Origin of the sequence: Serratia sp. CY44782, from assembly GCF_052168715.1 — a bacterium.
GTDB lineage: Bacteria > Pseudomonadota > Gammaproteobacteria > Enterobacterales > Enterobacteriaceae > Serratia > Serratia nevei.
In genome coordinates this window covers 225,414-283,084 of record NZ_JBJNME010000001.1, presented here as the reverse complement: position 1 = coordinate 283,084, position 57,671 = coordinate 225,414, and the positions used below count along the sequence as shown (strand labels likewise).

General features: G+C 59.2%; 46 protein-coding genes, 3 tRNA genes and 1 other RNA gene (2 of these 50 cut by a window edge). 31 read left to right on the top strand and 19 right to left on the bottom strand.

Translation table 11 applies throughout. The features are described from left to right. On the top strand, window positions 1-972 hold the 3' portion of the coding sequence (locus ACJ8HT_RS01360; protein ID WP_064289798.1) for a NapC/NirT family cytochrome c. 189 nt of this gene lie to the left of the window's left edge; 972 of the gene's 1,161 nt are visible here — the last part of the coding sequence; its start codon lies off the left edge, out of view; it ends in the stop codon at window positions 970-972. Between the two features lie 12 nt (window positions 973-984). After that, entirely contained in the window at window positions 985-3,459 is a 2,475-nt protein-coding gene (torA, locus tag ACJ8HT_RS01355; protein WP_102984359.1) for a trimethylamine-N-oxide reductase TorA, read from the top strand. 1 nt (window position 3,460) lies between these two features. On the opposite strand, the gene ACJ8HT_RS01350 is transcribed toward torA, so the two are convergent. Continuing rightward, a complete protein-coding gene (locus tag ACJ8HT_RS01350; RefSeq protein WP_197652426.1) occupies window positions 3,461-3,676 on the bottom strand; it encodes a hypothetical protein in 216 nt (71 codons plus the stop codon). A 97-nt stretch (window positions 3,677-3,773) separates the two neighbouring features. Between ACJ8HT_RS01350 and ACJ8HT_RS01345 the strand changes: the two genes are divergently transcribed. Next, window positions 3,774-4,949: a sugar efflux transporter gene (locus ACJ8HT_RS01345; protein ID WP_197652425.1), complete on the top strand. Its 1,176-nt coding sequence runs from the start codon at window positions 3,774-3,776 to the stop codon at window positions 4,947-4,949. Here the strand turns inward: ACJ8HT_RS01345 and ACJ8HT_RS01340 are convergent. Then, on the bottom strand, window positions 4,946-5,200 hold the full coding sequence (locus ACJ8HT_RS01340) for a YkgJ family cysteine cluster protein (RefSeq protein ID WP_019453627.1): 255 nt from the start codon (window positions 5,198-5,200) through the stop codon (window positions 4,946-4,948). The two genes, ACJ8HT_RS01345 and ACJ8HT_RS01340, sit on opposite strands and share 4 nt — an antisense overlap. A gap of 264 nt (window positions 5,201-5,464) precedes the next feature. Here ACJ8HT_RS01340 and mtr point away from each other — a divergent pair, with 264 nt between their 5' ends. Beyond that, complete coding sequence (gene mtr / locus ACJ8HT_RS01335; RefSeq protein ID WP_197652424.1) at window positions 5,465-6,709, top strand: tryptophan permease; 1,245 nt, start codon at window positions 5,465-5,467, stop codon at window positions 6,707-6,709. Window positions 6,710-6,835: 126 nt separating this feature from the next. Beyond that, complete coding sequence (gene yeiP / locus ACJ8HT_RS01330) at window positions 6,836-7,408, top strand: elongation factor P-like protein YeiP (protein WP_004935725.1); 573 nt, start codon at window positions 6,836-6,838, stop codon at window positions 7,406-7,408. A 43-nt stretch (window positions 7,409-7,451) separates the two neighbouring features. Here the strand turns inward: yeiP and uxuA are convergent, their stop codons facing one another. Continuing rightward, window positions 7,452-8,642 carry a mannonate dehydratase gene (gene uxuA, locus ACJ8HT_RS01325; RefSeq protein WP_194572938.1) on the bottom strand — a complete coding sequence of 397 codons (1,191 nt, stop codon included), beginning with the start codon at window positions 8,640-8,642 and terminating at the stop codon, window positions 7,452-7,454. A 293-nt stretch (window positions 8,643-8,935) separates the two neighbouring features. Here uxuA and ACJ8HT_RS01320 point away from each other — a divergent pair, with 293 nt between their 5' ends. Continuing rightward, window positions 8,936-10,408: a mannitol dehydrogenase family protein gene (locus tag ACJ8HT_RS01320; RefSeq protein WP_195873538.1), complete on the top strand. Its 1,473-nt coding sequence runs from the start codon at window positions 8,936-8,938 to the stop codon at window positions 10,406-10,408. A 62-nt stretch (window positions 10,409-10,470) separates the two neighbouring features. On the opposite strand, the gene ACJ8HT_RS01315 is transcribed toward ACJ8HT_RS01320, so the two are convergent. Beyond that, on the bottom strand, window positions 10,471-10,779 hold the full coding sequence (locus ACJ8HT_RS01315) for a type 1 fimbrial protein (RefSeq protein WP_033639838.1): 309 nt from the start codon (window positions 10,777-10,779) through the stop codon (window positions 10,471-10,473). A gap of 318 nt (window positions 10,780-11,097) precedes the next feature. On the opposite strand from ACJ8HT_RS01315, the gene ACJ8HT_RS01310 reads away from it, so the two are divergent. The 8 genes from ACJ8HT_RS01310 (at window position 11,098) to yejF (ending at window position 21,477) form a co-directional block, all read left to right on the top strand. Next, on the top strand, window positions 11,098-12,072 hold the full coding sequence (locus tag ACJ8HT_RS01310; protein WP_197652423.1) for a CobW family GTP-binding protein: 975 nt from the start codon (window positions 11,098-11,100) through the stop codon (window positions 12,070-12,072). Window positions 12,073-12,149: 77 nt separating this feature from the next. Further along, window positions 12,150-12,860 (top strand): phosphatase PAP2 family protein, encoded by a 711-nt coding sequence (locus ACJ8HT_RS01305; RefSeq protein ID WP_049199353.1) that lies wholly within the window; start codon window positions 12,150-12,152, stop codon window positions 12,858-12,860. 410 nt (window positions 12,861-13,270) lie between these two features. After that, window positions 13,271-13,846, top strand: a complete 576-nt coding sequence (mepS, locus tag ACJ8HT_RS01300) for a bifunctional murein DD-endopeptidase/murein LD-carboxypeptidase (protein WP_038876300.1) — start codon at window positions 13,271-13,273, stop codon at window positions 13,844-13,846. Window positions 13,847-14,257: 411 nt separating this feature from the next. Further along, a complete protein-coding gene (locus tag ACJ8HT_RS01295) occupies window positions 14,258-15,841 on the top strand; it encodes a cyclic di-GMP phosphodiesterase (protein ID WP_197652422.1) in 1,584 nt (527 codons plus the stop codon). 92 nt (window positions 15,842-15,933) lie between these two features. After that, a complete protein-coding gene (locus ACJ8HT_RS01290; RefSeq protein WP_197652421.1) occupies window positions 15,934-17,742 on the top strand; it encodes an extracellular solute-binding protein in 1,809 nt (602 codons plus the stop codon). Window positions 17,743-17,751: 9 nt separating this feature from the next. Next, window positions 17,752-18,843 carry a microcin C ABC transporter permease YejB gene (locus ACJ8HT_RS01285; RefSeq protein WP_060420179.1) on the top strand — a complete coding sequence of 364 codons (1,092 nt, stop codon included), beginning with the start codon at window positions 17,752-17,754 and terminating at the stop codon, window positions 18,841-18,843. Continuing rightward, a complete protein-coding gene (locus tag ACJ8HT_RS01280; protein WP_060420176.1) occupies window positions 18,840-19,865 on the top strand; it encodes an ABC transporter permease in 1,026 nt (341 codons plus the stop codon). Before ACJ8HT_RS01285 ends, ACJ8HT_RS01280 begins: the two co-directional genes overlap by 4 nt. Before the next feature lies 1 nt (window position 19,866). Then, on the top strand, window positions 19,867-21,477 hold the full coding sequence (yejF, locus tag ACJ8HT_RS01275; RefSeq protein WP_197652420.1) for a microcin C ABC transporter ATP-binding protein YejF: 1,611 nt from the start codon (window positions 19,867-19,869) through the stop codon (window positions 21,475-21,477). Between the two features lie 9 nt (window positions 21,478-21,486). On the opposite strand, the gene ACJ8HT_RS01270 is transcribed toward yejF, so the two are convergent. The 3 genes from ACJ8HT_RS01270 to rsuA form a co-directional block, all read right to left on the bottom strand. Then, the gene (locus ACJ8HT_RS01270; RefSeq protein WP_047730237.1) at window positions 21,487-21,831 is read right to left on the bottom strand and encodes a YejG family protein; all 345 of its coding nucleotides are present in this window, start codon (window positions 21,829-21,831) and stop codon (window positions 21,487-21,489) included. Between the two features lie 594 nt (window positions 21,832-22,425). Continuing rightward, entirely contained in the window at window positions 22,426-23,622 is a 1,197-nt protein-coding gene (locus tag ACJ8HT_RS01265; RefSeq protein WP_047730236.1) for a Bcr/CflA family multidrug efflux MFS transporter, read from the bottom strand. A 40-nt stretch (window positions 23,623-23,662) separates the two neighbouring features. Then, on the bottom strand, window positions 23,663-24,376 hold the full coding sequence (gene rsuA / locus ACJ8HT_RS01260; protein ID WP_060420171.1) for a 16S rRNA pseudouridine(516) synthase RsuA: 714 nt from the start codon (window positions 24,374-24,376) through the stop codon (window positions 23,663-23,665). 318 nt (window positions 24,377-24,694) lie between these two features. On the opposite strand from rsuA, the gene ACJ8HT_RS01255 reads away from it, so the two are divergent. Together ACJ8HT_RS01255 and rplY are read left to right on the top strand one after the other, a co-directional pair. Then, on the top strand, window positions 24,695-26,452 hold the full coding sequence (locus ACJ8HT_RS01255; RefSeq protein WP_197652419.1) for a DEAD/DEAH box helicase: 1,758 nt from the start codon (window positions 24,695-24,697) through the stop codon (window positions 26,450-26,452). A gap of 162 nt (window positions 26,453-26,614) precedes the next feature. Continuing rightward, complete coding sequence (gene rplY / locus ACJ8HT_RS01250; protein WP_019453645.1) at window positions 26,615-26,899, top strand: 50S ribosomal protein L25; 285 nt, start codon at window positions 26,615-26,617, stop codon at window positions 26,897-26,899. 84 nt (window positions 26,900-26,983) lie between these two features. On the opposite strand, the gene yejK is transcribed toward rplY, so the two are convergent. Continuing rightward, window positions 26,984-27,991 carry a nucleoid-associated protein YejK gene (gene yejK, locus ACJ8HT_RS01245; RefSeq protein ID WP_060420164.1) on the bottom strand — a complete coding sequence of 336 codons (1,008 nt, stop codon included), beginning with the start codon at window positions 27,989-27,991 and terminating at the stop codon, window positions 26,984-26,986. A 211-nt stretch (window positions 27,992-28,202) separates the two neighbouring features. Between yejK and ACJ8HT_RS01240 the strand changes: the two genes are divergently transcribed. The 4 genes from ACJ8HT_RS01240 (at window position 28,203) to ACJ8HT_RS01225 (ending at window position 30,540) form a co-directional block, all read left to right on the top strand. Continuing rightward, entirely contained in the window at window positions 28,203-28,430 is a 228-nt protein-coding gene (locus ACJ8HT_RS01240) for a YejL family protein (RefSeq protein ID WP_004935782.1), read from the top strand. A 9-nt stretch (window positions 28,431-28,439) separates the two neighbouring features. Continuing rightward, window positions 28,440-30,221: an LPS biosynthesis-modulating metalloenzyme YejM gene (yejM, locus tag ACJ8HT_RS01235; RefSeq protein ID WP_194572931.1), complete on the top strand. Its 1,782-nt coding sequence runs from the start codon at window positions 28,440-28,442 to the stop codon at window positions 30,219-30,221. A gap of 78 nt (window positions 30,222-30,299) precedes the next feature. Next, a tRNA-Pro gene (locus tag ACJ8HT_RS01230) sits at window positions 30,300-30,376 on the top strand. A gap of 34 nt (window positions 30,377-30,410) precedes the next feature. Beyond that, window positions 30,411-30,540: non-coding RNA, RtT sRNA (locus ACJ8HT_RS01225), on the top strand. 47 nt (window positions 30,541-30,587) lie between these two features. Here the strand turns inward: ACJ8HT_RS01225 and ttrA are convergent. From ttrA to ttrB, 3 genes are read right to left on the bottom strand one after another with little or no spacing between them, the layout of a single operon-like run. Beyond that, a complete protein-coding gene (gene ttrA, locus ACJ8HT_RS01220; RefSeq protein WP_197652418.1) occupies window positions 30,588-33,659 on the bottom strand; it encodes a tetrathionate reductase subunit TtrA in 3,072 nt (1,023 codons plus the stop codon). Then, window positions 33,652-34,677, bottom strand: a complete 1,026-nt coding sequence (ttrC, locus tag ACJ8HT_RS01215; RefSeq protein ID WP_197652417.1) for a tetrathionate reductase subunit TtrC — start codon at window positions 34,675-34,677, stop codon at window positions 33,652-33,654. The genes ttrA and ttrC overlap by 8 nt, the downstream gene beginning before the upstream one ends. Further along, entirely contained in the window at window positions 34,674-35,411 is a 738-nt protein-coding gene (ttrB, locus tag ACJ8HT_RS01210) for a tetrathionate reductase subunit TtrB (protein WP_197652416.1), read from the bottom strand. The genes ttrC and ttrB overlap by 4 nt, the downstream gene beginning before the upstream one ends. Window positions 35,412-35,607: 196 nt before the next feature. Between ttrB and ttrS the strand changes: the two genes are divergently transcribed. The 4 genes from ttrS to ACJ8HT_RS01190 all read left to right on the top strand — a co-directional run bounded on the left by ttrS (window position 35,608) and on the right by ACJ8HT_RS01190 (window position 39,788). Continuing rightward, a complete protein-coding gene (ttrS, locus tag ACJ8HT_RS01205) occupies window positions 35,608-37,359 on the top strand; it encodes a tetrathionate respiration histidine kinase TtrS (protein ID WP_197652682.1) in 1,752 nt (583 codons plus the stop codon). Next, the gene (gene ttrR / locus ACJ8HT_RS01200) at window positions 37,334-37,933 is read left to right on the top strand and encodes a tetrathionate respiration response regulator TtrR (RefSeq protein WP_194572927.1); all 600 of its coding nucleotides are present in this window, start codon (window positions 37,334-37,336) and stop codon (window positions 37,931-37,933) included. The genes ttrS and ttrR overlap by 26 nt, the downstream gene beginning before the upstream one ends. A 91-nt stretch (window positions 37,934-38,024) precedes the next feature. Continuing rightward, window positions 38,025-38,270, top strand: a complete 246-nt coding sequence (locus ACJ8HT_RS01195; RefSeq protein ID WP_038876344.1) for a DinI family protein — start codon at window positions 38,025-38,027, stop codon at window positions 38,268-38,270. 369 nt (window positions 38,271-38,639) lie between these two features. Beyond that, entirely contained in the window at window positions 38,640-39,788 is a 1,149-nt protein-coding gene (locus ACJ8HT_RS01190) for an acyltransferase family protein (protein WP_197652415.1), read from the top strand. A 135-nt stretch (window positions 39,789-39,923) separates the two neighbouring features. Here ACJ8HT_RS01190 and ACJ8HT_RS01185 read toward each other — a convergent pair. From ACJ8HT_RS01185 to ACJ8HT_RS01170, 4 genes are all read right to left on the bottom strand, one after another. Next, window positions 39,924-39,999: transfer RNA gene (locus ACJ8HT_RS01185), tRNA-Thr, on the bottom strand. 6 nt (window positions 40,000-40,005) lie between these two features. Then, window positions 40,006-40,093: transfer RNA gene (locus tag ACJ8HT_RS01180), tRNA-Ser, on the bottom strand. Window positions 40,094-40,250: 157 nt separating this feature from the next. Further along, the gene (gene osmE, locus ACJ8HT_RS01175; protein ID WP_123895499.1) at window positions 40,251-40,580 is read right to left on the bottom strand and encodes an osmotically-inducible lipoprotein OsmE; all 330 of its coding nucleotides are present in this window, start codon (window positions 40,578-40,580) and stop codon (window positions 40,251-40,253) included. Window positions 40,581-40,707: 127 nt separating this feature from the next. Next, entirely contained in the window at window positions 40,708-41,175 is a 468-nt protein-coding gene (locus tag ACJ8HT_RS01170) for a nuclear transport factor 2 family protein (RefSeq protein WP_025303631.1), read from the bottom strand. A gap of 107 nt (window positions 41,176-41,282) precedes the next feature. Here ACJ8HT_RS01170 and ACJ8HT_RS01165 point away from each other — a divergent pair, with 107 nt between their 5' ends. Further along, a complete protein-coding gene (locus tag ACJ8HT_RS01165) occupies window positions 41,283-41,861 on the top strand; it encodes a TetR/AcrR family transcriptional regulator (protein WP_197652681.1) in 579 nt (192 codons plus the stop codon). On the opposite strand, the gene ACJ8HT_RS01160 is transcribed toward ACJ8HT_RS01165, so the two are convergent. Both ACJ8HT_RS01160 and ompC read right to left on the bottom strand, forming a co-directional pair. After that, on the bottom strand, window positions 41,855-42,271 hold the full coding sequence (locus ACJ8HT_RS01160; protein WP_047730203.1) for a VOC family protein: 417 nt from the start codon (window positions 42,269-42,271) through the stop codon (window positions 41,855-41,857). The genes ACJ8HT_RS01165 and ACJ8HT_RS01160 overlap by 7 nt on opposite strands. 150 nt (window positions 42,272-42,421) lie before the next feature. Further along, complete coding sequence (gene ompC, locus ACJ8HT_RS01155; RefSeq protein ID WP_049200197.1) at window positions 42,422-43,552, bottom strand: porin OmpC; 1,131 nt, start codon at window positions 43,550-43,552, stop codon at window positions 42,422-42,424. Between the two features lie 698 nt (window positions 43,553-44,250). Here ompC and ACJ8HT_RS01150 point away from each other — a divergent pair. Genes ACJ8HT_RS01150 through rcsB form a run of 4 tightly spaced genes read left to right on the top strand, consistent with a single transcriptional unit; the run spans window position 44,251 to window position 49,230 of the window. After that, a complete protein-coding gene (locus ACJ8HT_RS01150; RefSeq protein ID WP_376787977.1) occupies window positions 44,251-44,655 on the top strand; it encodes a DUF4186 domain-containing protein in 405 nt (134 codons plus the stop codon). 54 nt (window positions 44,656-44,709) lie between these two features. Then, a complete protein-coding gene (locus ACJ8HT_RS01145) occupies window positions 44,710-45,864 on the top strand; it encodes an MFS transporter (protein WP_197652414.1) in 1,155 nt (384 codons plus the stop codon). A 20-nt stretch (window positions 45,865-45,884) separates the two neighbouring features. Beyond that, window positions 45,885-48,587, top strand: coding sequence for a phosphotransferase RcsD (gene rcsD / locus ACJ8HT_RS01140; RefSeq protein WP_197652413.1), 2,703 nt, complete (start codon window positions 45,885-45,887; stop codon window positions 48,585-48,587). Beyond that, window positions 48,580-49,230, top strand: a complete 651-nt coding sequence (rcsB, locus tag ACJ8HT_RS01135; RefSeq protein ID WP_004935900.1) for a response regulator transcription factor RcsB — start codon at window positions 48,580-48,582, stop codon at window positions 49,228-49,230. Before rcsD ends, rcsB begins: the two co-directional genes overlap by 8 nt. 61 nt (window positions 49,231-49,291) lie before the next feature. Here rcsB and rcsC read toward each other — a convergent pair whose 3' ends face one another. After that, entirely contained in the window at window positions 49,292-52,153 is a 2,862-nt protein-coding gene (gene rcsC / locus ACJ8HT_RS01130; protein ID WP_197652412.1) for a two-component system sensor histidine kinase RcsC, read from the bottom strand. A gap of 167 nt (window positions 52,154-52,320) precedes the next feature. Beyond that, window positions 52,321-54,963: a DNA topoisomerase (ATP-hydrolyzing) subunit A gene (gyrA, locus tag ACJ8HT_RS01125; protein WP_049200192.1), complete on the bottom strand. Its 2,643-nt coding sequence runs from the start codon at window positions 54,961-54,963 to the stop codon at window positions 52,321-52,323. A gap of 212 nt (window positions 54,964-55,175) precedes the next feature. On the opposite strand from gyrA, the gene ubiG reads away from it, so the two are divergent. Beyond that, a complete protein-coding gene (ubiG, locus tag ACJ8HT_RS01120) occupies window positions 55,176-55,901 on the top strand; it encodes a bifunctional 2-polyprenyl-6-hydroxyphenol methylase/3-demethylubiquinol 3-O-methyltransferase UbiG (protein WP_049200204.1) in 726 nt (241 codons plus the stop codon). A 439-nt stretch (window positions 55,902-56,340) separates the two neighbouring features. Beyond that, window positions 56,341-57,671 carry the 5' portion of a class 1a ribonucleoside-diphosphate reductase subunit alpha gene (nrdA, locus tag ACJ8HT_RS01115; RefSeq protein ID WP_194572922.1) on the top strand. The gene runs 958 nt beyond the window's last position, so only the first 1,331 of its 2,289 coding nucleotides appear in the window; its start codon is at window positions 56,341-56,343; its stop codon lies beyond the right edge, outside the window.

Genomic DNA, 57,671 nt, shown 5'->3' with positions numbered 1-57,671 from the left:
GTCCACTTCCAAAACACCAAAGGCATCCGCGCCGAGTGCGCCGACTGCCACGTGCCGCACCAGCCGATCGATTACCTGTGGACCAAAATCCGCGCGGTGAAAGACATTTATGGCGAGATGGTCGGCACCATCGATACGCCGGAAAAATACGAAGCGCACAAGCTGGCGATGGCGCAGTCGGTCTGGAAAACGCTGAAAGAAAACGACTCGGCCACCTGCCGCTCCTGCCACAGCTACGACGCCATGGACATCACCGCCCAGCGCCCTGAGGCGCGCCTGCAGCACCCGGTGGCGATCAAACAGGGCGAGACCTGCATCGACTGCCATAAGGGCGTGGCCCACATCCTGCCGGACATGAGCGGCGAAACCCAGGCCGGCGCCGCCGAGCTGGCAAAGGCCGCGGCGCTGACCGCACCGGACGCCACCACCCTCTACACCATCGCCACCGAACCGTTCTTCCTCAGCGCGGATGACAGCCATAACGCCGGCAACCTGATGCCGTCCACCGAAGTGCAGGTGGTGAAGCAAGAGGGCGACAAGGTGCTGGCCACCGTGAGCGGCTGGCAGCAGGACGGCGTCAGCGAAGTGTTCTACGCCGCGCAGGGCAAACGCATCCTCAGCGTGCTGCTGGGTGAAGACGCGCGCCAACAGCTGAAGACCGCCTCCACCCAGACCGATGCGGAAACCGGCCTGGTCTGGCATCAGGTTTCTCTGCAGGTGTGGCTGCCGCGTAAACAGTTGATCGACGATCAGCAAAAAATCTGGCGCTACGCCGCGGACATGATGTCGGCCAACTGCACCGGTTGCCACGGGCTAACCGCGCTCGATCGCTTCAACGCCAACCAATGGATCGGCGTCATCAAAGGCATGGCGCCGCGCACCTCACTGACGCAGGAACAGCTGCGCGTGCTGACGCAATACGTACAAAAACACGCCAGCGACATGCCACCTGCCGCACCGGCCAAGCTTTAAGGGAGAAGCGCAATGAGCAACCAACAACCGTTAACAATGAGCCGCCGCCGCTTCCTGACCGGGGCCGCCGCGCTGGCCGCCGCCCCGCTGCTGGCAGGCTTATGGCCCAAAGCGGCGCTGGCGCAGGCCATCAGCGAAGCGCTGCCGCAGTTCATCGTCTTGCGTCAGGCGCAAAAAGGCATTCTGACCGGCGCCCACTGGGGCGCATTCGAGGCCATCGTGCAAGACGGCAAGATGGTCGGCGTGCAGCCGGTGCAGGACGATCCGTATCCGAATGAGCTGATCACCATGGCGCCTTATCAGGTGCACGCTGAGAACCGCATCAAATACCCGATGGTGCGTAAAAGCTGGCTGGAGGGCGGCCCCGGCAGCCGCACCGAGCTGCGCGGCCGCGACGAGTGGGTGCGCGTCAGCTGGGACAAAGCGACCGAGCTGGTGTGCAATGAGATCGTTCGCCTGCAAAAAGATCACGGGCCGCAGTCGATCTACGCCGGTTCCTACGGCTGGAAAAGCGTCGGTATGCTGCACAACAGCCGCACGCTGCTGCAGCGCCTGATGAACCTGACCGGCGGTTTCCTCGGCTACGCCGGCGACTACTCCACCGGCGCGGCGCAGGTGATCATGTCGCACGTGGTCGGTTCGATGGAGGTCTACGAACAGCAGACCGCCTGGCCGAACGTGATCGAGAACAGCGAGCTGGTGATCCTGTGGGGCTGCAACCCGATGGTCACGCTGAAAAACAGCTGGAACGTGCCGGATCACGTCGGCCAAACCGGCTTCGAGGCGCTGAAGAAGAAAGGCACCCGGGTGATCAGCATCGATCCGGTGCACAGCGACAGCGCCAAGTTCGTCAATGCGCAGTGGATCGCCCCGCGTCCTTATACCGACGGCGCCATGCTGATCGGCATCGCCCACACGCTGCTGACCGAGAAGCTGCATAACCCGGACTTCCTGAAAACCTACACCGTCGGCTTCGACAAGTTCCAGGCCTACCTGCTGGGCGAGAGCGACGGCGTGGCGAAAACCGCCGAATGGGCGGCCGACATCAGCGGCGTCGATGCCGACACGCTGCGCGGTCTGGCGCGCGAGATGGCGAAGCATCGCACCATGATCATGGGCGGCTGGGGCATTCAGCGCCAGCACCACGGCGAACAGCAGCACTGGCTGCTGGTGACGGTGGCGGCGATGCTCGGCCAGATCGGCCTGCCGGGCGGCGGCTTCGGCTTCAGCTACCACTATTCCTCCGGCGGCAGCCCGACCGCCAAGGGCGGCATCATCGCCGGCATCTCCGCCGGCAACGCGCCGAAGAACTCCCCGGCGCCGATCCCGGTGGCGCGCATCGCCGAATGCCTGAGCAATCCGGGCAAAACCATCGACTTCAACGGTGCCAAGGTCACTTACCCTGAGGTGAAAATGGTGTATGTGGCGGGCGGCAACACCTTCCACCAGCATCAGGACACCAATAACCTGGTCAAAGCCTGGCAGCGGCCGGACACCATCGTGGTCAACGAGCCTTACTGGACCGCCACCGCCAAGCATGCCGACATCGTGCTGCCGGCCACCACCAGCTACGAGCGCAACGATCTGGAAATGGGCGGCGACTATTCGCAGCTCTATGTGTTCCCGATGCATCAATGCGTGCCGCCGCAGCACGAGTCGCGCAGCGACTTCGACATCTTTTCGGCGATGGCGGCCAGGCTGGGCGTGCAGGAGGCCTTTACCGAGGGCAAGGACGAAACCCAGTGGCTGAAAGGCATGTACGACGACATGAAGAACCAGGCGCGCGCGGCCCGGGTAGCGCTGCCGCCGTTCGACATGTTCTGGCAATCCAACAACTACGTGCGCTTCCCGGTGCCGGAGGCCAACAAGCAGTGGGTGCGCTTCGCCGACTATCGCGACAATCCGCTGCTGAACCCGCTGGGCACGCCGTCGGGCAAGATCGAGATCTACTCCGACGCCATCGCCAAAATGCATTACGAGGATTGCCCCGGCATCCCGACCTGGATGCCGCCGCACGAGTGGTATCGCGGGCCGGAAGCGGCCAAATATCCGCTGTCGCTCAATACCGCGCACCCGACCAACCGGCTGCACTCTCAGCTCGACAACACGCCGCTGCGCGAGAAATACGCGGTAGCGGATCGTGAAGCTATCCTGATCCATCCGCAGGACGCGCAGCCGCGCGGCATCAGCGGCGGCGATCTGGTGCGGGCGTTCAACGATCGCGGCCAGATCCTGGTGGGCGCGGTGGTCAGCGAAGACGTGCGACCGGGCGTGGTGCGCATCAGCGAAGGCGCCTGGTTCGATCCGGCCGATCCGGCGCAGCCGGGATCGCTGTGCAAGAACGGCAACGTCAACTGCCTGACCTTCGACATCGGCTCTTCCAGCCTGGCGCAGGGCAACTGCGGGCAGATGGCGCAGCTGCAGATCGAGAAGTATCGGGGGCCGGTATTGAAAAATACCGCGCACGCGGTGCCGCAAGGCGCCTGATTTACCGGCAAGCAAAGGGGCGCAACGCGCCCCTGAGGTTGATGACAAACCTCATGTCATTGCCCGGTTTGCAGAAAGCAGCGGATAACAAACAGGGAAAATCAATAAATTGATTTTCGGCTGATGACCACAAAGGAGGAAAAACCACGTTTTTTCCTCCTTTGTCAACGGTCTGGGGGGCGCAACGCGCCCCTTTTTTCTCGTCGCCGCGCGACATATCCGTTTACCCTTCGCCGCAAGGGAGCGGTTTGCGTTTCATTTCAACGGGCGTATGATGCGCGCGACCTTCCTTTTTCGACGAATTCTCAACCACCATGCCGACTTCATCCGCAGTAACGCGACGCGCGCCCGATCTCACTTCGCTGGCCTTTTTGGCGGTGGCGTTTCTTACCGGCATCGCCGGCGCCCTGCAAACCCCGACGCTGAGTCTGTTTCTGGAAACCGAGGTCAAGGTACGGCCGGCGCTGGTCGGGCTGTTTTTTACCGGCAGCGCGGTGATCGGCATTCTGGTCAGTCAGTTTCTCGCCGGCCGTTCGGATAAACAAGGCGACCGCAAATCGCTGATCTTCCTCTGCTGCATGCTGGGTGCGCTGGGGTTCACGCTGTTCGCCTGGAACCGCGACTATTACCTGCTGCTGATCGTCGGCGTGGTGCTTACCAGCTTCGGCTCCACCGCCAACCCGCAGATGTTTGCGCTGGCGCGTGAGCATGCCGAGCGTACCGGCCGCGAGGCGGTGATGTTCACCTCCATCATGCGCGCCCAGGTCTCCCTGGCCTGGGTCATTGGCCCGCCGATCGCCTTCGCGCTGGCGCTGGGCTTCGGCTTCAAGGCCATGTATCTGGCGGGCGCGGCGGCCTTTGTGCTGTGCGGCCTGCTGGTGTGGAAACGGCTGCCCTCGATGCCGAAAACCGCGGCGACGAACGTGCCCCTGGCCGCACCGCGGCAGCACCGCCGCGATTCGCTGCTGCTGTTCGTCGCCTGCACCCTGATGTGGACCGCCAACAGCATGTACCTGATCAACATGCCGCTGTACGTGGTGCACGAGCTGCGGCTGCCGGAGCGGCTGGCCGGGATACTGATGGGCGCCGCCGCCGGGCTGGAGATCCCGGTCATGCTGCTCGCCGGCCTGGCGGCGAAGCGCTGCGGCAAACGCCGCCTGATGCGCGGGGCGGTGGTCGCCGGCGTGCTGTTCTACTGCGGCCTGCTGTTTATCACCGGCAGCTGGCAGCTCATCGCTCTGCAGCTGCTGAATGCGGCGTTTATCGGCGTGCTGGCGGGGATCGGCATGCTCTATTTTCAGGATTTGATGCCCGGCCAGGCCGGCGCGGCCACCACGCTGTTCACCAACACCACCCGGGTGGGCTGGATCATCGCCGGCTCGATCGCCGGCGCGGTGGCGGAAATCTGGAACTACCATGCGGTGTTTTACGCCGCGCTGGCGATGACGGTGGGGGCCACGCTGTGCCTGTGGCGGTTGAAAGACGCTTAGGGCGCGGTGTCCGCTTCCAGCCTGGCGAGATAAATCAGCGCCTGATCGCGGTGATCGTGGCACATGTCGCGGCTCGGCTGCAGGCTACCGCACACTTTCGGCCGCAGCGGCGAATGAAACAGGCCGCAGCGCAGCTGCTCATCCAGGTGAATGCAGCGGGTATTGGCGGGCTTGCCGTTCGGCATGCCGGGGATCGGGCTGGATATTGACGGCGCGATACAGCAGGCGCCGCAGTCGCTGCGACAGTCCATCAGCGCTACTCCTGGTGGGCTGGGGAAAAGAAGCGCGACAATAGCAGCCGTGCGCGGCGGCCGCCAGCAGAATCCCTGCGCCCCGGCGATCTTTACACTCATCGCCCTGAGCCAGGCGGCGTCATCCTATGGCGAATAAACGCCCAACACACCTTGATTTAAAGACAAAAACGCGCGAAACGTGCAATTACCCCGCTTTACATGCGCCACACACCCATGTACCATTGAGCTAGTACAAAAGAACCTTTTCCATCAGGAGCACGCATGTCTACGGACACCATCCAGAAGCTGGCCCGCCCTTCCGTCCTCGGCGGCGCGATGATCATTGCCGGAACCGCCGTTGGCGCCGGCATGTTTTCCATTCCGATCGTCACTTCCGGTGTCTGGTTCAGCGGCTCCGTCGCGCTGCTGGTGTATACCTGGGCCTGCATGTTGCTTTCCGGCCTGATGATCCTCGAAGCCACGCTGCACTACCCGAGCGGCGCCAGCTTCAACACCATGGTCAAGGATCTGCTGGGTAAAGGCTGGAACGCCGTGAACGGCCTGTCGGTGGCGTTCGTGCTGTATATCCTGACCTACGCCTATATCTCCGCCGGCGGCTCGATTATCGCGCACACGCTGGAGGGCATCGTCGGCGTCGGCCAGACCACCGCCGGCCTGGTGTTCGCGCTGGTCGTGGCGTTTATCGTCTGGCTCTCCACCCGCGCGGTCGATCGCCTGAGCACCATTCTGATCGGCGGTATGGTGATCACCTTCGTGATGTCGGTGGGCGACATGTTCACCCACGTGCAGCCTGCGGTGCTATTCAACACCGGCGATGACCAGGCCAGCTATCTGCCTTACGCTCTGGCGGCACTGCCTTACCTGCTGACCTCGTTCGGTTACCACGGCAACATTCCCGGGCTGGTGAAGTACTACCAAAAGGACAGCAGCTCCGTGGTGCGCAGCCTGGTGTACGGCACCCTGCTGGCATTGGCTATCTACATCCTGTGGCAGTATGTGATTCAGGGCAATATCGCGCGCGACGCCTTCAAGCAGGTGATCGCCGAGGGCGGCAATATCGGCAGCCTGCTCAAGCAAATGGGCAACGTCTCCAGTAGCCAGACCGTCAGCCAACTGCTGAACGCCTTCTCCTATATGGCGCTGGCCAGCTCGTTCCTCGGCGTGTCGCTGGGCCTGTTCGATTACCTGGCGGACTTCTGCAAGTTCAAGGACGACGCCGTCGGACGCAGCAAGACCGCGCTGGTGACCTTTGTGCCGCCGACCCTGGCCGCGCTGCTGTTCCCGAACGGTTTCCTGTACGCCATCGGCTTCGCCGGGCTGGCGGCCACCATTTGGGCAGTGATCGTGCCGGCGCTGATGGCGCGCGCCAGCCGCCGCCGCTATCCGCAGGCGGGATACCGCGCACCGGGCGGCAACGGCGTGATCCTGTTCGTCATCCTGTTCGGGCTGATCAACGCCGCCGCGCATATTCTGTCGCTGTTCGGTCTGCTGCCGGTCTTCCACTAATCCCCGAAGGGAGAGCATCTGCTCTCCCTTTCCCGCACTGTTTTTACGCCGGGCTATTGCCTGAAATCAGCGGCGCGAGTACCTTGTCGCAACTTCTCTAATACTCTTCATTGCGGATGAATTGAAATGGCAAGAGCTAACGAAATTAAGCGCGGCATGGCGATCAGCTACAACGGCAAACTGCTGCTGGTAAAAGATATCGACGTGCAGAGCCCGAGCGCCCGCGGCGCCAGCACCCTGTACAAAATGCGCTTCTCCGACGTGCGCACCGGCCTGAAAGTGGAAGAACGCTTCAAGGGCGACGATATCCTGGACACCATTTCCCTGTCGCGCCGCAAGGTGAACTTCTCCTATATCGACGGCGAAGAATACGTGTTCATGGATGACGAAGACTACACGCCGTACATCTTCAAGAAAGACCAGATCGAAGACGAGCTGCTGTTCATTCCGGAAGGCGGTCTGCCGGGCATGCAGGTGCTGACGCTGGACGGCCAGGTGCTGGCGCTGGAGCTGCCGCAGACCGTGGATATGGAAATCGTCGAGACCGCGCCGGGCATCAAAGGCGCTTCCGCCAGCGCCCGCAACAAACCGGCCACCATGGCGACCGGCCTGGTTATCCACGTGCCGGAATACCTCAGCGCCGGCGACAAGATTCGCATTCATATCGCCGAACGCCGCTACATGAGCCGCGCCGACTAGTCGACGCCAGCGGGGCCGAGTCTCGGCCCCGTTTCCTTTTCCGCTACGGCAATTCCGGGAAAAAGCGCCGCTTGAGCGCCAGCTCGACGCCGCGCAGCTCCGCCAGCCCTTTCAACCGCCCGATGGCCGAATAGCCCGGATTGGTTTTCTTTTTCAAGTCGTCCAGCATCTGATGCCCATGATCGGGGCGCATCGGGATCGGCCGCCGATCGCCTGCCCGCTGCCGACGCAGCTCTTCGGTCAGGATCGCTTCGATCACCGCCACCATGTCCACATCGCCCTGCAGGTGCGCCCCTTCGTGGAAGCTTTTCGGGTTCTCCTCGCGGCAGGTGGCGCGCAGGTGGGTAAAGTGAATACGATCGCCGAAGGTTTCAATCATTCGCACCAGATCGTTATCGGCGCGCACGCCGTATGAACCGGTGCATAAGGTGAAGCCGTTATAAATGCTGTCGACGGTCTGCTTCAGCCACTGCATGTCTTCAATCGTGGAGACGATGCGCGGCAGGCCGAGGATCGGCCGCGGCGGATCGTCGGGGTGCACCGCCAGCCGGATGCCGGCCTCTTCCGCCACCGGCACGATGGCACGCAGAAAGACCGCCATGTTTTCGCGCAGCCGCGCCTTGTCGATGCCGTCGTATTCCGCCAACCGGCGGCGGAACTGATCCAGCGTGTAGCCCTCTTCCGCCCCCGGCAGCCCGGCGATGATGTTGCCGGTCAGCGTGGCTTTCTCCTCCTCGCTCATGGCGGCGAAACGGGCCGCCGCCTGGCTGCGTTCTTGCGGCGTATAGTCCGCCTCGGCGCCGGCGCGCTGCAGGATATGCAGCTCGAACGCGGCGAAGGCTATCTGATCGAAACGCAGCGCTTTGGAACCGTCCGGCAGCGGATAGGCCAGATCGGTGCGCGTCCAGTCGAGGATCGGCATGAAGTTGTAGCAGACGGTGTCGATGTCGCAGGCCGCCAGGTTGCGCAGCGACTGCTGGTAATTGGCGATATACCGCCGCCAGTCGCCGCTGTGGGTTTTGATCTCCTCATGTACCGGCACGCTCTCCACCACCGACCACACCAGCCCCTTTTCCGCCAACAGCGCCTGCCGCGCGCGGATTTCGTCGATCGGCCAGACTTCACCGTTCGCGATATGATGCAGCGCCGTCACCACCCCGGTCGCCCCGGCCTGACGCACATCGTCCAAAGAAACCGGATCGTTCGGGCCATACCAACGCCATGTTTGTTCCATGTTTTGTCCTTATGCCTGTCTCGCACCGCAATGCTGTTATACCAGTTTAATTTAGATGTCAGTTATCTTTAACTTACTCTTTCGCCCTGCGCTGTCAAAACCGAACCCCTCATTGGTTGATCCACTTCACGATTCTGGCTTATTTTGGACTGACCAATTCCTTTAACTGACCGACATCCCTACACTGGTCGCAGTTTTTTATCACCGGTGCCACCCTGCCCGCGCGGCGGAAAACTGGTCTGCTAACTTGAGGCAAGTGGCCCGCCAGCTGTCTTACATGCTTTGGAGATGAGATGAAAACGATCGCCAACACTCCGCTGCCGGGCGCCGTCCGGCAGCCGGACTATGACCGCCGGGCTCTGCGTAGCCGCATCGTGCACCTCGGCTTCGGCGCGTTCCACCGCGCGCATCAGGCGTTGCTGACCGATCGGGTGCTGAACGCCCAAGGCGGCGATTGGGGCATTTGCGAAATCAGTCTTTCCGGCGGCGTGCCGCTGTTTGAGGCGCTGCGGCAACAGGATCATCTGTACAGCGTGCTGGAGAAAGGCGCGGACGGCCATCAGGCCATCGTGGTCGGTGCGGTGCATGAGAGCCTGCATCGCAAGCTGGAAGGCATCACCGCGGTGCTGGAGAAGCTGGCCGAGCCGCAGGTGGCGATCGTTTCGATGACCATCACCGAAAAAGGCTATTGCATCGAGCCCGGCAGCGGGCGGCTGGATAGGCAGCATTCGGGGATCGTCGCCGATCTGGCGTGGCCGCATCAGCCGCAGACCGTGCCGGGCATTTTGGTGGAAGCGCTGCGGCTGCGGCGCGAACGCGGCCTGCCCGCCTTCTCCCTGCTCTCCTGCGACAATATTCCGGAGAACGGCCACGTGCTGCGCCGGGCGGTGCTCGATCTGGCGCAGGCGCGGGATCCGGCGCTCGCCGACTGGATCGCCACCGCCGCCACCTTCCCCTGCACCATGGTGGATCGCATCGTGCCGGCCGCCACGCCGGCCACGCTGGATGAGATCGCCGCCGCGCTGGGCGGCGTGCGCGACGAATGCGCCATCGCCTGCGAGCCCTTCATCCAATGGGTGGTGGAAGACAACTTTACCGCCGGACGCCCGGCGTGGGAGCAGGCCGGCGTCCAACTGGTCAGCGATGTGCTGCCGTTTGAACACATGAAGCTGCGCATGCTGAACGGCAGCCACTCATTCTTGGCTTACCTCGGCTACCTGGGCGGCTACCGTTACATCAACGAGTGCATGGCGGATGAGCACTACCGCCGCGCCGCCCTGCGGTTGATGCTGGACGAACAGGCCCCGACGCTGAGCGTCACCGGCATCAGCCTGCCCGACTACGCCGCACAGCTTATCGCACGCTTCAGCAACCCCGCGCTGCAACACCTCACCTGGCAGATCGCCATGGACGGCTCGCAGAAGCTGCCGCAGCGCCTGCTGGACGCGGTACGCTGGCATTTGCGGCACGGCGGTGACTATAGCGGGCTGGCGCTGGGCGTGGCGGGTTGGATGCGTTACGTCGGCGGCGTCGATGACGCCGGTCAGCCGATCGACATTCGCGATCCGCTGGCAGACGTGTTGCAACAGACGATCGCCGCCACAACGGACGATCGGCGGCGCGTAACGGCGTTGCTGGCGCTGAAATCGGTGTTCGGCGAAACGCTGGCGGCGCATGCGGCGTTTACAGACGCCGTGACGCAAGCCTATTTGTCGCTGCGCGATCGCGGGGCGCGTGAAACGGTGAAGGAGTGGGTGATGCGGTGAGGAGCCTGCTGGGCCGAGAATAACCATGCCGGCGTAACGTTACGCCGGCATGGCGGAACGACTTAACGATAAACGACCGTCATAACAGCGAGTTTCTTCTGTTGGTCTACCCACTTCATTTCGGTTGTGCCTAGATTTAGCGGAAGTTCTTTGCGTGTAGTATCAAAACCTGACAACGCTTGCTGGGCCTGATAACGCTGGCCGTTGCGGTAACATTGCGTATTCGCCTTAGAATCTGCAATATTGACCGTGCAAGGACTTTCAACGATAGAACCGACGAAGCGAATTACCCCGCCGGCCACTCCTGCATGACTCACTGCCGTCCATGAAAACAACATTCCTACGATCAAAAATAACCGAAAGGCATTCATGGCAACCTCATTTTTAGTTAAGCCAATTTAACCATAGAGGATCTTGTTAGGAATAATCGCAAGGAAAGGGACGATATTTGATCGTTAATCGCGTCATTAACAATGTAAAAACAAGCTACTAACAAAAGTTAACCGCATCTAATACAGGGTTTTATCTAAGAATTTTCTTGTCATGAGCCGTGGATTTTACCGGTTGAAAAACGCAGGGTGACGTGCAAAATTTGCGAGATAGAGCACAAATTAAATCGCCGCCGCTTCACCGATAAGGCTGCGTAACTCATTTATTAAGCAGGTTAATTTTTGCACCGGGAATTATTAATGACCAAAACCAATTTGATTACCGGCTTCCTCGGCAGCGGTAAAACCACCACCATCCGCCATTTGCTGACCCATAAGCCCGAACACGAACGCTGGGCGGTATTGGTCAATGAATTCGGCGAGATCGGCATCGACGGCGCGCTGCTGGCGGACACCGGCGCGGTGCTCAAAGAGATCCCCGGCGGCTGCATGTGCTGCGTCAACGGCCTGCCGATGCAGGTGGGCTTGAATATGCTGTTGCAGCAGGCCAAACCGGACCGGCTGCTGATCGAGCCGACCGGGCTCGGGCATCCGAAACAAATCCTGTCGCTGCTGACCCAGGAGAGCTATGCCGGCTGGATCGATCTGCAGGCCACGCTGTGCCTGCTGGATGCCCGTCAGCTCAGCCACCCCCGCTACCGCGACAACGAAAACTTCCGCGATCAGCTGGCCGCGGCCGACGTTATTCTGGCCAGCAAAAGCGATACCTATCAGCCGGAAGACAGGCGGGCGCTGGAAGCCTGGAGGGCGCAAGATCCGCTGCAGCGGCCCTGCTATGCCATCGCGCAAGGCGAAGCGGATACCGCGCTGTTGTCCCTCCCGCGCACGAATCGTACAGAATTACCGGACGCGCAGCATCATCATGGTCAGGCGAAAACGCAGGGGCTGGCGGCGTTGCGGTTGCCGGAGCACGCCCACTGGCGTCGAGCGCTGAACGAGGGGCAAGGCTTCACCAGCTGCGGCTGGATTTTTGACGGCGACACCCAGTTCGACACCGTCAGCTTTATGGAGTGGGTGCGACTGGCCCCGGTCGAACGCGCCAAAGGCGTGGTGCGCATCCCCGAAGGTACGTTGCTGATCAATCGCCAGGGGCAGGATCTCAGCATCGAAACCCGCCCGATCGCGCCGCTCGACAGCCGGATTGAACTGATCCACAGCGAAAATACCGACTGGAACGCCCTGCAATCCGCCTTGTTTAAGATTCGTTTAAGTTAAACCCCGTACCGTTGCCCCCCGGTTGTCGCAGGGCGGCCGGGTTTTGTTTCGTTTTCATTTTTTCAACAGGTTATGTCATGACACGCCGCAATTTACCCTTCATTCTCTTCTTCAACTTACTGGGCGTTGCGCTGTTTCTGTCCTGGTTCCTGCCGGCCAATCACGGCGGCTGGTTTACCCTGGATTCGGCGATTTTCTTCTTCTTTAACCGCCATCTGGCCACCGACCCGGCATTTTTGCACCTGGTCGCCATCACCAACAACCGCGCGTTCGACGTTATCTCGCTGCTCGCCATGGGCTTGCTTTATCTGTACTTCTACCTGAAGCAGGACGCCGCCGGCCGCCGCCGCCTGGTGATCACCGGCGTGGTAATGCTGCTGACCGCCGTGGTGCTGAATCAGCTTGGTCACCTGCTGCCGGTGAAACATCCGAGCCCCACCCTGACCTTCGACAATATCCATCGCGTCAGCGAGCTGACCGGCATCCCGACCAAGGACGCTTCCGGCGACAGCTTCCCCGGCGACCACGGCATGATGCTGATTATTTTTTCCTGCTTTATGCTGCGCTATTTCGGCCGCGGCGCCTTCGCCGTCGCCCTGCTGATTACGTTGGTCTTTTCATTGCCACGCGTGATGATTGGCGCTCACTGGTTTACCGATATCGCCGTCGGCTCACTGTCCGTGGTACTGGTTGGCGCCAGTTGGGTGCTGATGACACCTTGCAGCGATTGGATTGTCGAGCGTTTAAACCGCCTGTTGCCCGGCAAGCACCGCCCCGGCCAACCATAACGTGCGGCTATGACTCATTCCGGGAGGCGCCCGCCTCCCGTGCTCTCCCCCCGCGCAGCGCGCAAAATCTCACCGCCGTCCGTTAACGCTTTTGCAACCTGATTTCACGCCAGATTCATACATCGGACAATTGGCGTTTTTTATATGAAGATTTACATTATGTTACATCACAAATTCATATAAAAAAGACGGGAAAAAGGCTCGCAATCCCCTATTTGTTCCGGTAATCTCAGATGCGTTTGTGCCTGGTTTAAGTCGAATCAGTATGGAATCCGATAAAAATGTGCGTTCTCGCACGTTTTCAACGGTAACTGGTTGTCGATGCAACAGGTGCGGACTAGGCTCGTTCCGTTTGGCATTTTTCAGGTAGCGACTTTCGTCGTTAAGGACTTCAAGGGAAAACAACAACAATGGTCAAATCTCAACCGTTTCTGAGATATTTTTTGCGGGTAGTCCCTGCAATTGCCGCTGCGGTTATGCTGTCAGCGTGCAGCTCGACTCACACTTCGAACTTGAATAACGCACAAACTGAGATGCGTGCAGTTAATGACAAAGACGGTCTTTTACTGCAAGCCTCTCAGGATGAATTCGAAGCGATGGTCCGCAACGTTGACGTCAAGTCAAAGATTATGGATCAGTACGCGGACTGGAAAGGCGTTCGCTACCGCTTAGGCGGTGACACCAAGCGCGGCATCGATTGCTCGGCGTTTGTCCAGCGCACCTTCCGCGAACAGTTCGGTATGGATTTACCGCGTTCTACCTATGAACAGGAAGATCTCGGCAAGAAAATCCAGCGCACCAAGCTGCGCGCCGGCGATTTGGTGCTGTTCCGCGCCGGTTCTACCGGGCGCCATGTCGGCATCTATTTAGGCAACGATCAATTCGTTCACGCTTCTACCAGCAGTGGCGTCATGATTTCCAAGCTGACCGATAACTATTGGGATAAACGTTATCGAGAAGCGCGTCGGGTGCTGACCAGCGGCTGACGGCGTAATGCCCTGAAGATCCTGAAGACCAAACGAGCGATAAGCGCCGCCTACGGGCGGCGTTTTTTTGGCTGTCGAACAGGTATCATCGAAATTGATTCCTGCCTTATCGTCACCTTTCCCCGCTTAACGTCGCCGCACACCATTATTTTGATAAACTGTTGGCTGGAAATCGCGCTGCCGAAGCAAAACTCGCCTATTATCGTCAGATGACGGCAACGGCGCCCCGGCGTTATTTAAAACGTTTCCGCTTAAAATAGGCGCATTATATTTTTATCGGTGACGCCGCGTATTTAAACAGCGCCGCCGGTTGGGTACGGGATAAACAGCAAAAATGAAAAAAAAGCCGTTGGCACAATCCATTAAATGGCTGAGCGACACTCCTAACGCCCTGTTGCAGAGGACTCGATTATGGGCTTGAAAAGAGCTTTCGCCCGCAGCGTCTCTCACCGACAGCGCAGCCTGGCTAAAAGCTGTGTCGCCGCCCTGGTATTTTTTACGCTATTCACCGCGGTCACGCTTTCTTTGATCAACCACCAGCGTACACAATATCAACACAAGGTCGAAGCGCGTACGCAAAAATTCACGCAGGGCTATATCTCGCACCTGATGGCCGTGATGCAGCAAATGATGCCGCTGCTGGACAAGCCTTGCCTCTCCAGCCAATCAGACATTACCTACCAGGCGGCCTTTACCAGCGGCGTGCGCACCTTCCTGTTGGTGAAGGACGGTTACGCCTATTGCTCCTCCGCTACCGGCGACATGATGTTGCCGATGAAAAACCTCTATCAGGACATCGACTGGGATCTGCCTTTGGATCTGAAGCTGCAGCAGGGCACGCCGATCGTGCCAAATAAGCCAGCGGTTGCGGTTTGGCTGCGGCATCCCGGCGAGCGGGCAACCGGCATCCTCGCTACGCTGGACATCGATCTGATGCCCTATCTGCTGTTCACCTCGCACGATGAACAGGCGCCGGGCATCGCCATCGTGATGGGCAAACGCGCGCTGACCACCTTCAGCCCGAATCTGATGCCGGTCGAACAGCTGCCGAAAGGCAAGGCGGATAACCTGACGCTGCCCAATCTTCCGTTGACCATCATGTTCTACAACGAGAAGCTGACGCCCAACGACATTCGCCTGACGCTGCTGGGTAGCCTGGTGCTGTCATTAATGATCGGCGTACTCTGCTACTACATGCTGCTGCTGCGGCAAAGCCCCGAACGCGCGCTGCTGCGCGGCATCAAGCGCAACGAGTTCTTTATCGAATACCAGCCGGTGTTCCATACCAGCAGCAACAGCATCGGCGGGCTGGAAGCGTTGATCCGCTGGCAACATCCAATCGAGGGCCGCATCCCGCCCGATGTCTTTATCCCCTACGCCGAAAGCAACGGGTTGATCGTGCCACTTACCCGCCACCTGTTCCGGCTAATCGCCGAAGATGCGCCGCAGCTCGCTAAAGCGTTGCCACAGGGAGGCAAAGTCGGCCTCAACATCTCCCCTACCCACCTTAGCGCAGCGTCGTTCCACCAGGACGTGTATGAACTGTTGGCGCAGCTGCCGGGCAGTTATTTTACGCTGGTGTTTGAAATCACCGAGCGCGGCATGGTGGAAGAAGAAAGCGCGCTGGCAGAGTTCGACTGGCTGCACAAACAGGGCATTGAGATCGCGGTGGACGATTTTGGCACCGGCCACAGCGCGTTGATCTACCTTGAACGCTTCACTATGGATTACCTGAAGATCGACCGTGGCTTCGTCAACACCATCGGCCAGGACACGGTCACCGCGCCGGTGCTGGATGCGGTGATCTCCCTGGCGAAAAAGCTGAAAATGCTGACGGTGGCCGAGGGCGTGGAAACTGCCGAGCAGATGCAGTTCCTGCAAGAGCACGGCGTCAACTTCATGCAGGGCTACTATTTTAGCAAACCGTTAAGCATCGACAATTTCGTTGCTTACTGTAATGCTCATCAGGTCTTTGATTATCAGGCAAAAAAGTAGTTAATCTTTAAGCATCTTTACCCTGTGCCTGCCCGAAGAATGATATGCTGGGCGCAGTTGTACTTTATTCCACAGCAGGAGCTTACCGTCCGATGTCCGTGCGCATTTTCGCTGCTTTGGTGCTCTCGGCACTGAGCTTCGGTCTGCAGGCCGAAGCCCTCAACGAAAGCTACGCTTTCGCCCTTCTCGGTGAGCCGAAATACGCCACCGACTTCAGCCATTTCGACTACGTCAACCCGGCGGCGCCCAAGGGCGGCGACGTGCGGCTGGCGGCCATCGGCACCTACGACAACTTCAACCGCTTCGCCACCCGCGGCGTGCCCGGCGAACGCACGATGGAGCTGTACGATACGCTGTTCACCAACTCCGACGACGAACCCGGCAGCTATTATCCGCTGATTGCCGAATCGGCCCGTTTCCCGGCCGACATGCGCTGGATGGAATTGGATATCAACGCGCGCGCCCGCTTCCAAGACGGCAGTCCGATCACCGCCGCCGACGTGGCCTTCACCTTCAATAAATTCATGACCGAAGGCGTGCCGCAGTTTCGCTCCTATTACAAAGGCGTCACGGTCAAGGCCATTTCCCGGCTGACGGTGCGCATCGAGCTGCCTAAAGCAAACCGTGAGCAAATCCTCAGCCTGCTCAGCCTGCGCGTATTGCCGGAAAGCTTCTGGAAAAACCATAAGCTCAACGAACCGCTCAGCACCCCGCCGCTCGCCAGCGGCCCGTATAAAATCGGCGACTACCGCCTCGGCCAGTACATCACCTACCAGCGAGTACGCGACTACTGGGCCGCCAACCTGCCGGTGAACCGCGGCCGCTATAACTTCGACAGCATTCGCTACGATTATTACCTGGACGACAAAGTGGCGCTGGAAGCCTTCAAGGCCGGCGCTTACGATTTCCGCATCGAGCCGTCGCCCAAAAGCTGGGCCACCCAGTATCAGGGCGGCAACTTCGCGCGCAACTACATCATCAAGCAGGACGAGACCAACCAGGCGGCGCAGAATACCCGCTGGCTGGCGTTCAACCTGCAAAAACCGCTGTTCGCCGATCGGCGGGTGCGGGAAGCGATTGGCCTGGCTTTCGACTTCAACTGGATGAACAAGGCGCTGTATTACAACGCCTATCAGCGCGCCGACAGCTATTTCCAAAATACCGCCTACGCCGCCCGCGGCTACCCGGACGCCGCCGAGCTGGCCTTGCTGGCGCCGCTCAAAGGCCAAGTGCCACCTGAGGTGTTTACCAGCATCTACCAGCCGCCCTCCTCCGACGGCAGCGGCAACGATCGGCAAAATCTGCTGAAAGCGACTCAACTACTGAAAGAAGCCGGTTGGGTGGTCAAAAATCAAAAGCTGGTCAACGCCAAAACCGGCCAGCCGTTCACCTTTGAACTGATGCTGCTGAGCGGCAGCAACTTCCAGTACGTACTGCCGTTCCGCCACAATCTGCAGCGGTTGGGCATCGAGATGCAAATTCGCGAGGTCGACGCCTCGCAATATACGCGCCGCATGCGCGAGCGCGATTTCGACATGATGTCGACGGTGTACATGGCGATGCCGTTCCCCAGCGCCGATCTGCAAATCCTGTGGGATTCGCAGTACATCGATTCCAGCTACAACACGGCCGGCGTCAAAGACCCGGCGGTCGACAGCCTGGTCAGACAAATCGCCGCCCATCAGGGCGACGAAAAAGCCCTGCTGCCGCTCGGCCGCGCGCTGGACCGGGTGCTGACCTGGAACAACTACATGCTGCCGATGTGGTACTCCAACCACGATCGCTACGCCTATTGGGACAAGTTCTCCACGCCGCCGATCCGCCCGGCCTATGCGATCGGCTTCGATAACTGGTGGTACGACGTCAACAAGGCGGCGCGTTTACCGGCTCAACGGCAATAAGGAGTCGGAATGGCGGCCTATCTGATACGCAGACTGTTACTGGTGATCCCCACGCTGTGGGCGATCATCACCATCAACTTTTTTATCGTGCAAATTGCGCCCGGCGGCCCGGTCGATCAGGCCATCGCCGCCATTGAGCTGGGGCACGGCAGCGGTTTTGGCAGCGGCGGCGCAGGTGAAGGCCTGGGTCATGCCCGGGCGGGCATCGCGGCTGGCGACGGCCAATACCGCGGTTCGCGCGGCCTGGATCCGGAGGTGATCGCCGAGATCACCCAACGTTACGGCTTCGACAAACCGCTGCACGAACGCTACTTCACCATGCTGTGGAACTATATGCGCTTCGACTTCGGCGACAGCCTGTTTCGCGGCGCTTCGGTGATGCAGCTGATCGGCCAGAGCCTGCCGGTCTCCATCACGCTGGGCCTTTGGAGCACGCTGATCATTTACCTGGTGTCGATCCCGCTCGGCATCCGCAAGGCCGTCCACAACGGCAGCGCCTTCGATACCTGGAGCAGCACGCTGATCATCATCGGCTACGCCATTCCGGCTTTCCTGTTCGCCATCCTGATGATCGTGCTGTTCGCCGGCGGCAGCTACCTCGACTGGTTCCCGCTGCGCGGCCTGGTGTCCAGCAACTTCGACACCCTCTCGTGGCCAGCAAAGATCGCCGACTACCTGTGGCACATCACCCTGCCGGTGCTGGCGACGGTGATCGGCGGCTTCGCCACCCTGACCATGCTGACCAAGAACTCGTTCCTCGACGAGATCCGCAAGCAGTACGTCACCACCGCCCGCGCCAAAGGGCTGGATGAGAAAAAAATCCTGTACCGCCACGTGTTCCGCAACGCCATGCTGCTGGTGATCGCCGGTTTTCCGGCCACCTTTATCAGCATGTTCTTCACCGGCTCGCTGCTGATTGAGGTGATGTTCTCGCTCAACGGCCTGGGGCTGCTGGGCTACGACGCCACGCTGCAGCGCGACTACCCGGTGATGTTCGGCACGCTGTATATCTTCACCCTGATCGGCCTGCTGTTGAATATCCTCAGCGATATCACCTACACCCTGGTCGATCCGCGCATTGACTTCGAGGCCCGCCAATGAGCCGCCTTAGCCCGATCAACCAGGCGCGCTGGGCGCGTTTTCGCCGCAACCGCCGCGGCTACTGGTCGCTGTGGATCTTCTTGGTGCTGTTCACCCTGAGCCTGGCCGCCGATCTGATCGCCAATGACAAACCGCTGTTGGTGCGTTATGAAGGCCGGTTGTACCTGCCGTTTATGATTAACTACAGCGAAACCGCCTTCGGCGGCGAGCTGAACACCGAAGCCGACTATCAGGATCCGTTCGTACAGCGGCAGATCGAACGGCACGGCTGGGCGGTTTGGGCACCGATCCGCTTCAGCTACGACACCATCAACTTCGCCACCGAGGTGCCCTTCCCCTCGCCGCCTTCGCGCCACAACCTGCTGGGCACCGACAGCAACGGCGGCGACGTGCTCGCTCGTGTTCTGTACGGTTTTCGCATCTCGATGCTGTTCGGCCTGGCGTTGACGCTGTTTTCCAGCCTGATCGGCGTGTGCGTCGGCGCGACCCAGGGGTATTACGGCGGGCGTTTCGATCTGTGGGGGCAACGCTTTATCGAAGTGTGGTCGGGCATGCCGACGCTGTTTCTGATCATTCTGCTGTCGAGCATCGTCCAGCCCAATTTCTGGTGGCTGCTCGGTATCACCATCCTGTTCGGCTGGATGAGCCTGGTGGGGGTGGTGCGCGCCGAATTCCTGCGCACGCGCAATTTTGACTACATCCGCGCCGCGCGCGCCATGGGCGTACCGGATCGGGTGATCATGTCCCGCCATATGCTGCCCAACGCCATGGTGGCGACGCTGACCTTCCTGCCGTTTATCCTGTGCGGCTCGATCACCACCCTGACGTCGCTCGATTTCCTCGGTTTCGGTCTGCCGATAGGCTCGCCGTCGCTCGGCGAATTGCTGCTGCAGGGCAAAAACAATCTGCAGGCACCGTGGCTCGGCATCACCGCCTTCCTGGTCTTGGCGGTGCTGCTGTCGTTATTAATCTTTATCGGCGAAGCGGTGCGCGACGCCTTTGACCCCAGCAAGGCGCATTAATATGGCCACTCCTTTGCTCGCTATTCAGGATCTCAGCATCGCCTTTCGCCAGGGCGACACCGTCACGCCGGTGGTCAACGAACTCTCGCTGCAAATCGCGCCGGCGGAAACGCTGGCGCTGGTGGGGGAATCCGGCTCCGGCAAAAGCGTCACCGCCCTGTCGATACTGCGCCTGCTGCCCGCGCCGCCGGTGGTTTACCCTGCCGGTGATATCCTGTTCAACGGCGACTCGTTGCTGCATGCGCCGGAAGCGGCGCTGCGCAAGGTGCGCGGCAATCAGATCGCGATGATCTTTCAGGAACCGATGGTGTCGCTTAACCCGCTGCACACCATCGAAAAACAGCTCGCGGAAGTGCTGATGCTGCACCGCGGCCTGCGGCGCGAAGCCGCGCGCGCAGAGATCGTCGAATGCCTGGAGCGCGTCGGCATCCGTCAGGCCAAAAGCCGGCTGCAGGATTACCCGCATCAGCTGTCCGGCGGTGAACGCCAGCGGGTGATGATCGCCATGGCGGTGCTGACTCGCCCGAAACTGCTGATCGCCGACGAGCCCACCACCGCGCTCGACGTCACTATCCAGGCGCAGATCCTGACGCTGCTGCAAGAGCTGAAGCAGGAGATGGGCATGGGGCTGTTGTTCATCACCCATAACCTGAATATCGTGCGCCGCCTGGCGGACAACGTAGCGGTGATGCGTCAGGGGCGCTGCGTGGAGCAAAACGGCCGTGCGCAGCTGTTCAGCCGGCCGCAGCATCCTTACACGCAGCAGCTGCTGGCCGCCGAGGACGTCGGTGAACCGCTGCCGCTGCCTGCCGCAGCCAACGGGCGCCCCGGCGATGAGCGGCCGCTGCTCAAGGTGGAAGATCTGCAGGTACGCTTCCCCATCCGCCGCGGCCTGCTGCGCCGCACGGTGGATTATCACTATGCATTGAAATCATTGAGTTTCGAGCTGCGCGCCGGGGAAAGCGTGGGGCTGGTGGGAGAATCCGGCTCGGGTAAAAGCACCACCGGGCTGGCGCTGCTGCGCCTGTTGGCCTCGCAGGGCGCCATCTGGTTCGACGGCGAACCGCTGCACCCGCTCACGATGAAGCAGATGCTGCCCTACCGCAGCCGGATGCAAATCGTCTTCCAGGATCCCTACTCCGCCCTGAACCCGCGCCTGAACGTGCAGCAAATCATCGCCGAAGGGCTGGAAGTGCACCAGCGGCTTAGCGCAGAGCAGCGGGAACAGCGCGTGATCGAGGTGTTGCAGGAAGTCGGCCTAGATCCGCAGCTGCGCCATCGCTATCCCACCGAGTTTTCCGGCGGGCAGCGCCAGCGTATTGCCATCGCGCGCGCGCTGATCCTGCAGCCACAGCTGCTGATCCTCGACGAGCCGACCTCTTCGCTGGATAAATCGGTGCAGGCGCAGATCCTGACGCTGCTGAAATCGCTGCAGCAACGCCACCGACTGGCTTATCTGTTCATCAGTCATGACCTGCAGGTGGTGCGTTCGCTATGCCACCATGTCATCGTGTTGCGCCAGGGAGAAGTGGTTGAACAGGGAGACTGCCGGGCGATTTTCGCGGCGCCCGCCGCCGACTATACCCGTCAACTGCTGCAGTTGGCGGATTAGCGGCGAATTCTAGAAGGGGTATTGCGCGCTGAGCGGTTCGGCGATCGCGGCGCCGACGTTTTTCAGGCGGCACATGGTGGCGCTCTCGTCGCTGCGCTGCACGAACAGGCAAGGCTCCCCTTCCCATTCGACGATCGCGCAGTCGACCTGAATCTCCTGCAGCGACAGATTGAGCTGTTGCATTACCTGCCAGGCCTCGGCCCCTTCATGGCTGAGTAACTTCAGCCCTATCAGGTTGTTATCTTCGTCTATTCCGTTAAACGGAATCGGTTCTACCTTCACGCCGGTGAAACCGGATAGCCAACGATAACTTTGCGGCAAGCGATGCACTACCGAAAGTTGGATATTCTCCACATGAAATCCCTAGATTGAAAAGGTGAAACACTTTTACCTGACAGGGTTACTAAGTTATAGCCGCTGACTCCCGACTCTGCCGCGCACAAATGTTATTTAAATGTAAATTTTGCCGCTAGCCATTAACCAGACCCCGTGCTTGCCGATGCCGTGCCATTTTTTGGCGCGCCGTGCGGTGTTATTTCACGGCATTTTGCGACTCAGCTCGCATTTTTGCGTTATATGTAACCCTTTCCCGCAGCGATCTCAACTCTTTTTTCTTGCAATGCGACTACTTTTCCGTCGCCATATTTTTACAATGAAGAAACATTTGCCCCACCACGTTAGCGCAGCCTCTCCTGCTAATGCCTTGATTTACATCAATCCTAATACAAACCACTCGCCACGCTCAGCCGGCAGAACGCCGCGCCTCCCGGGGAATATGGGGTGGTGCGGCGGCGGAATTTTTTAACAAAAAACACACAGAGGGGAAAATGGCCAATTGATTAGCTTGCGTATATTTAGCAACAAAATTTCAATTGCCAGTTGCACCCTGAAATGGCAAGGCGCAACCCTATGACGATTCGGGGCGACACGCCCCGCATTGGGAGAACGTCAGGCCGCGCGATCGCGTGGCCGGCTGGCGTAAAGATAAAACAGCACCGCCACGATGCTGCACAGCGCCATTGAGGTAACCATGGGCCACGCGCTTTTACCCGGCGCCATCGACAGGACCGCCCCCACCAGCGCGCCGATGCTGAAGCGCAACGTGCCGGCCAGCGAAGACGCAGTGCCCGCCATATGCGGGAAATCATCCAGGATCACCGCCATGGCGTTGGAGGAGATCATCGCGATGCACCCCAGATAGACCGCAACGCCGATCACCAGCGCCCAGAAGCCCAGGCCGACGGCGCTCACCGCCACCAGCCACAGCCCCATCGCCAACTGTACCAACAGCCCCAGCTTGAACATCTTGACCGCGCCGAACCGCCGCACGTTGCGGCTGTTGATCAGCGTCGTCAGGAACAGGAAGACGATGTTCAGCGCAAAATAGTAGCCGAAATGCTGCGGCGAAACGTGGTTCAGTTCGATGTAGACGAACGGCCCGGCGCTGAGGAAAGAAAACATGCCCGCAAACGAGAAGGCGCTGGCCAACATGTAGCTCAGCACCCGCTTATGGCGGAACAGCGAACCGAAGTTGCCCAGCGTGGTGCGCAGGTGGAACCGTTGTCGGCGCTCTTTCGGCAGCGTCTCCTTGATGAACAGGGCCACCAGCAGTGAACCGATCAACGCCGCGGCGCCCATGGTCCAAAAGATGGCGTGCCAGCTGAACCACAGCAGCAGCGCGCCGCCGATCATCGGCGCCAGCAGCGGCGCGATGGTCATCACCAGAATGACGAATGACATCATGCGCGAGAACTCATCCTTGGTGAACATATCGCGCATCAGGGCGTTGATCACCACGCTGGCGGCAGCGGCGGCCAGGCCGTGCAGGAAACGCAGCCCGATCAGCTGATCGATCGATTGCGCCATGGCGCAGGCGCAGCCGGCGATGGCGAAGATCAGCGTTCCCCACAGGATCACCGGCTTGCGGCCGAGGCTGTCCGACATCGGCCCATAGAACAGCTGCCCGAAGGCAAAGCCGAGCATATAGGCGCTGAGGGTCATCTGCACGCTGCCGGACTCGACGCCAAACTGGGCGGCGATCACCGGCATACTGGGCAAGTACATGTCGATGGCCAACGGCATCAACATGGACAGCAGGCCCAGAATGAAAATCAAACCGAGATGAGAGGTTCGGTTCTGTTGCACGTTTCACGACTCCTTAATCGGCCGCAATCAATGATAGGTTTCAGTCCTGCAGGTGCGGCGCGCCCACGCTGGCGATCTCTTCTTCGGTCAGCGGGCGGTATTCGCCCGGCGCCAGATCGTCATCCAGCACGATGGCGCCAATACGCTCACGGTGCAACTCGATCACCCGGTTGCCGACGGCAGCGAACATCCGCTTCACCTGGTGGTAACGCCCTTCGCTGAGGGTCAGGCGCACTACGCGCTCGTCAACCTGCTCCAGCGTCGCCGGGCGCGTCAGGTCTTTCTCGTTGTGCAGTTGCACCCCTTCGGCGAAACGCTGCGCGGTGTCTTCCGCCAGCGGATGCTCCAACGTTACCAGATAGGTTTTTTCGCAGTGGTGGCGCGGCGACGTGACGCGGTGCGACCACTGGCCGTCGTCGGTCATCAACACCAGCCCGGTGGTGTCGATATCCAGCCGTCCGGCGGCGTGCAGCTTGTACGCGACCGGTTCATCGAGAAAATACAGCACCGTCGGATGATCGGGATCGTCGGTGGAGCAGACGTAGCCCTGCGGTTTGTTGAGCATGAAATAGCGCGGGCCGTTCTGCTGCTGCAGCGGATTGCCGTCGAACGCCACTTCTTGCTCCGGGGTCAGTTTGATCGCCCCGCTCTTCACCACCTCACCGTCCACGGTGACGCGTTTTGCCCGAAGTTCGCGCGCCACCAGCGCACGGCTGATACCTAACTGCTGAGATAAAAACTTGTCCAATCGCATGGGATCTGCTTTGCCTGTCGTTGTTATGATCGCATTGATCGTATTGCCAAAATATGACGCCCGCCGTTGCACCGGGTGCAATTGGCAGGTTCAGGGGGGAAATCGCGTGGGGGAACAGCGATTGCTGTCACACGAGTATAGCGGCACAACGCGTTGCCCGACAGAGGTAATTTTCACGCTCCTCGCACCGCGCGCGCGCAGAAGGCATAATAATAGAAATTTTTCGGCTGTCCGGGGAGTAGAATGTCACGGTTTCTGTGGAAACAGCGGTGACAAAGCCGCTTCCCGACGGCCCATCCCAACCCACGGCGTTCATTTATGGCCTTTACCCTACGCCCCTACCAACTGGAAGCGGTCGAAGCCACCATCAATCATTTTCGTCGGCATCCCGAACCGGCGCTGATCGTGCTGCCGACCGGCGCCGGCAAAAGCCTGGTGATCGCCGAGCTGGCGAAGCGCGCCCGCGGGCGGGTGCTAGTGTTGGCGCACGTCAAGGAACTGGTGGCACAAAACCACGCCAAATACTGCGCCTACGGCCTGGAGGCGGACATCTTCGCCGCCGGTCTGCAGCAGAAAGAGAGCGCCGGCAAGGTGGTGTTCGGCAGCGTGCAGTCGGTGGCGCGCAACCTGCCGCTGTTCGACGGCGCCTTTTCGCTGCTGATCGTCGATGAATGCCACCGCATCAGCGACGACGACGACAGCCAGTACCAGCAAATCATCCAGCATTTGCAGAAAACCAACCCGCAGCTGCGGCTGCTGGGGCTGACCGCCACGCCCTATCGCCTGGGCAAGGGCTGGATTTACCAGTATCACTACCACGGCTTCACCCGCGGCGACGGCGCCAGCCTGTTTCGCGACTGCATCTACGAGCTGCCGCTGCGCTATATGATTAAGAACGGCTTCCTGGTACCGCCTGAGCGGCTGGACATGCCGATCGTGCAGTACGATTTCAGCCGGCTGGAGGCCAGAAGCAACGGCCTGTTCAGCGAAGCAGATCTGAACCGCGAGCTGAAGCGGCAACACCGCGTCACGCCACACATCATCAGCCAGATTGTGGAGTACGCCGAAGACCGCAAAGGGGTGATGATCTTCGCCGCTACCGTCGAGCACGCCCGCGAGATCCACGGCCTGCTGCCGAACGGCGAGGCCGCGCTGGTCAGCGCCGAAACGCCACCCGCCGAGCGCGATGCGCTGATCGAGGCGTTCAAACAGCAGCGGCTGCGCTATCTGGTCAACGTGGCGGTGTTGACCACCGGCTTCGACGCGCCACACGTCGATCTGATCGCTATCCTGCGCCCGACCGAGTCCGTCAGCTTGTATCAGCAGATCGTCGGCCGCGGGCTGCGGCTGGCGCCCGGCAAGGAGGATTGCCTGATCCTCGACTACGCCGGCAACCCGCACGATCTGTTCACGCCGGAGGTCGGCGTCAGCAAGCCGCACGGCGACAGCCAACCGGTGCAGGTGTTCTGCCCGGCCTGCGGCTTCGCCAACCTGTTCTGGGGCAAGTGCACCGAAAACGGCGACATTATCGAGCACTACGGCCGCCGCTGTCAGGGCTGGTTGGAGGACGACGACGGCCACCGCGAGCAGTGCGATTACCGCTTCCGGTTCAAGAGCTGCCCGCACTGCGGCGCGGAGAACGACATCGCCGCGCGCCGCTGCCATCAGTGCCAGGAAGTGCTGGTCGATCCCGACGACATGCTGAAGGCGGCACTGAAGCTGAAAGACGCGCTGGTGCTGCGCTGCGGCGGCATGGAACTGCAGAGCGGCCGCGACGACAAGGGCGAATGGCTGAAGGCCACCTATTACGACGAGGACGGCACCAGCACCAGCGAGCGCTTCCGCCTGCAGACGCCGGCGCAGCGCAAAGCGTTTGAGATGCTGTTCCTGCGCCCGCATCAGCGCGCGCCGGGCGTGCCGTTCGCCTGGCACACCGCCGCCGACGTGCTGGCGCAACAGCAGGCGCTGCGCCATCCGGATTTCGTGGTGGCGCGCAAACGCGGGCAGTTTTGGCAGGTGCGCGAGAAAGTGTTCGATTATCAAGGCCGTTTCCGCCGCGCCAATCAATTGGCCTGAGCGAACTGTCCCCAACCTGGGCAGGTTTTCGTTGCCCTGCTGGCGGCTTTCCGTTAAAATGCCGCGCGCTTTACCTGGGCCTGCCCAGCGTTAAAGCGGGTTTCCGAACTTGCTACTTGGGTCGCCTGTAGCAGGGTAAATTTTCTTTTAAGAGAAAAAACAATGTTCACTATCAATGTAGAAGTACGTAAAGACCAGGGTAAAGGTGCGAGCCGCCGCCTGCGTGCAGCAAACAAATTCCCAGCTATCGTTTACGGTGGCAAAGAAGCTGCAGTTTCCATCGAATTGGACCATGATTCTGTTAAGAACATGGAAGCTAAACCAGAATTCTACAGCGAAGCAGTAACTCTGGTTATCGACGGTAAAGAAACCAAAGTTAAGGTTCAGGCTGTACAGCGTCACCCGTTCAAGCCAAAACTGGCTCACATCGACTTCGTTCGCGTTTAATCGCTACGTTTTCGAACCTTTCGGGACGCCGAAATAAAGAACGCCGCAATTGCGGCGTTTTTTATTGTCTGCGATTCGGCAAGCTTACTTGCCGCTGCCGGTCCGGCGCTGCAGCTGATCGCGCAGGTTCGGCGGCGTGCCTTTGATGGTCAGCGTGTCGGTGGCCGCATCCCAGAAAATGCGCTCGCCAAGCAGCATGGCGTCGAAGTTCAGGCTGATGCCGCCGCCGCTGCCGGCAAATTTGGTCAGCTGGCGCAGCGTGCCGCGATCCGCCGGGAAGCTCTCTTCCAGCTCATACCCTTGCTCGCTGGAGAACTGCATGAAGTCTTTCTCGCCGACCGGCGACAGCTCCTGCGACAGCGCCTGCAGTTCAATCTCTTCGCCCGCCTGCAGCTGTTCATTGCAATAGCTGTACACCTGCTGGCGCACCGACTGGCGCTCGTTCTTGTCCAGCTGCGCATCGGCGCAATAGTCGTCTACCGCCTGCAGCAGCCCGCGGTTTTGCGCCTTGGTGTCCAACCCTTCGGACGCCGCCAGGAAGTCCATGAAGAAGTCGGCGACCTTGCGGCCCACGCGCCCGCGCAGGAAGGTCAGGTAGCGGGTCGATTCCGGGTTGGTTTCCCACTCGGTCAGATCGATGCGCGCAACGATATCGGCGTTGTTGATGTCCAGATAGTGCGTGGTGTTGATATCCAGCTCTTCGTTGACGCGCATGCTGTTACGGCTGTTCAACACCGCGATCAGCAGGTACTCCACCGCCAGATAGCGGTATTGGCCGAACAGTACCACGCCGCCTTCGGCGAACGGATACTTCGCCAGTTCGTCGCGCAGGCGGCCGGTCGCCGCGCGGCTGAAGGCCAGAAAGTCTTTATCGTCCTTGCGGCAGGTGCGCAGCGCTTCCGCCAATTCGCTGCCTTCGTTGAACAGGCCTAAGGCCTTGCTCTTGGCGCTGTAGACGCGATGCAGTTCCGCCATCATTTCTTCCACCGCCGCGTTGGCGGGAAGCAAGGAATCGCGCAGCACCACGTCCAGCGTTTGCTCGTCGCGTTTCACCAACTGATGCAGAGCGATCTGGTCGATATCCAGACTCATGGTAAATCCTCCTGTTCTTTAGGCGCGTATTCAAACACTGAAGGCCCCGCCCTGCAATACTAAAAAACCGCGGCAAACCGGAAAGGCGCAGCGAGGGGCCGCCCCGGCACGGGCGAACGATTTCCCGAATGACAGGAAGTGATAAAAGAGCGGAAAATCACTGTCCTATACGGTAAGATAGAGCACTTTGCAGATTACTAAGCGCAATTTTATGCCACAATCATCCCGTTACAGTGACGAACACGTTGAACAACTGCTCTCAGAGCTGGTCAATGTTCTGGAAAAACACCATACCCCCACCGATCTTTCCCTGATGGTGCTGGGCAACATGGTCACTAATTTGATCAACACCAGCGTTGCCCCCGCGCAGCGGAAAACCCTGGCGAGATCGTTCGCGGAAGCCCTGCAGGCTTCTGTCCGTGAAGATAAAGCGCATTAATATTGACTTATGGTGACAAACCGTCAGCGTTATCGTGAAAAAGTCTCCCAGATGATCAGCTGGGGGCACTGGTTCGCCTTATTCAACATTCTGCTCGCCCTTGGGCTGGGCAGCCGCTACCTGTTTGTCACCGACTGGCCCGCTTCCCTGCTGGGCCGCGTCTATGCCCTGGTCAGCCTGCTGGGGCATTTCAGCTTTATCGTGTTCGCCGGCTATTTGCTGGTGATCTTCCCGCTCACCTTCGTGGTGATGTCGCAGCGGCTGCTGCGATTTATTTCCGCCGCGCTGGCCACCGCCGGGCTCACGCTGTTGCTGGTCGACAGCGAAGTGTTCTCCCATTTCCACCTGCACCTCAATCCGGTGGTGTGGGATCTGGTGGTCAACCCGGACCAAAGCGAGCTTTCACGCGACTGGCAGCTGATGTTTATCTGCGTGCCGGTGCTCTTCCTGGTGGAGATGCTGTTCGGCACCTGGAGCTGGCAAAAGCTGCGCAGCCTGAATCGCCGCCGTTTCGGCAAGCCGCTGGCGGCGCTGTTTATCAGCGCCTTTTTCGCTTCGCACCTGATTTATATCTGGGCCGACGCCAACTTCTATCGCCCGATCACCATGCAGCGAGCCAACCTGCCGCTCTCGTACCCGATGACCGCGCGCAAGTTCCTCGAAAAACACGGCCTGCTCGACCAACAAGAGTATGAGCGCCGCCTGGTGCAACAGGGCAATCCGGAAGCGGTGGCGGTGGAATATCCGCTCAGCGATCTCAGCTACGGCGATAAAGGCAGCGGCTATAACCTGCTGATGATCGTGGTAGACGGCATTCGCGCCAAAGACGTGGCGCAAGACATGCCGGCGCTGACGCGCTTCGCCCAGGAAAACGTGCGTTTCAGCGATCACTACAGTTCAGGCAACCATGCCGATACCGGGCTGTTCGGCCTGTTCTACGGCATTTCCCCGACCTATCTGGACAGCGTGCTCGCCGGGCGCAAGCCGTCGGCGCTGATCAATGCGCTCAGCGATCAGGGCTACCAGCTGGGGCTATTCTCCTCCGACGGCTTCAACGCCAGCCTGTACCGTCAGGCCCTGTTGACCGACTTCTCGCTGCCGACGCCGGCGCCGCAAAGCGACGCGCAAACCACGCAGCAATGGCAGCGCTGGCTGACGGATCAGGGCGATAAAGAGCCGTGGTTCTCCTATATCAACTTCAGCGGCGCCGAGCCGGCCGAAGGTGCCAAAACCCCGGCGCCGGCCGACTTTATCCAGCGCTATCGTACCGGCGCGCAAGACGTGGACGCCCAGATAGCCCAGGTGCTGGACACCCTGAAACAGCGCGGCCTATTGGATAAAACCGTGGTGGTGATCACCGCCGAGCACGGCGTCGAATTCAACGACAGCGGCAAAGACCAATGGGGGGCCGGCACCGCCTTCAATCAGGCGCAGTTGCAGGTACCTTTGGTGATCCACTGGCCGGGCACCCCGGCACAGACCATCAGTAAGCTGACCGGCCATAACGACGTGATGCGCACCCTGATGCAACGGTTGCTGCACGTGAAGACCGCGCCGAAAGATTATTCGCAGGGCGAAGATCTGTTCACCGCCCAGCGCCGCAACAACTGGATCGCCACCGGCGATGGCAACCAGCTGGTGATCACCACGCCGACACAAACGCTGATGCTGGACAACAGCGGCAACTATCGCGTCTACGATCAGAACGGCGAAGAGATAAAAGACGAGAAACCGCAACTTGCTCTGCTGTTGCAGGTGCTGACCGATGTAAAACGTTTTATCGCCAACTAACTGCTTAAAACTAAAGCAATCAAGTGGCGAGGCGCTTGCATTAACATCGGGAATCGGTAGTATGAATTTTCATAGCGTCGGCATGTAGCGCAGCCTGGTAGCGCACCGTCATGGGGTGTCGGGGGTCGGAGGTTCGAATCCTCTCATGCCGACCAAATTTAAGAAAACCTGCTGTTACAGCAGGTTTTTTTTCGTCTGCACGCTGAGAGGATGAGAATCTCCGAAGGAGGTTTGAGCCGAGCGCAGTGAGACCACGTTGCTTTAGCAACGGCCCGCAGGGCAAGCATCGAAGATGCGCATAATCCTCTCATGCCGACCAAGTTCAAGAAAACCTGCTGTTACAGCAGGTTTTTTTTCGTCTGCCGTTTACGCGGAAAGTTTGACGATCGCCGCCGGAATGCCCTGACGCACTGCCGCACCGGTCACCCAATCCAGCCAGGTGTTCGGCACTTCGCGCGTCGGATCGGCAAAGCCCAAATCGTTAAGGTTGATGCCGGCGGCGATACGCTCATCCATCGCCAGCGGTTCGCCGTCCAGGTAGTGCTGGCTGGCCCCCATCTCCCGGTGGCCGTAACCGTGTTCCACCGCGATCACACCGGGCATCACCCCCGCCAGCAAACTGATCTGCGCCTCCCGGCTGCCGCCCGGCGTACTGATGCTCACCCAGTCACCGTGTTGAATGCCGAAACGCACCCCATCCGCCGGGTTCAGGGCCACCAGGTTCACCGGCTTCACGTCGTGCAGGCGCCGGATCACCACGGTGGAGCTGCTCATCACATTGGATTTGAAGGACATCAGCCGCAGCGGCCACTGCCGCTCAGGGTAGAGCTCTTCCACCGCGCGGCCGTCCGACAAACGTGCCGGGTAGCAGGTGGGGCAGCCGCTGAAACGCTCGCCGGTGATCGCATGGCGGTGCTTCGCCACTTCCGCATTCCAGATCTGCAGCGGCTTCTCCCAACGGTTGCCCACGCTGCCATCGCGGCGGCCGCTGTCATGATCGGCGAAGCGGCCGCCGCGGCTGTAGATAAACGCCACGCGATCGATTTCATCGGCGCGCAGCGTCTGCGCAAGCTGCGGCAACAAACGATCGACGCCGCACAGCGCCAGCTCTTCCGCCCTCGCGGCCGGCACCGGCGCCTTGCCGGCAAACGCCACGTTGGCGGCAGCGCGCAGATAGTAATCCTCAGCACGGTTGAGCGGCAGCAGCCCGCCCTGGCCGTCGCCGATAGCGCGATCGCCGAACCCTGGCAGCGCCAGGCGTTTGGCGACGGCGATGCAAAACGCCTCCATGGAAATCGGCTGCCCTTGCGCCGTTTTCGCGGTCGCCGGCGTCACTACCGGCCAGCGCGCGGTGGTGGCCTTGCTGGCGACGCCGCCCCAGGGGGCGCTGAATCCCCAACTCTCAAAGTTATGGGTATCCGGGATGATATAGTCGGCCAACGCCGTCGTTTCGTTGATAAACGCATCGATGGCGATAAACAGCGGCAAACGCGCCGGATCTTTCAATCGTTCCTCCGCCACGCCGCGCAACCCGGCGATACCGTACAGGGGGTTGGTCATGTTCGAGATCCAGGCTTTGATCCCGTACGGATACCCCGCCAGCGCCGATGTCAGCAGCTCGGTCAACTGCCCGGCAACGAACGGATACCAGGGTGCCCTGGCCGGCCAAGGTGAAACACCCGCCGCCACTTTTTCGCGGTATTCGTCGGAGGTTTCATAGGCGGCCTTGCTGCGCGCGATATTCAGCCCCTTCGGTTTTACCAGGCCGGGAAACTCGACCAGGTTATAGCGCGGCCCCTCGGCAAAGCCGTTGAATTTGCCGCCACCGACAAACACCCCGCCCGCCAGGCTCAGATTACCGATCAACACATTGAGCATCATCACCGACCACGTATTGTAAAACCCGTTTGCCGCCATCATCCCGCCATGGGCGATCACCGCCGCCTTGCGCCCATGGGCGGTAAAGGCCTCGGCCAACGCCGCGATGCGCGCCACCGGCACGCCGCATTCCCGGCTGTACGCCTCCGGCGACAGTTTGTCGGCGGCCTCTTTCAGGCACTGGAAGCCGCTCTTCACCGCCACCTGCGCGCCGTCGTGCAGCGTCACCGTACGGGTTACCCACAGCTCGGCACGGTCGCACGCCTCGGCCGGCACCAGTTCCCCCGCGCCGTTGACCACCAGCGGCGACGCCGACTCGGCGCCGTTCAGATGAGCGAGCGTCAGATGCTGCCCCGCCAGCGGGTGCTCGCTCTCGGCGATCACCAGATGCGTGGCGTTGGTCCAGCTCTTCTCGCCGGCGCGTTGCATGGCGGCCTCCGACGGGATGGCGAGATAGTCGGCCTGATAACGCCGGTTGTCGAGGATCCAACGGATCATCGCCATCGCCAGCGCCGAGTCGGTGCCCGGCAATATCGGGATCCAATGGCCATGATCGTCCGCCAGCGTGGTGGTGAGCGGCAGCGCCGGCGCCACTACCGCGTAGCGGAACTCGCCACGCAATCTGGCGCTGGCCAGCTGCCGGGCCTGGCGCTTGAACGGGTTGCCGGACTGCGCCGGCGAGGTGCCCATAAACAGCGCGAATTCGACCTGTTCCCAGTCCGGTTTCACATGCGGGTTCTTGTCCAGATCGTTCATCAATGCGCCGGAACCGGCACGGTAGGCCAACCCACAGTAAGCGCCGTGCGCGCCGAAGTTTTTGCTGCCGAAACTGTTCTGGGCGAAGCGCCGCAGGAAGCTGTCGCGCCCGTCGTCACCGGCGTTGGTCACCAGCAGCTGGTTGGCTCTCGGCCCCAACCCCGGCCGCCGGGCGTCGATCGGCGCTTCCAGATCGCGGATCGCCCGCAGGCCGTCCACATGCCCCTCGCCGAACAGATCGCCGCCCTCCACCACTTCAGCGATCAGCTGTTCGAAGCTGATGCGTTGCCACTTGCCCTCGCCGCGCTTGCCGACGCGCTTCATCGGCTCCAGCACGCGCAGCGGGCTGTAAAGCCCCTCCAGCAGCGTGGCGCCGCGCGCGCAGGCGGTGGAACGGGCGTCAAGACCGCTTTCTCCGCCCAGCTGCGCCAACGCGTCCTGCAGCGGCAAGGCCGAGTCGACGTGCCGTTCCTGAGACAGCGGATGATAAGGGTTGCCGGCAATACGCAATACCCGATCGGTCTGCCTGTCCACCCGTACCCGCACGCCACACTGCGTCCAACAGCCGAAACACTGGGTCATCGAGATGGCCTGCTGCGGATTGCCTTGCCATTCCGGCATTGCCCGCCCTTCGGGCGGCAGGGAGTTGCCGTTGATGCGATCCAACGTCACCCGCCCTGAGGTGCCGTGAATCAAACCATCGATCGCCCTTTTCGCGACCTCGCGATAACTCAGGCCGAAAGCGGACAATCCGCCGAAGGCCAGGCCCACTTTCAACCACTGACGCCGGGTGAGTTTAGCCATGTTGTTTTCTCCGCAGTAAAAACGCCTGTGCTTCACGCACCATGATCATTAACGCCAGCCACAGCCCGAAGGTGCCGACGATCGCCAGCAAACCATCGGTACCAAGCGGCAGGTTATAGGGGGAATAAGACGCGTTGTATTTCGGGATAGCTTGCACCTCGATCAACAGCGTCCAGCGCATCAGCCAGCTCAGCCCCAGCGCGCCGGCCACCAGCAGCAGCGTGCTGCCGCGCGGCAAACGTCGATAGGCGGCCCAGGCGGCACACGCCAGCGCCAGTGCCCACAGCGCGATCCACCCGGCGGCATACTGACGTGCCGTCACCTGCGTCTGCAGCCAGTGGCGTACCGCCGCGCCGGATAGCGTATCGCCGCACACCCACAGCAGGATCGCCCCGCCGAGCAGCAACAGCGTCAGCAGCATCCCGCGCGCCAGCGGCGCTTGCAGTCCGGGCCGTTTGCGCATCGCCAACAGCAGCAGGGCCAAGAGCGCCTGCAGCGCGCTGAGGAACATCACGATCGGAAATCCGTAGCTGAACCAGATGGGACGGGCGCGCACAACGGAAACCTCACGCCCGGTGTACAACAGCAGGCCGATAGCTACCAGCGCACAAGCGGGCGCTATCCCACGCAGCAGCGCCACCCGCCTGCCCGTCAGCCGCGTAAATTCGATCGCGATAAACCACAGGCCGATCAACAAGGTAAACAGCGGCAAGAACAGCGCCCCCCACGGCATCCACGACCAGGGCGTCGGATAAGCGTAGAAATGCCAGAAACGGGCGGTTTGATGCAGGTCGGCGGTTAACGCCAGCGGCGCGGTGATGGCGCACGTCAGTCCAATAAACAGCGCCGTGCGCTCCAGATGTGCGGCGCTATCCCCACCACGCCAGCGCCACACGCAGGCTAGCAGCGCGGCGCAGGCGGCGATGCCGATAAAGAAGAAATATTGCACGGCCCACGGCAGCCAGCTCACCGCCTGCGGTTGGCTCAGCACTTCTGCGATCATCAGTTGGCGGCTCATCGTCCCTCCCCCCATAAGGCGACCTGCGCCCGGCCCGGCAGCGGCGTGACGAAGGCGTCATCCAACCCCAGATAAAAGACGTGGGGCGCTGTTTGGTTCTCCGGCTTGAGGACTTTGATCTCGCCCTCATGGCGCCGCAGCAGCTTGCTCAGAGTGCTGTGCGGATCGCGCATATCGCCGATGATCCGCGCCCCACCCACGCACGACTCCACGCACGCCGGCAGCAATCCCGCTTCCAGCCGGTGCACGCAGAAGGTGCATTTGTCCGCCGTTTGGGTGGCGTGATTGATAAAACGGGCATCGTACGGACAGGCCTGCACGCAATAGGCGCACCCCACGCAGCGTTTGTTGTCGACCACCACGATCCCGTCCTCGCGCTGGAAGGTGGCCTGCACCGGGCATACCGGCACGCAGGGCGGGTTGTCGCAGTGGTTGCACAGCCTGGGCAGCAGCACGTTGGTCGCCACCTCTTCGCCTTCGAGGCTGACCTGATACTGGTTTACCGTGGTGCGAAATTCACCGTGCGGCGTCTGGTTTTCAATGGCGCAGCTCACGGTACAGGCCTGGCACCCGACGCAGCGCCGCAGGTCGATTAGCATCGCGTAGCGGCGGCGAATATCCCCCTCGCGCCGCATCGGTGCCCACGTCAGCCCGGCTTCCGCCATGGGGATCAGCGAAGCCCCCGCCGTCAACACGCCCAGCCGCTGCAAAAACTGCCGTTTACCGAAATCCATGCGCCTTTCCCCCGCCCTGGGCATCACCCCGATCACGCTATTGATGCCCGTTAGATGAATAAACAATGTCGATGATTTACAGTGTAAAAATGGCATTGGGCTCAGCTCTATTGTGGTTAACCACATACCGAACCTAACGTTGATCTAAAACAAGTGACGGCAGGCAGATCGCCCACCAGGAGGGGCCGTGAAGGTCGTGTTATTACTGCTGTTCGCCTTCGGTTGGGGGGCAGCGGCACAAGCGGGAGAGTGGTCGGTCGGCGTGCTGGCGATGCGCGGCGATGCGGCGACCGCGCGAGACTGGCAGCCGCTGATCGACAAGCTCAACGGCAGCGTCAGCGGTGAACGCTTTCGCCTGCAGCCGCTCGATCTGGCGCAAATGCGCGAGGCGGTCAATCAGGGCAGCGTACAGTTCGTGGTCACTAATCCGGCGCAGTTTGTGCAGCTGAACAGCCACTACCACCTGCGCTGGCTGGCGTCGTTGCGCGCCGCCAACGGCGATCGGGAAACGGGCAACATCATCGGCAGCGTGATTCTGGTGCGGCGCGACAGCGGCATCACGACGCCGCAGGCGCTGACGGGCAAAGCAGTGGGCGCCATCGATCCGCAGGCCTTCGGCGGCTATCTGACCGGTTATAAGGCGCTCGGCGACGCCGGCATACGGCCCGAGCGCGATTTTCACCTGCGCTTTACCGGTTTCCCTGCCGACGCCCTGCTCTATCTGTTGCGCGAACGCGCCATTCAGGCCGCCATCGTCCCCGTCTGCCTGCTGGAGAAAATGGATAAGGAAGGCCTGATCAATCCGGCGGATTTTCGCCCGCTGTTGCAACAGGCCACGTCGGTTCCCTGTGTTACCAGCACGCCGCTTTACCCCAACTGGTCGTTCGCCGCCCTGCCCGGCCTGGATAACTCACTGGTGGATGCGGTGGCAAGAGCCTTGCTGACCGCGCCGCCGCAGTCGCCCTTCCTGTGGGGCGCACCGGCATCGACCAGCGAGGTGGAAGCGCTGCTGCGCGCCGTCAATCAGCACCCGGAACAGCGGCGGCTGTGGCTGGATATCAAGAGCTGGCTGATCCAGCATCAGACCGCCGTCGGCCTGTCGCTGGCGGTGCTGGCGCTGATGATCGTCAACCATATCTGGATCGCGCTGCTGGTACGCCGGCGCGGGCGACAGCTGCTCCATGCCGGAGAGCAACTGCGGCGGCAGGAGCAGGCGCTGGAGAATGCCAGGCAGCTGAACGTGCTGGGGGAGATGGCCTCCGGCTTCGCACACGAACTCAATCAACCACTGGCGGCTATTCGCCACTATGCGCAGGGATGCCTGATCCAACTGCGCAAAACGGACGCCGAGCATCCGCTGCTGGGGCCGCTGGAAAATATCGACCGACAGGCGCAGCGCGGTGGCGAGACGATTCATAACCTGCGCCAATGGGCACAGCCCACCGCAGAGGCGACAGACCAATCGAGCTGGCGATCCGCTGCGGTAAGCGAAACCGCCGAGCAGGTGTGGGCGCTGCTGCGCCTGACGCAGCGCTATCCCGACCTGAAACTGTTCAACAACGTGGCGCCTTCGCTGACGATAACCCTGCCGCCAGCGCTGCTGGAACAGCTGCTGGCGAACCTGCTGCTGAATGCGGCACAGGCCGGGGCCAACGTCGTCTGGCTTTCCGCCGCCCAGAGCGAACGGACGATCGAGTTGCATCTGCAGGACAACGCGGGCGGCATGACAACGGCCGGGCTGGAACAGGCTTTTCGCCCCTTCAACACCACCAAAGCCGGCGGCATGGGGTTGGGATTAGCTATTTGCCGACGCCTGGCCCGCTATGGCGGCGGCGAAATCCACCTGGCTAACCGCCCCGCCCCCGACAGCCGCAATGGGCTGTGCGTAACGCTGCGTTTCATATTGAACGATGAGGAAAACCATGTCGCTAATTCATCTGGTGGATGATGACGTCGCCGTCACAGACGCCTGCCATTTTTTGCTGACCAGCCTCGGCCACGACGTGCAGTGCTGGAATGACAGCACCGACTTTTTGGCGCAGGCCGACCTGTTTCAGATCGGGATCGTCTTGCTGGACATGCGGATGCCGAAGTTCGATGGCCACCAGGTTTACGGGGAGTTGCGCCAGCGCGGCAGCACGCTGGCGGTGGTGTTCTTGTCCGGCCATGGTGACGTGCCGATGGCGGTGGAGCAGATGAAGTACGGCGCAGTGGACTTCCTGCAAAAACCGATCGCCGCGGAGCCGCTGATTGCCGCCCTTGAACGGGCGAAGAACATCTCCGCCGAGGCCTGGCAGCGCCATGAAACCCTCGGCCGCTACCGCACGCTCACGCCGAAAGAACGCGAGATCGCACATCTGGTGGTGCGGGGTATGATGAATCGGGAAATGGCGGAGCAGCTGAATATCGCGCTGCGCACCGTGGAGGTTCACCGGGCGAAAGTCATGGAAAAAATGCAGGCCGCCAGCCTCGCCGAATTAGTGATTCAGCTGCAGGCTTGGTCGCGCACAGCGCAAGAATGAACGCCTCATGCAAAATTGCTTTCCCACTCTTGCCAACCGGCCTTCCTCAGGCCAGAATACTGTACATTAAATCAGTATTTACAGGTGCGTCATGTTTGTAGAATTAGTGTACGACAAGCGCAACGTCGCTGGGCTACCCAACGCCGCCGAGATTATTCGCAACGAGCTGGAAAAACGCGTGCATGCGCTGTTTCCTGAAGCCGAAGTGCGCGTAAAACCGATGCAGGCCAACGGCCTGAACTCCGACGCCAGCAAAAGCGATCGTGAGAAGCTGAACCGAATGTTGGAAGAGATGTTCGAAGAAGCGGATCAGTGGCTGGTCACGGATATTTGCTAAGCAGCCTCAACGTAGCCCCCGAAGAGTAGCCAAGCCTGAACCTAGCATCAGTAGGCTGTTTTATACGAACAAGACAGCATACTTATCTATCGACTACAGTATCTTGCTCTCCTTCTGAGAAATGAAGACTTTCAAAAATCACGGGGCTTACGGCTGGGTACGCAGTCCTCATATATATATGCCACTCGCCGACTATCGCTCGCATAAGTGAATAGTTTCAAGGTTCATGGCAGCGAAAAATTCCAGACTCTATGCGTCTTACATTCAGAATTTGCCAACTAACCCCATAGCACATCCCATGCTATACTATCTAAAACCTCACCAACCCATTGTAATAATTAATGAAAATTTATTTAGAGGTTTTTCCTTATGCAACCTGCTAAAAAGTGGTCACAGGAACTTGAAGGATTGCGTGGTTTGGCATCTCTTTGGGTTGTTTTGGGTCATATCTGCATTTTAACCTGCTTCCATCTCCCTATTCTTTCTGTCCCTGCTATCGGCGTAGATCTATTCATCCTGCTTTCTGGCTACTTAATGGCCAAAAATTATGTTGAGCGTAAGGAACAGGAACCCTGGACCGACGTGTCGACTTTCAAAAAATTTTGGACTCGGCGGTTCTTTCGCATCGCGCCTCTTTACTACGTCTTATTGGCTGCGGCAATTGTATTTGGTAGCTACTTCGGTGAGGCCAGAGACATCATTGGCCACTTCTACAGCGAAACGCAAACCAACAGCTCACGCTATAGCGATCATTCATTCTTGAATGTATTTACGCACGTCACCTTTATGTTTGGCTTTCTGCCTGATTACTCCTTCAATACGGTGCTCCCCGACTGGAGCATCGGTTTGGAAATGCAGTTCTATTTACTTTTTCCATTCATCATGTTGACAGTCTTGAAACTGGGATTTGCCCGTGCATACCTCGCGGTTGTCTTGCTGTGCGGACTCACCAAATTTTTAGTACCGGACTACTTTGCTGCATTCCCCATGCCCTCCATGATCCTCATAAAGCTGAACTTATTTATTGGGGGCATGCTGATGGCTGAATCAATCCGAAGTAAGAGTGTTCGCTATGTCGTTTTTGCTTTATTAACCGTACTGGGTAGCGCGTATCTGCCAAACGAATTGAATAAATACCATTTGCTCGCTCAAATAGGTCTTATCTTAATGATGGTCACGATGCTTTGGGCCAGGAGTAAAGAGAGTAAGTGGTCACGCGTGCTGCGCTTGCCTCGCTGGTGCCTGACAAACCGTTTCAGCGTATTTCTGGGAGATGTCTCATACTCAGTCTATTTGCTCCACCTATTGATAGTCCTACCGGTCGTTGCCTATTTGCTCTCAAACACATCATTTGCTGAACTTTCGTCAGTGATGCGGTTCATTGTTGCATCAGGAATCATTCTCCCGCTCACCTATGGTATCGCAACGTTGCTGTACCACTTTGTTGAGAAACCAGGTATCAAACTCGGCAAAATGCTTATTAGCCGCAACCAAGCGAAAGCTGTCGCGCTACGGTAATTGCCTATCGACACTCAATCTGATGGCTGCTTATCGGTTAGCTTCAGCGCCACCTGAGAAACTCCTTCTCGTGGCGCTTCCAGTAAAAAAAATCCATAGCAAAAAGCCCCAGCATCGCTGCTGGGGCTTTTATCATGGTGCCGGCTACCGGAATCGAACTGGTGACCTACTGATTACAAGTCAGTTGCTCTACCTACTGAGCTAAGCCGGCTGAATTTGGCGGAAGGACAGAGATTCGAACTCTGGGAGCTGTTACACTCGACGGTTTTCAAGACCGTTGCCTTAAACCACTCGGCCATCCTTCCAATGGGCGCTGATATTAGCGATACCGTTATGAAATGTCTATCGTTTTCATGCAAAAAAATGGCACAACCGGTGCGGTTGTCTAAACTTCAGGCCTTAAACGCTTAAAAAATGAAAAGCCCCGCGCAAGCGAGGCTTTTTGGGTCGGCCGAAACGCGATTATTTCGGCTGAGAATCGTAGTCTGAACAGGTTTGGTAGCCCTTGTTCATGACATGGCCCGTGTCGTTGTAACTGACAAAGTATGTTTGCACTTTGCCGTCGCGCGGCGCCACCGCATAGGTGTCGCAAGTGCCCTGCGCATGAACCAGCGTGGCGGACGTCGACGGCGGACCGGCGATAGCCCGCACCTGCTGCTTGGTCATCCCTACTTTGACATCGCTGACCACCGGCTCATTGACATAACTGGTTGCGCGGTCATAGGCGGTGCAGCCGGCAAGAATGGAAAATACCGCCGCAGTGCCGACGGCCAAAACCAACTTCTTCGTCATAGCTTGTCCTCTTGGAGTGCGTTTGTTGTCCCCTAAGTCTAGAAGTGGAAAGGCTTTTCTACAAATTCCCCTTTGTCGATCGGTGCGCTTTTTCTCACGAGCGGCCATTACGGGCGCGACGTCAGATTCAAAAACCGAAATCGCTCAGGGCCGGGACATCGTCCGGCCGCCGGCCGAGCGGCCAGTGAAAACGCCGATCCTGTTCGCGGATCGGCATATCGTTGATACAAGCATGGCGGTTGATCATCAGCCCCTCCTGATTGAACTCCCAGTTTTCGTTGCCGAAGCTGCGATACCAGTTGCCGGAATCGTCGCGCCATTCATAGGCGAAGCGCACCGCGATGCGCGCGCCATCAAACGCCCACAGTTCCTTGATTAGCCGATACTCCAACTCTTTCGCCCATTTGCGTTGTAAAAAACCGACCACCGCTGCGCGGCCGTCGACAAACTCCGCGCGGTTACGCCAATGGGTATCGAGGGAATATACCTGCGATACGCGTTCGGGATCGCGGCTGTTCCAGGCATCCTCCGCCAGCCGCACCTTCTCGATGGCGGATTCGCGGGTAAAAGGCGGCAATGGGGGTTTAATGCTCATGTTCATCTCCTGAGTGAAGGCATGTAGACAACTCTGTCTACAACATTACGCTAGCGCATGTAGACAGAGTTGTCTACAATCACTCGGAAATAGCCCAGGAGAAAATGATGACCGCCGATCTCAACGCCTTGCCCGCCCGCCAGCGCATCCTGCTGACGGCGCACGATCTGTTTTATCAGGAGGGGATCCGCGCCACCGGCATCGATCGCATCATCAAGGAATCTGGCGTAACCAAGGTGACGTTTTACCGCCATTTTCCCAGCAAGAACGACTTGATTACGGCGTTTTTGGCCTATCGCCACCAGCAATGGCTAGCCTGGTTCAGCACATCGCTGGCCCGCCATGTGGCGCAGGCCGGCAGGTTGATGCCCGCGCTGGCGCCCTGCCTGGCGGAATGGTTCGACGATCCGCGCTTTCGCGGCTGCGCGTTTATCAATACGGCGGTGGAACTTGCCGACCTGCTGCCGGAAAGCCTGCACATCGCCAGCCAGCATAAGCGGCAGATGGCGGACGAGCTGGCACGTCACCTGCCCGCCGGCCCACAGCGGGAACAGCACGCAGCGATGTTGGCGATGCTGATCGACGGCGCCATCGTCAGAGTGCAGATAGAGCGGCAACCGCAGGCCGCGCTGCAGGTGCTGAATGCTACGTTGAACATGTTGGCGCAAGGCGGGTTCGATCAGTAATTGGCCCAAATGCCCGGCGTCACCAACTCCAGCAGATGAGCGTCGGGATCGCGAAAATAAATGCTCTCCCCGCCGTGTTCCCAGCGCATCCGCCCCTCTATCTCCACGCCGTTGGCCATCAGATGCCGTTCCCAATGCGGCAGTTGGTCTTTCGCTACCGCCAGCCCGATATGCGCCGGCCCCACGCCATCGTGCGCGGGAATAAACCCGGTCGGATAGTGCGCCCCGCGTAGCGAATCGCCCTCAATAAACAGCAACAATACGCTTCGATCGCCGACGTTATAGGCGCGAAACCGTTCGTTGGCCACCATCGCCGGCAGTTGCAGCACCTCTCGATAAAAGGCGTCCGCGCGTTCAATATCGCTGACGTATAGCACCGTTTCGATCACCTTGTCGATCTTGAGTTCCATATTACCTCCGCTCTGTTTGCTGTTCTGACAGCGTAGGCCGAGCGAGGGCTAGCCGAAGCGCTTCCCGTGCCGACAACGGATCAATCCGTGCTTTACAGGCAAAAAAAAACGCGGCCCGAAGGCCGCGCGATGACGTTCACACTGAGGTGCTTAGAACTGGTAAACCAGGCCCACGGCAACCACGTTGTCGGTGTTGATACCGGCAGCTTGGGTGAAGTCGTTGTTGTCCAGCAGGTTGATTTTGTAGTCAACATAGGTGGACATATTTTTGTTGAAGAAGTAGGTCGCGCCCAGGTCAACGAATTTGACCAGATCTTCATCGCCGTAGTCCTTACCGTTACCGGCGCGGCCCAGGTCTTTACCTTTGGTCTGGTTATAGCCCACGAATGGACGCAGACCGAAGTCGAACTGGTAGTGCGCATAGGCTTCGAAGCTCTGCGCCTTGTTGGCGTAACCGAAAGCATCGCTGGTAGAGCTACCGAAGCGCGCCGCGTTGTAGGACTGGGTGAACATCACGGCCAGGTAGGTGTCGTTGGCGTCATATTTCAGGCCACCGGAGTAACCTTCCGCCTTGTCGCCGCGGCCCATGATGTTCTGGTAGCCGCCACCGCCGTTCTGCTCGCTGGTACGACGAGAGTTGAAGAAGGCACCGGCGGCACTGATGCCGTAACCCATGTCATAGCTCATCGACATGCCGTAGCCTTCACCGTTTTGGCCCAGGACATCACGGCCGTTGTTGGTTTCTTCTGGGCTGCCGTTCTTACCCTGGTACTGCAGGGCGAAGTTCAGGCCGTCAACCAAACCGAAGAAGCCGTTGTTACGGTAGGTCGCCAGGCCGCTGGAGCGCTGGAACATGAACTGGTCAGCGCCATAGGTCGAGCCGTCGAACTCAGGCTGCAAGTCGGTGTAAGCCGCGACGTCGTACAGCACGCCGGTGTTACGACCATAGTCGAAGGAACCGTAGTCGCCGAATTTCAGACCGGCGAAGCCGTAACGGGTGAAGTTCTTGTTGTCCTGGTTTTCAGCGTGGTTCAGGTTAGCCTGATATTCCCACTGGCCGTAACCGGTCAGCTGATCGCTGATTTGCGTTTCGCCACGCAGGCCAAAACGCATATAAGACTGATCGCCGTCCGCGCCATCATTGCTGGAGAAATAGTGAAGACCGTCGACTTTACCGTACAAATCCAGTTTATTACCGTCTTTGTTGTAGATTTCCGCCGCGCCTGCTGTGCCTGCAACCAGCAGTGCGGGTACCATCAGAGAGAGTACTCGAAGTTTCATCGTTATTATCCTCGTTAATTATGTCGAGCTACGGCCACTGCCCTTTTCGAGCATTATTAGCACGACTGTGCATTACCATTCTGGTAACAAGGGTTATATTAATCCAGAAAGAAAATGATACCAAGTATCCGATAGTGTTTCATTGTAATTAATAAAGGTTTCAAAATGTAAATGCGCGCGAACTTTCACAAAACCTTACAGACAAACAAAATAAAGCACTTAAAGACAAAGAATAGATTAACTGATAAAAAATCATGTAGTTATACATATCTTTAAGAAAAAAAAGGCAACCATACAATTGAACCGGGCAATAAGCACATTGTGCCAAAACGCTGTCCGCACGTAGCCGCTATAATCACCTCGCTATCATCATTATTTTCATTATTACCTTCATTATCCGAAGATAATTTCAGCATTCCTTTAACCGGCTTCTGGCCGGTTTTTTATTTTCCTCCACACTCTCCTCACAATTTCAGCCCGTACAAATAGCAAGCAAATAAATAACCTCATGATATAGTTTCACTAATTCACTTCCGCACTAATTGCTAATCTTTTCTGTTATTTTAGTCTACAAATTGAACTTACTTTTCATTTCGTGCTTTATCCCGTCCGTTATTTCTCGCCGCAGGCATAATTAGCCGCGGAGTTTCACTTCTGATAGCCTGAAAAAAAGCTCACCCTCAGCGAGTAAAGTTATGATGCCCTTTCAACCCGACGAGCTGTGGCAGCGGCTGCAAAGCTCCCCCTTCCGCGCCCGTTTCCGTTTAAATGCCAAGGACCAAACCTACCTCGACGACAAGGGATTGCCGCTGATCCTCAGCCATGCCCGCGATTTCATCGACAGTCGCCTGGCCGCCGCCCATCCTAAAAATGACGGTAAGCAAACGCCGATGCGCGGCCACCCGGTGTTTGTCGCCCAACACGCCACCGCCACCTGCTGCCGCGGCTGCCTGGAAAAGTGGCACGGCATACCGCAGGGTATCGCGCTCGACCAACGGCAAAAGGCGTATATAGTCCAGGCGATCGCCCTGTGGCTGGTGCGCAGAGGCGGTGCCAGAGAGGAACCAAACGCGAATCTTTTCGACCCGGATCGCGGATTGTGATAAAAACTGTCAGTAACTTTCGCCACTCTTTTGACCCAAGATCCTGACGCTTACATGACAGCCACCTTGTGCAATGAACAGCAAACGCCCGGCGTTCCTCAACAGATCGCCACCCGCCTGGCCTTTTTCGTCGCCGGTCTCGGCATGGCCGCCTGGGCGCCGCTGGTGCCCTTCGCCAAAACGCGCATCGGTATCGATGACGGCTCGCTCGGCCTGTTGCTGCTCTGTATCGGTGCCGGTTCCATGCTGGCGATGCCGCTGACCGGTTTCCTGACCGGCAAACTGGGCTGCCGCGCGGTGATCCTGATGGCGGGGCTCGGGTTATGCATCGATCTGCCGCTGCTGGCGCTGATGGATTCCCTCGGCGGCATGGCCGTGGCGCTGCTGCTATTCGGGGCAGCGATCGGCATGATCGACGTGGCGATGAACGTTCAGGCGGTGATCGTCGAGCGCGCCAGCGGCAAGGCGATGATGTCCGGTTTTCACGGTTTCTTCAGCATCGGCGGCATTGCCGGCGCCGGTGGCGTCAGCGCGCTGCTGTGGCTGGGGCTGACGCCGCTGCAATCCATCCTACTTACCGTACTGGCGGTGATAGTGCTGCTGGCGCTCGCCAGCCGCCATCTGCTGCGTGAGAGCGGCGCCGACGACGGCGGGCCGATGTTCGTCTTGCCGCGCGGCTGGGTGATGTTCATCGGCATCCTGTGCTTTATCATGTTTCTGGCGGAAGGATCGATGCTCGACTGGAGCGCGCTGTTCCTCACCACGTTGCGCGGCATCGAGCATAGTCAGGCCGGCCTGGGCTATGCGCTGTTTTCCATCACCATGACGCTCGGCCGGCTCAATGGCGATCGGGTGGTGAACTCGCTGGGCCGCTACCGGGTGCTGCTGCTGGGCAGCCTGTGCGCCGCACTCGGTCTGAGCCTGGCCATCGCCTTCAATCACGCTACCGTGTCGCTGGTCGGTTTCATGCTGGTCGGCCTGGGCGCCTCGAACGTCGTGCCGATCCTGTTCAGCGCGGCGGGCAACCAGCGCGACATGCCGGCCAATTTGGCGATCGCCTCCGTCACCACCGTCGGCTATGCCGGCATTCTGGCCGGCCCGGCGCTGATCGGCTTTATCGCTCAGTTTTCCAGCCTGACGGTGGCTTTCGCCTGCGTAGCCGCCCTGCTGTTGGCGGTAACCGCCAGCGCCAAGGCCGTCACTCGCTGATTCAGGAATGCGCAGCCACTATGCAAAATAAACAACTGACCATCAGCTCCAGCAACATTACCCGCTGCTTCCTGCTGTTTATCGTGCTGCTGACGATCGGCATTAGCCTGTATGGTTACAACTACACCAACGCCTGGCTGGCGGAAAAGAAGTACACGCTGAACAGCATTGCCGGTTCGCTGCAAAAGCGTATTGATACCTACCGCTATATGACCTACCAGGTCTATGACAAATTCGGCAATGCGCCGGCACAGAATAGCGATCCCGGTTTGCAGGAAACCCGCCTGCGGCCCGACGTCTATTATGTCGAGAAGCCGCACAAGAAAACCGACGCGGTGATCTTCGGCAGCCATGACGAGAACACGCTGGCAATGATCGCCAACATCTCGGACTACCTGGACACCCGCTGGGGTGCCAAGACCGAGAACTACGCCATGTATTACCTCAATGGCCAGGACAACAGCCTCAGTCTGATCACCACCCAGCCGCTCAAAGAGCTGGCTTCGCGATTTCGAGAGAGCTACCTGACCACCTCGGCGGACGAACGCCGCGCCGAGATGCTGCAACAGGCCAACATGCTCGACGAGCGCGAGAGCTTTTCCGATCTGCGCAAGCAGCGTTTCCAGAACGCCTATTCGTTCTCGATTCGCACCACCTTTAATCAGCCGGGACATCTGGCGACGGTGATCGCCTTCGATTTGCCGATTAACGACATCATTCCGGCCAATCTGGCCCGCGCCAATTTCTTGCTGCTGCCGGACGATGTCGATCTCGACGACAGCGCCATTCCGGCGGAAACGGCTCTCGGTACCCATGCGACGATGAGCGGCGGTTGGGTCGAGTTCAGCGCCGCCCTGCCCAATGCGCCGCTGAAGGTGGTGTATCGCGTTTCGGCCATCAATCTGGCCATCGATCTGCTGCGCAACAACATCTGGCTGATCGCGATCAACCTGCTGCTGCTGGCGCTGTCGATGCTGAGCATCTACTTTATCCGCCGCCAGTACATTCGCCCGAGCGAAAACATGGCGGTAGAGCTGGAAGCCGAGCGCGCACTGAATCAGGAGATCGTCTCCAGCCTGCCTTCCGGCCTGCTTGTCTACAGCTTCGCCAACAATACGGTGATCGCCAGCAACAAAATCGCCGAACACCTGCTGCCGCACCTAAGCCTGCAAAAAATCGCCCATATGGCCGAACAGCATCACGGGGTGATCCAGGCGACGGTCAACAATGAAGTGTATGAAATCCGTATCTTCCGCAGCCAGCTGTCGCCGGACATCTACCTGTTCCTGATGCACGATCAGGATAAAGAGGTGATGGTGAACAAGCGGCTGCAGCAGGCGCGGCGCGAATACGACAAGAACGTTCAGGCACGCAAGCTGATGCTGCACAACCTGGGCATCGAGCTCAATCAGCCGGTACGCCAGATGCACGATCTGGTCGATCGTCTGCGCAACCGGCCGGATGAGGAGCAGCAGCAGGCGCTGCTGGGCCAGTTGACCGCGGAGTCGGCTTCGGTGCTGGGTTTGATCGATAACATTACCCTGCTGACCCGGCTGGAAACCCAGGACTGGCAACCTACGCGCGAACCGTTCAACCCGGCGGCGATGGTCGACGAGTTGCTGTTGGAGGCCCTGCCCGCCCTCAACCAGAAGGGGCTGGCGCTGTTCAAGCATTTCCAGCTGGACGTCGAGCAGAACTATATCGGCGATGCCAACGCGCTGCGCAAAGTGATCGCGCTGTTGGTGCATTACGCCATTATCACCACCGCCTGCGGCAAGATTTCCCTGGTTGTCGACCATGAGCCCGAGCACCCGGATCGCCTGATTTTCCAAATCAACGACACCGGCTCCGGCATCTCCAACGAAGAGATCAGCAACCTCAACTATCCCTTCCTCAGCCAGACGCTGGTGGACCGCTTCAACCACGGTTCTGGGCTCACCTTCTTCCTGTGCAACCAGCTGTGCAAAAAGCTTAATGGCCAGTTGGACATTCGCAGCAAGGCGGATATCGGCACTCGCTATACCATTCGCGTCGCCATGGAGATGGAGAAAAAAGAGCCACAGGAGCAGGAAAAGCTGCTCGACGGCGTCACCGCCCTGCTGGACGTCACGTCGGATGAAGTGCGCGGTATCGTGACCCGTCTGCTGCAGGCCTACGGCGCCGACTGTCTCGTCGCCGAAGATCGCGCGGTCAACCGCGATTATGACGTGCTGCTGACCGATAACCCGCAGCGCGCCGATGACTACACCCTGTTGTTGGCGACCGATGAGCCGGGCTGGCAAGCGCTGGATAAACGCTACATTCGGGTGAACTATAATCTGAACGGCGCATTAATCGACGCCGTGCTGATGCTGATCGAACAGCAAATGGCCGCGCTGGAACAGGAAGAAAGCCCGCTTTCATTGAGCTCAGAAGATATCCAACTCTATGAAAAACAATTGAAATCAAGTGATTACTATGGGCTGTTTGTCGATACAGTACCCGACGATGTCAAAAAACTGTATACTGAGGCGGGCAGCAGTGATTTCAATGCGCTGTCACAAACCGCACACCGCCTGAAAGGCGTGTTTGCCATGTTAAATCTGCTTCCCGGCAAGCAGTTGTGTGAATCGTTAGAACAGCGCATCGCAGAAGGTGATGCGCCCGAGATCGAGAATAACATCAGTCAGATTGATTTTTTCGTCAGCAGACTGCTGAAGCAAGGTAGCCAACAACATGAATAACCTGAACGTAATTATTGCTGATGACCATCCTATCGTACTGTTTGGCATCCGGAAGTCACTTGAGCAAATTGAATGGGTGAATGTCGTTGGGGAGTTCGAAGACTCAACCGCACTGATCAACAATCTGTCCAAGCTGGACGCCAACGTGCTGATCACCGATCTGTCGATGCCGGGTGACAAGTATGGCGACGGCATCACGCTGATTAAATACATCAAGCGCCACTATCCGCAGTTGTCGATCATCGTGCTGACCATGAACAACAACCCGGCGATCCTGAGTGCGGTATTGGATCTGGATATCGAAGGCATCGTGCTGAAACAAGGCGCGCCGACCGATCTGCCGAAGGCGCTGGCCGCCCTGCAGAAAGGCAAGAAATTCACGCCGGAAAGCGTCTCTAAACTGCTGGAGAAGATCAGCGCCAGCGGCTATGGCGACAAACGCCTGTCGCCGAAAGAGAGCGAAGTGCTGCGCCTGTTCGCCGAAGGTTTCCTGGTGACCGAAATTGCCAAGAAACTCAACCGCAGCATCAAAACCATCAGCAGCCAGAAGAAATCGGCGATGATGAAGCTGGGCGTCGAGAACGACATCGCCCTGCTCAACTACCTCTCCTCCGTCAGCATGACGCCGTTGGACAAAGACTAAATCCCGCCTCACGGCAGGTTAGCGCCAAACAGGCACGGCATTCGCCGTGCCTGTTTGCTTTTCAATCCTCGCTGCGGCTGTAGCGTACCCGTTGGCTGTAGTAAGCCAGCGTCTGTTCCAGCGTCTCCAACGTGACCGGTTTCGACAGGCAGTTATCCATACCCGCCTCGAGGCAGCGCTGCTTCTCTTCCGCCAGCGCGTTCGCCGTCACGCCGATCACCGGCGCGCTGAACTGCATCTGTCGCAGCTCCTGCGTCAGGCGATAGCCGTCCATGTTCGGCATATTGACGTCGGTCAGCACAATATCGGCGTGGTGTTGTTTCAACACGCCGAGCGCATCGACACCGTCATTGGCGGTCACCACCTGATATCCCAGCGACCCCAGCTGATCGGACAACAGGCGACGGTTGATCGGATGATCGTCAACCACCAGCAGATGAATATCACCGTTGTCCGCCGCGCTGGCCTTGGCGGGCACCGGCAGCTGCGCCAGCGCCTCTGCCGTGCCGCTGCCGACGCCGAACAACCGGTTGAGCAAGCTCAGCGTTTCTCGCGGCGTGGAGGTGCTGTGCATCCAATAACCCGGCCTGGTTTCCAGCGATGGGCCGATATGCTCGGTGGAGAATTGGATCTGAGCCAGCAGCGGCGTGTCCAACATCAGCGGATGATCGCTGAGCATCACCTCTCCGGCGGCGGTCTCCTGCCCGTCATAGCGCTGGATATCAGCACCGTAGCCCCCCAGAATCGCCATCAGGTAACTTTCCAGCCGCTGATTACGGATATCCAGCCACAGCCGACGGCCCTGCCAGGTATCGCTGGCCTGCGGGATGGGGAACTGAGCGTTGAACAGCGGAATGCGGATACTGAACAAGCTGCCCAGACCCGGTTCGGACTCGACGGCGATATCGCCGTCCATCAGGTTGATCAGTTTCTCACAGATAGCCAACCCCAGGCCGGTTCCCTGGAAATGGCGCTGCACGCCGGTGCCCACCTGGAAGAACGGATCGAACAGGCGCGAAATTTCCTTCTCCGGAATACCGACGCCGGTATCGCGCACGCTGAACTCCAGATAGCTGCCGCGGGTGCAGACCTGCAGCACGATACAGCCGGTATCGGTGAACTTGATGGCGTTGTTCACCAGGTTGGAGAGCACCTGCTGCAGCCGCACCGGATCGCCGAAAATGCGCTCCGGCACGTTCTGTTCGATAAAGCAGTACAGCCCCAGACGTTTCTTCACCACCAGCGGCAAATAGTTACCGGCGATATGGGTGATCACCTCCAGGCAGGAGAACTCGCGCGGTTCTATCTTCAGCTGCTCGGACTCGATTTTGGAGAAATCGAGAATATCGCTGATGATTTTCAGCAGCAGGCCGGAAGAGTTGTTCATCGCATTGACCAGCCGATCGACCCCTTGCGGCAGCGCCTTGGTTTGCAGCAAATCGAGGTTGCCGATAATGCCGTACAGCGGCGTGCGCAGCTCATGGCTGACGGTGGCCAGGAACATCGATTTGGACTGGCTGGCCTGCTCCGCCGCCGCCGCCATCTCCTGCAACGACTCTTCCATCTTCACGCGAGCGCTGACGTCCACCAGCACGCAAATCGCCACCTCTTCGTTACGGTAGCGCGAGTGGACAAAGCTGATCTGCAGGTTGTTGTTGTTGCTGGTCATCACATCGACGAAATTCGCCTGCTGCTCGCAAATGATGCGCGTAATGCGGTCGCGATCTTCGTGGGTCAACAAATTGATATAGTTGTGCGCCAGCTCATTACTCAGAATATTGGTGCCGTCGCTGATGCGCAGGATACAGATGCCCACCGGCGCCGAAGCGACGATCTTGCGGTTGAATTGCTCGTGCTCTTCCAGACGGAAGGCGTTGTCCTCCGCCGGCAGGAACATCTTGCGCTCAAACAGCCACGCCAGCGTGAACAGCACGATGGCCGACAGCAGGTTAAGCAGCAGCGCATTGAGGATCAGCATTTTGAAGCGTTCCACCACGCTTTTCACCGGCAACGCATAGACGATGCTCAGTGAAGAAGGTGGCAGCGCTTTCTTCAAAACCAGGTCGCGGTAATTGTCGACATAGCCGAAGTAGGCATGCTCTTCAGGATAGCTGTTGAGCGAAGCCGCATAGCGATCGCCATCCGCCAGGCGCAGTACCGGCTCATTGTTCTCATCCAACAGCGTGACACCGATCGGCAGGTTGCCGGCGGTGACGAAATCTTCCAACCGGACAGTTTGCTCGATGCCCAGCAACGCCTCCAACTTGTTGCCTATATAGATCGGCGCCAGCACATACAGATAACCGACGTCTGGCCGTTGCGCACTCGGGCTGATCCAATACAGGTTGTTGTCTTTGTCCAAACTCTTGGCGTTACGGTATTTCAGAATGCGCTCATGCAACAATTTCAGCATGTTTTCCCGGTTGGCGACCGCGTTGCCACCGCCAAACTCCGCTAAACAGAGGCTGTCGCCACCGATGAAGAACACCCGGTTGAGATCGTAGGCCGCCACGAAGTTCTCTTTCCAATACTGGATCAACCCGCTCAACGAATCGAGCGAACTGCGGTAGGTGGTGCTCAGCGCGCAGTTGGACTCCGGGTACAGCGGAAAGAATTGCGGCGGGCTGCCCTTACCGGGGAACACGCCGCTGAACATGTCCAGGCTGCTGACTGAACCGTTGAGACGGTTCTCCGCCATATACTTGATGTCGCGGATGATGTCGGCGGAATGGCGGATGTAGCCCTGCGCCTGATCGAAGTTGAGATTGTATTCCTGCCGAATGTCCGACTCTTTCTGATGCAGGATATTCAGAATATAAAAGGTGGTGAGCAGCGCTCCCAACGACCACAGCAAAATCGCCAGCACCCGGAACAGATAGCGGGATATCTTCAGCGTAGTTCGAAAAGAGGCTAAATATTTCAATCGGATACCATACGAAAGTCAGTGGCGGCGCGCGTTGTCGCCGGCGCTTCGGCCGGCGGCTCGGTGCGCCAATTAAACCATATAACTGAAAAAGGGCCTAGCATCGCTGCCAGGCCCTTTTGTCTCAGTGCATTACGGTGTCGGCATGCCGACGCCATCACCTTGCTTTAAACGTTGTCGTCGTCCATCGGCTCAGCCGCGTCGTCGCCATCGTCCAGCGGCGTGGTGTCTTCTTCCACCGCTTCCGCGCCCGGTTCCAGGCTATCCAGCTCTTCGTCTTCCACCGGCTCGGCCACGCGCTGCAGACCGACGACGTTTTCGTCTTCCGCCGTGCGGATCAGCGTCACGCCCTGGGTGTTACGGCCCACCACGCTGACTTCCGAAACGCGGGTACGCACCAGCGTGCCGGCATCGGTGATCATCATGATCTGGTCGCTGGTTTCCACCTGTACGGCGCCGACCACCTGGCCGTTACGCTCGCTCACCTTGATGGAGATAACCCCCTGGGTGGCGCGTGACTTGGTTGGATACTCGGTCACAGCGGTGCGTTTACCGAAGCCGTTTTGCGTCACGGTCAGGATGTCGCCTTCGCCGCGCGGCACGATCAGCGAGATCACGCTGTCGCCTTCACCAAGGTTGATGCCGCGCACGCCGGTTGCGGTACGGCCCATCGAACGCACCTGCGTTTCCGGGAAGCGCACCACTTTGCCGTTGGCGGAGAACAGCATCACTTCGTTGCTGCCGTCGGTCAGATCGACGCCGATCAGCTCGTCACCCTCGTTGAGGTTGACGGCGATGATGCCGGCGCTGCGTGGACGGCTGAACTCGGTCAGCGCAGTTTTCTTCACGGTACCGCTGGCGGTGGCCATGAACACGTGGCGCCCTTCTTCATACTCGCGCACCGGCAGAATGGCGGTGATGCGCTCATCGGCTTCCAGCGGCAGCAGGTTGACGATTGGGCGACCGCGCGCGCCGCGGCTGGCTTCAGGCAGTTGGTACACCTTCATCCAATACAGGCGGCCACGGCTGGAGAAGCACAGGATCGTATCGTGGGTGTTGGCCACCAGCAGGCGATCGATAAAGTCTTCTTCTTTAATACGCGCCGCAGACTTGCCTTTGCCGCCGCGGCGTTGAGCTTCATAGTCGGACAGCGGCTGATACTTCACGTAGCCCTGGTGAGACAGGGTCACCACCACGTCTTCCTGATTGATCAGGTCTTCGATGTTGATGTCAGAAGTATTGGCGGTGATCTCGGTGCGGCGGCCGTCGTTGTACAGCTCTTTGACTGCCACCAGCTCTTCGCGGATCACTTCCATCAGGCGCTCTGGGCTTTCCAGAATAAAGATCAGCTCAGCGATAAAGTTGAGCAGTTCTTTATATTCGTCCAGCAGCTTCTCGTGCTCCAGGCCGGTCAGTTTCTGCAGGCGCAGATCCAGAATCGCCTGAGCCTGCTGCTCAGTCAGGTAGTATTTGCCGTCGCGAATGCCAAACTCCGGCTCCAGCCACTCAGGGCGGGCGGCGTCGTCACCGGCGCGCTCCAACATGGCGCTGACGTTGCCGAGATCCCACGGCTGCGCCACCAGCGCGACTTTCGCTTCGGCCGGGGTCGGCGCACGGCGAATCAGCTCGATGATCGGATCGATGTTGGCCAGCGCGATGGCCAGCGCTTCCAGGATATGGGCGCGGTCGCGGGCCTTGCGCAGTTCGAAGATGGTGCGGCGGGTAACCACTTCGCGGCGGTGGCGCACGAAAGCTTCGAGGATGTCTTTCAGGTTCAGCAGCTTAGGCTGGCCCTGATGCAGCGCGACCATGTTGATGCCGAAGGTAACCTGCAGTTGCGTCAGCGCATACAGGTTGTTCAGCACCACTTCGCCGACCGCGTCGCGTTTGACTTCGATCACGATGCGCATGCCGTCTTTATCGGACTCGTCGCGCAGCGCGCTGATGCCTTCCACGCGCTTTTCTTTCACCAGTTCGGCGATCTTCTCTATCAGACGCGCCTTGTTCACCTGATACGGGATCTCGTGAACAACGATGGTTTCGCGGCCGGTCTTGGCGTCGGCTTCCACTTCCGCGCGCGCGCGCAGGTAGATTTTACCGCGCCCGGTGCGGTAGGCCTCTTCAATGCCGCGGCGGCCGTTGATGATCGCCGCCGTCGGGAAGTCCGGCCCCGGGATGTGTTCCATCAGCCCTTCGATGCTGATGTTTTCATCGTCGATATAGGCCAGGCAGCCGTTGACGACTTCTGTCAGGTTGTGCGGCGGAATATTGGTAGCCATACCCACGGCGATGCCCGATGCGCCGTTGACCAGCAAGTTCGGGATCTTGGTCGGCATGACGGCCGGGATCTGCTCGGTGCCATCATAGTTAGGCACGAAGTCGACGGTTTCTTTTTCCAGATCCGCCAACAGTTCGTGAGCAATCTTGGACATGCGCACTTCGGTATAACGCATCGCCGCAGCGGAGTCGCCGTCGACGGAGCCGAAGTTACCCTGACCGTCCACCAGCATGTAGCGCAGTGAAAACGGCTGAGCCATACGCACGATAGTGTCGTAAACCGCGCTGTCACCGTGCGGGTGATATTTACCGATCACGTCCCCGACGACACGGGCCGATTTCTTGTATGGTTTATTCCAGTCGTTACCCAGTACGCTCATCGCGTACAGAACGCGGCGGTGAACCGGCTTCAGTCCATCACGAACATCTGGCAGCGCACGTCCGACAATAACGGACATCGCATAGTCCAGATACGAGTTTTTCAACTCGTCTTCGATGTTTACCGGTGTGATTTCTCTGGCAAGGTCGCTCATGGAGCTGCTATCCCTCTACTAATGATTCATCTGCCCGCTGCCATAGTGGCAAAGGTGTAAAACTATATCACAAAGCACGCTTTACGGGAAAATAACCGCCGCTGTTTCACGGAAATTGTGCAGATAAGTGCGCTAAAAACGCATCGGCACAGACGATGCCGTGCCGGAACATGTATAATCCGCGCAACGAGAACAAGGAGCCAGACAAGCCCATGAACGCAGAATCATCCAGCCGAGTGCAAAACGTTGACCACCAGGAAATCGCCAAGTTCGAGGCCGTCGCCTCTCGCTGGTGGGATCTGGAAGGCGAGTTCAAACCGCTGCACCGCATCAACCCGCTGCGCCTGAACTACATCATGCAACGCGCCGGCGGCATTTTTGACCAGCAGGTTCTCGACGTGGGCTGCGGCGGCGGCATTCTGGCGGAAAGCATGGCGCGCGAAGGCGCCAAGGTCACCGGCCTGGACATGGGCGCGGAGCCGCTGCAGGTCGCGCGGCTGCACGCGCTGGAAAGCGGCGTGAACGTCACTTACGTGCAGGAGACGGTGGAAAGCCACGCTCAGGCCAATCCGCAGCGCTACGACGTGGTCACCTGCATGGAGATGCTGGAGCACGTGCCGGATCCGGCCTCGGTGGTGCGCGCCTGCGCTCAGCTGGTGAAACCGGGCGGCCACGTGTTCTTCTCCACCATCAACCGCAACACCAAAGCCTGGCTGATGGCGGTGATCGGCGCAGAGTACGTGCTGAAGATGGTGCCGCAGGGCACCCACGATCATAAGAAATTTATTCGCCCTTCCGAACTGATCGGCTGGGTCGACGGCACGCCGCTGCGCGAAAAGCACATGATCGGCCTGCATTACAACCCGATCACCGATCATTTCAAGCTTGGACGCAACGTTGACGTGAACTACATGGTGCACACCCAGCACGAAGGCTAAGCGTTGTAAACCGCGCCGGCCCTGCATTACCGAGGGGCGGCGCCAACGGGGCATTCGGAAAAATACCTAATTTCCGCGACTTCGATCAAAATAGCCGTTGTAAACAGTTTTTTAGAATATTAAATCAGATCAATATGCCGTTTTTTTCTAACGTTTAATAAAGCGTCAAACGATCGGTTTTTTTAGTTTTTCAGTAAAATCTGATCGCGCTTATTGACAACCAGGTCGCGCCAGTCACGGCGCGCGCTTCGCGCGGCAAGTTACATTTCACCCCCAAGTTATCCACAAATTAGGCCGGTTTTGTTCACTTGCAAACGCCTTATTTTCTCACTATCTTGTTACCTCACCGACATACACCCCCTATATATAGTGTTTACATACTGAGCAGAGCGACTACACTTTCTGCTTAGGGGAACCATACGGACAGGTAAAACACCACATGAACCAAAGTCTGCTTGTAACTAAACGCGATGGCCGTAAAGAGCGCATCAACCTCGACAAAATCCACCGGGTCATCGATTGGGCCGCAGAAGGATTACACAACGTCTCGGTTTCTCAAGTAGAGTTGCGTTCACATATTCAGTTTTATGATGGCATCAAAACCGCCGACATTCATGAAACCATCATCAAAGCCGCAGCCGATCTGATCTCCCGCGATGCGCCGGACTATCAGTACCTGGCCGCTCGCCTGGCGATCTTCCACCTGCGCAAAAAGGCTTATGGTCAGTTCGAGCCGCCGAAGCTGCACGCCCACGTCATTCGCATGGTCGAGATGGGCAAATACGATAAGCATCTGCTGGAAGACTACAGCGCTGAAGAGTTCGAGCAGATGGACGCCTTTATCGATCACTGGCGCGACATGAACTTCTCCTATGCCGCCGTCAAGCAGCTGGAAGGCAAGTATCTGGTGCAGAACCGCGTCAGCGGCGAGATCTACGAAAGCGCCCAGTTCCTGTACATGCTGGTGTCCGCGTGCCTGTTCTCCAACTACCCGCGTGAAACCCGTCTGGACTACGTCAAACGTTTCTACGACGCGATTTCCACCTTCAAGATTTCGCTGCCTACGCCGATCATGTCCGGCGTGCGCACCCCAACCCGCCAGTTCAGCTCCTGCGTGCTGATCGAGTGCGGCGACAGCCTGGACTCCATCAACGCCACCTCCAGCGCCATTGTGAAATACGTTTCGCAACGCGCCGGCATCGGCATCAACGCCGGCCGCATTCGCGCGCTGGGTAGCCCGATCCGTGGCGGTGAAGCCTTCCATACCGGCTGCATCCCGTTCTACAAGCACTTCCAGACCGCCGTCAAATCCTGCTCGCAGGGCGGCGTGCGCGGTGGCGCAGCAACGCTGTTCTACCCGATGTGGCACCTGGAAGTGGAAAGCCTGCTGGTGTTGAAAAACAACCGCGGCGTTGAAGGCAACCGCGTGCGTCACATGGACTACGGCGTGCAGCTGAACCGCCTGATGTACCAGCGTCTGATCAAGGGCGAAGACATCACCCTGTTCAGCCCGTCCGACGTGCCGGGGCTGTATGACGCGTTCTTCGCCGATCAGGACGAATTCGAGCGTCTGTATACCCAGTATGAGAAAGACGACAGCATTCGCCAGAAGCGCGTGAAAGCGGTTGAGCTGTTCTCGCTGATGATGCAAGAGCGCGCCTCTACCGGCCGCATCTACATCCAGAACGTTGACCACTGCAATACCCACAGCCCGTTCGATCCGCAGATCGCGCCGGTGCGTCAGTCCAACCTGTGCCTGGAAATCGCACT

Excerpts from the sequence above, each read along its gene's own strand:
- torA (WP_102984359.1), top strand. The coding sequence starts at position 985 with ATGAGCAACCAACAACCGTTAACAATGAGCCGCCGCCGCTTCCTGACC.
- ACJ8HT_RS01350 (WP_197652426.1), bottom strand. The coding sequence starts at position 3,676 with ATGTCGCGCGGCGACGAGAAAAAAGGGGCGCGTTGCGCCCCCCAGACC.
- ACJ8HT_RS01345 (WP_197652425.1), top strand. The coding sequence starts at position 3,774 with ATGCCGACTTCATCCGCAGTAACGCGACGCGCGCCCGATCTCACTTCG.
- ACJ8HT_RS01340 (WP_019453627.1), bottom strand. The coding sequence starts at position 5,200 with ATGGACTGTCGCAGCGACTGCGGCGCCTGCTGTATCGCGCCGTCAATA.
- mtr (WP_197652424.1), top strand. The coding sequence starts at position 5,465 with ATGTCTACGGACACCATCCAGAAGCTGGCCCGCCCTTCCGTCCTCGGC.
- yeiP (WP_004935725.1), top strand. The coding sequence starts at position 6,836 with ATGGCAAGAGCTAACGAAATTAAGCGCGGCATGGCGATCAGCTACAAC.
- uxuA (WP_194572938.1), bottom strand. The coding sequence starts at position 8,642 with ATGGAACAAACATGGCGTTGGTATGGCCCGAACGATCCGGTTTCTTTG.
- ACJ8HT_RS01320 (WP_195873538.1), top strand. The coding sequence starts at position 8,936 with ATGAAAACGATCGCCAACACTCCGCTGCCGGGCGCCGTCCGGCAGCCG.
- ACJ8HT_RS01315 (WP_033639838.1), bottom strand. The coding sequence starts at position 10,779 with ATGAATGCCTTTCGGTTATTTTTGATCGTAGGAATGTTGTTTTCATGG.
- ACJ8HT_RS01310 (WP_197652423.1), top strand. The coding sequence starts at position 11,098 with ATGACCAAAACCAATTTGATTACCGGCTTCCTCGGCAGCGGTAAAACC.
- ACJ8HT_RS01305 (WP_049199353.1), top strand. The coding sequence starts at position 12,150 with ATGACACGCCGCAATTTACCCTTCATTCTCTTCTTCAACTTACTGGGC.
- mepS (WP_038876300.1), top strand. The coding sequence starts at position 13,271 with ATGGTCAAATCTCAACCGTTTCTGAGATATTTTTTGCGGGTAGTCCCT.
- ACJ8HT_RS01295 (WP_197652422.1), top strand. The coding sequence starts at position 14,258 with ATGGGCTTGAAAAGAGCTTTCGCCCGCAGCGTCTCTCACCGACAGCGC.
- ACJ8HT_RS01290 (WP_197652421.1), top strand. The coding sequence starts at position 15,934 with ATGTCCGTGCGCATTTTCGCTGCTTTGGTGCTCTCGGCACTGAGCTTC.
- ACJ8HT_RS01285 (WP_060420179.1), top strand. The coding sequence starts at position 17,752 with ATGGCGGCCTATCTGATACGCAGACTGTTACTGGTGATCCCCACGCTG.
- ACJ8HT_RS01280 (WP_060420176.1), top strand. The coding sequence starts at position 18,840 with ATGAGCCGCCTTAGCCCGATCAACCAGGCGCGCTGGGCGCGTTTTCGC.
- yejF (WP_197652420.1), top strand. The coding sequence starts at position 19,867 with ATGGCCACTCCTTTGCTCGCTATTCAGGATCTCAGCATCGCCTTTCGC.
- rsuA (WP_060420171.1), bottom strand. The coding sequence starts at position 24,376 with ATGCGATTGGACAAGTTTTTATCTCAGCAGTTAGGTATCAGCCGTGCG.
- ACJ8HT_RS01255 (WP_197652419.1), top strand. The coding sequence starts at position 24,695 with ATGGCCTTTACCCTACGCCCCTACCAACTGGAAGCGGTCGAAGCCACC.
- rplY (WP_019453645.1), top strand. The coding sequence starts at position 26,615 with ATGTTCACTATCAATGTAGAAGTACGTAAAGACCAGGGTAAAGGTGCG.
- yejK (WP_060420164.1), bottom strand. The coding sequence starts at position 27,991 with ATGAGTCTGGATATCGACCAGATCGCTCTGCATCAGTTGGTGAAACGC.
- ACJ8HT_RS01240 (WP_004935782.1), top strand. The coding sequence starts at position 28,203 with ATGCCACAATCATCCCGTTACAGTGACGAACACGTTGAACAACTGCTC.
- yejM (WP_194572931.1), top strand. The coding sequence starts at position 28,440 with ATGGTGACAAACCGTCAGCGTTATCGTGAAAAAGTCTCCCAGATGATC.
- ttrA (WP_197652418.1), bottom strand. The coding sequence starts at position 33,659 with ATGGCTAAACTCACCCGGCGTCAGTGGTTGAAAGTGGGCCTGGCCTTC.
- ttrC (WP_197652417.1), bottom strand. The coding sequence starts at position 34,677 with ATGAGCCGCCAACTGATGATCGCAGAAGTGCTGAGCCAACCGCAGGCG.
- ttrB (WP_197652416.1), bottom strand. The coding sequence starts at position 35,411 with ATGGATTTCGGTAAACGGCAGTTTTTGCAGCGGCTGGGCGTGTTGACG.
- ttrR (WP_194572927.1), top strand. The coding sequence starts at position 37,334 with ATGTCGCTAATTCATCTGGTGGATGATGACGTCGCCGTCACAGACGCC.
- ACJ8HT_RS01195 (WP_038876344.1), top strand. The coding sequence starts at position 38,025 with ATGTTTGTAGAATTAGTGTACGACAAGCGCAACGTCGCTGGGCTACCC.
- ACJ8HT_RS01190 (WP_197652415.1), top strand. The coding sequence starts at position 38,640 with ATGCAACCTGCTAAAAAGTGGTCACAGGAACTTGAAGGATTGCGTGGT.
- osmE (WP_123895499.1), bottom strand. The coding sequence starts at position 40,580 with ATGACGAAGAAGTTGGTTTTGGCCGTCGGCACTGCGGCGGTATTTTCC.
- ACJ8HT_RS01170 (WP_025303631.1), bottom strand. The coding sequence starts at position 41,175 with ATGAGCATTAAACCCCCATTGCCGCCTTTTACCCGCGAATCCGCCATC.
- ACJ8HT_RS01165 (WP_197652681.1), top strand. The coding sequence starts at position 41,283 with ATGACCGCCGATCTCAACGCCTTGCCCGCCCGCCAGCGCATCCTGCTG.
- ACJ8HT_RS01160 (WP_047730203.1), bottom strand. The coding sequence starts at position 42,271 with ATGGAACTCAAGATCGACAAGGTGATCGAAACGGTGCTATACGTCAGC.
- ompC (WP_049200197.1), bottom strand. The coding sequence starts at position 43,552 with ATGAAACTTCGAGTACTCTCTCTGATGGTACCCGCACTGCTGGTTGCA.
- ACJ8HT_RS01150 (WP_376787977.1), top strand. The coding sequence starts at position 44,251 with ATGCCCTTTCAACCCGACGAGCTGTGGCAGCGGCTGCAAAGCTCCCCC.
- ACJ8HT_RS01145 (WP_197652414.1), top strand. The coding sequence starts at position 44,710 with ATGACAGCCACCTTGTGCAATGAACAGCAAACGCCCGGCGTTCCTCAA.
- rcsD (WP_197652413.1), top strand. The coding sequence starts at position 45,885 with ATGCAAAATAAACAACTGACCATCAGCTCCAGCAACATTACCCGCTGC.
- rcsB (WP_004935900.1), top strand. The coding sequence starts at position 48,580 with ATGAATAACCTGAACGTAATTATTGCTGATGACCATCCTATCGTACTG.
- gyrA (WP_049200192.1), bottom strand. The coding sequence starts at position 54,963 with ATGAGCGACCTTGCCAGAGAAATCACACCGGTAAACATCGAAGACGAG.
- ubiG (WP_049200204.1), top strand. The coding sequence starts at position 55,176 with ATGAACGCAGAATCATCCAGCCGAGTGCAAAACGTTGACCACCAGGAA.